Origin of the sequence: Sulfitobacter sp. OXR-159 (assembly GCF_034377145.1) — a bacterium.
Lineage (GTDB): Bacteria > Pseudomonadota > Alphaproteobacteria > Rhodobacterales > Rhodobacteraceae > Sulfitobacter.
In genome coordinates this window covers 1-57,118 of sequence record NZ_CP139707.1, presented here as the reverse complement: position 1 = coordinate 57,118, position 57,118 = coordinate 1, and the positions used below count along the sequence as shown (strand labels likewise).

General features: G+C 60.7%; 51 protein-coding genes (1 of these 51 cut by a window edge). 32 read left to right on the top strand and 19 right to left on the bottom strand.

Annotated features, from left to right (window positions below):
- The 5 genes from T8A63_RS00255 to T8A63_RS00235 all read left to right on the top strand — a co-directional run.
- Nucleotides 1-470 carry the final stretch of a CCA tRNA nucleotidyltransferase gene (locus T8A63_RS00255; RefSeq protein ID WP_322344653.1) on the top strand. The gene continues 691 nt to the left of window position 1, outside the view, so 470 of the gene's 1,161 nt are visible here — the last part of the coding sequence; its start codon lies beyond the left edge, outside the window; its stop codon occupies nt 468-470.
- 165 nt (nt 471-635) lie between these two features.
- A complete protein-coding gene (locus tag T8A63_RS00250; protein WP_322344652.1) occupies nt 636-2,474 on the top strand; it encodes an ABC transporter ATP-binding protein in 1,839 nt (612 codons plus the stop codon).
- Nucleotides 2,471-4,303, top strand: a complete 1,833-nt coding sequence (locus T8A63_RS00245; protein ID WP_322344651.1) for an ABC transporter ATP-binding protein — start codon at nt 2,471-2,473, stop codon at nt 4,301-4,303. Before T8A63_RS00250 ends, T8A63_RS00245 begins: the two co-directional genes overlap by 4 nt.
- 37 nt (nt 4,304-4,340) lie before the next feature.
- Nucleotides 4,341-5,564 carry a class I SAM-dependent RNA methyltransferase gene (locus T8A63_RS00240; RefSeq protein WP_322344650.1) on the top strand — a complete coding sequence of 408 codons (1,224 nt, stop codon included), beginning with the start codon at nt 4,341-4,343 and terminating at the stop codon, nt 5,562-5,564.
- Nucleotides 5,565-5,677: 113 nt separating this feature from the next.
- On the top strand, nt 5,678-6,175 hold the full coding sequence (locus T8A63_RS00235) for a L,D-transpeptidase family protein (RefSeq protein WP_322344649.1): 498 nt from the start codon (nt 5,678-5,680) through the stop codon (nt 6,173-6,175).
- A 67-nt stretch (nt 6,176-6,242) separates the two neighbouring features.
- Here the strand turns inward: T8A63_RS00235 and T8A63_RS00230 are convergent, their stop codons facing one another.
- Nucleotides 6,243-6,740 (bottom strand): CAP domain-containing protein, encoded by a 498-nt coding sequence (locus T8A63_RS00230; protein WP_067627909.1) that lies wholly within the window; start codon nt 6,738-6,740, stop codon nt 6,243-6,245.
- A 167-nt stretch (nt 6,741-6,907) separates the two neighbouring features.
- Here T8A63_RS00230 and T8A63_RS00225 point away from each other — a divergent pair, with 167 nt between their 5' ends.
- Both T8A63_RS00225 and T8A63_RS00220 read left to right on the top strand, forming a co-directional pair.
- Nucleotides 6,908-7,519 (top strand): L,D-transpeptidase, encoded by a 612-nt coding sequence (locus T8A63_RS00225; RefSeq protein ID WP_067939852.1) that lies wholly within the window; start codon nt 6,908-6,910, stop codon nt 7,517-7,519.
- Between the two features lie 141 nt (nt 7,520-7,660).
- The gene (locus T8A63_RS00220; protein WP_040700758.1) at nt 7,661-7,843 is read left to right on the top strand and encodes a hypothetical protein; all 183 of its coding nucleotides are present in this window, start codon (nt 7,661-7,663) and stop codon (nt 7,841-7,843) included.
- 104 nt (nt 7,844-7,947) lie between these two features.
- Here the strand turns inward: T8A63_RS00220 and hemH are convergent, their stop codons facing one another.
- Both hemH and T8A63_RS00210 read right to left on the bottom strand, forming a co-directional pair.
- Nucleotides 7,948-9,021: a ferrochelatase gene (gene hemH / locus T8A63_RS00215; protein ID WP_322344648.1), complete on the bottom strand. Its 1,074-nt coding sequence runs from the start codon at nt 9,019-9,021 to the stop codon at nt 7,948-7,950.
- A gap of 51 nt (nt 9,022-9,072) precedes the next feature.
- Nucleotides 9,073-9,891 carry an SAM-dependent methyltransferase gene (locus T8A63_RS00210; RefSeq protein WP_322344647.1) on the bottom strand — a complete coding sequence of 273 codons (819 nt, stop codon included), beginning with the start codon at nt 9,889-9,891 and terminating at the stop codon, nt 9,073-9,075.
- Between the two features lie 14 nt (nt 9,892-9,905).
- Between T8A63_RS00210 and T8A63_RS00205 the strand changes: the two genes are divergently transcribed.
- The 4 genes from T8A63_RS00205 to T8A63_RS00190 are packed head-to-tail and all read left to right on the top strand — an operon-like array spanning nt 9,906 to nt 12,214.
- Nucleotides 9,906-10,637 (top strand): ComF family protein, encoded by a 732-nt coding sequence (locus tag T8A63_RS00205; protein ID WP_120349777.1) that lies wholly within the window; start codon nt 9,906-9,908, stop codon nt 10,635-10,637.
- A gap of 37 nt (nt 10,638-10,674) precedes the next feature.
- Nucleotides 10,675-10,935: a glutaredoxin 3 gene (grxC, locus tag T8A63_RS00200; protein ID WP_322344646.1), complete on the top strand. Its 261-nt coding sequence runs from the start codon at nt 10,675-10,677 to the stop codon at nt 10,933-10,935.
- A complete protein-coding gene (locus T8A63_RS00195) occupies nt 10,932-11,762 on the top strand; it encodes a carbon-nitrogen hydrolase family protein (protein ID WP_322344645.1) in 831 nt (276 codons plus the stop codon). Before grxC ends, T8A63_RS00195 begins: the two co-directional genes overlap by 4 nt.
- Nucleotides 11,763-11,773: 11 nt before the next feature.
- On the top strand, nt 11,774-12,214 hold the full coding sequence (locus T8A63_RS00190; protein ID WP_067627893.1) for a MarR family winged helix-turn-helix transcriptional regulator: 441 nt from the start codon (nt 11,774-11,776) through the stop codon (nt 12,212-12,214).
- Here the strand turns inward: T8A63_RS00190 and ubiG are convergent.
- Nucleotides 12,189-12,947, bottom strand: a complete 759-nt coding sequence (gene ubiG / locus T8A63_RS00185) for a bifunctional 2-polyprenyl-6-hydroxyphenol methylase/3-demethylubiquinol 3-O-methyltransferase UbiG (protein WP_322344644.1) — start codon at nt 12,945-12,947, stop codon at nt 12,189-12,191. The genes T8A63_RS00190 and ubiG overlap by 26 nt on opposite strands.
- A 50-nt stretch (nt 12,948-12,997) precedes the next feature.
- On the opposite strand from ubiG, the gene pip reads away from it, so the two are divergent.
- From pip to infB, 6 genes are all read left to right on the top strand, one after another.
- Nucleotides 12,998-13,969: a prolyl aminopeptidase gene (gene pip / locus T8A63_RS00180; protein WP_067941901.1), complete on the top strand. Its 972-nt coding sequence runs from the start codon at nt 12,998-13,000 to the stop codon at nt 13,967-13,969.
- Nucleotides 13,966-14,829 carry an ABC transporter substrate-binding protein gene (locus T8A63_RS00175; RefSeq protein ID WP_322344643.1) on the top strand — a complete coding sequence of 288 codons (864 nt, stop codon included), beginning with the start codon at nt 13,966-13,968 and terminating at the stop codon, nt 14,827-14,829. Before pip ends, T8A63_RS00175 begins: the two co-directional genes overlap by 4 nt.
- A 151-nt stretch (nt 14,830-14,980) precedes the next feature.
- On the top strand, nt 14,981-15,559 hold the full coding sequence (gene rimP, locus T8A63_RS00170) for a ribosome maturation factor RimP (RefSeq protein WP_067941897.1): 579 nt from the start codon (nt 14,981-14,983) through the stop codon (nt 15,557-15,559).
- Nucleotides 15,559-17,187 (top strand): transcription termination factor NusA, encoded by a 1,629-nt coding sequence (gene nusA, locus T8A63_RS00165; RefSeq protein ID WP_322344642.1) that lies wholly within the window; start codon nt 15,559-15,561, stop codon nt 17,185-17,187. The genes rimP and nusA overlap by 1 nt, the downstream gene beginning before the upstream one ends.
- 20 nt (nt 17,188-17,207) lie before the next feature.
- A complete protein-coding gene (locus T8A63_RS00160) occupies nt 17,208-17,828 on the top strand; it encodes an RNA-binding protein (RefSeq protein WP_322344641.1) in 621 nt (206 codons plus the stop codon).
- A gap of 9 nt (nt 17,829-17,837) precedes the next feature.
- Entirely contained in the window at nt 17,838-20,306 is a 2,469-nt protein-coding gene (gene infB / locus T8A63_RS00155; protein WP_093927562.1) for a translation initiation factor IF-2, read from the top strand.
- A gap of 9 nt (nt 20,307-20,315) precedes the next feature.
- Here the strand turns inward: infB and T8A63_RS00150 are convergent, their stop codons facing one another.
- From T8A63_RS00150 to T8A63_RS00130, 5 genes are all read right to left on the bottom strand, one after another.
- On the bottom strand, nt 20,316-21,122 hold the full coding sequence (locus tag T8A63_RS00150; protein WP_322344640.1) for a metallophosphoesterase: 807 nt from the start codon (nt 21,120-21,122) through the stop codon (nt 20,316-20,318).
- Nucleotides 21,119-22,036 carry a diacylglycerol/lipid kinase family protein gene (locus T8A63_RS00145; RefSeq protein WP_322344639.1) on the bottom strand — a complete coding sequence of 306 codons (918 nt, stop codon included), beginning with the start codon at nt 22,034-22,036 and terminating at the stop codon, nt 21,119-21,121. The genes T8A63_RS00150 and T8A63_RS00145 overlap by 4 nt, the downstream gene beginning before the upstream one ends.
- A 320-nt stretch (nt 22,037-22,356) precedes the next feature.
- The gene (locus T8A63_RS00140; protein WP_322344638.1) at nt 22,357-22,755 is read right to left on the bottom strand and encodes a (deoxy)nucleoside triphosphate pyrophosphohydrolase; all 399 of its coding nucleotides are present in this window, start codon (nt 22,753-22,755) and stop codon (nt 22,357-22,359) included.
- A 4-nt stretch (nt 22,756-22,759) separates the two neighbouring features.
- Nucleotides 22,760-23,986, bottom strand: a complete 1,227-nt coding sequence (argJ, locus tag T8A63_RS00135) for a bifunctional glutamate N-acetyltransferase/amino-acid acetyltransferase ArgJ (RefSeq protein ID WP_322344637.1) — start codon at nt 23,984-23,986, stop codon at nt 22,760-22,762.
- 3 nt (nt 23,987-23,989) lie between these two features.
- A complete protein-coding gene (locus T8A63_RS00130; protein WP_322344636.1) occupies nt 23,990-24,838 on the bottom strand; it encodes a peptidylprolyl isomerase in 849 nt (282 codons plus the stop codon).
- A gap of 173 nt (nt 24,839-25,011) precedes the next feature.
- Between T8A63_RS00130 and secA the strand changes: the two genes are divergently transcribed.
- The 3 genes from secA (at nt 25,012) to T8A63_RS00115 (ending at nt 30,367) form a co-directional block, all read left to right on the top strand.
- The gene (gene secA / locus T8A63_RS00125; protein ID WP_322344635.1) at nt 25,012-27,714 is read left to right on the top strand and encodes a preprotein translocase subunit SecA; all 2,703 of its coding nucleotides are present in this window, start codon (nt 25,012-25,014) and stop codon (nt 27,712-27,714) included.
- 102 nt (nt 27,715-27,816) lie between these two features.
- A complete protein-coding gene (locus tag T8A63_RS00120; RefSeq protein WP_322344634.1) occupies nt 27,817-28,788 on the top strand; it encodes a hypothetical protein in 972 nt (323 codons plus the stop codon).
- A gap of 19 nt (nt 28,789-28,807) precedes the next feature.
- A complete protein-coding gene (locus tag T8A63_RS00115; protein WP_322344633.1) occupies nt 28,808-30,367 on the top strand; it encodes a phosphate ABC transporter substrate-binding/OmpA family protein in 1,560 nt (519 codons plus the stop codon).
- A gap of 11 nt (nt 30,368-30,378) precedes the next feature.
- On the opposite strand, the gene radC is transcribed toward T8A63_RS00115, so the two are convergent.
- The 3 genes from radC to dnaK all read right to left on the bottom strand — a co-directional run bounded on the left by radC (nt 30,379) and on the right by dnaK (nt 34,405).
- Nucleotides 30,379-31,140, bottom strand: a complete 762-nt coding sequence (gene radC / locus T8A63_RS00110; RefSeq protein WP_416153223.1) for a RadC family protein — start codon at nt 31,138-31,140, stop codon at nt 30,379-30,381.
- A gap of 116 nt (nt 31,141-31,256) precedes the next feature.
- A complete protein-coding gene (gene dnaJ / locus T8A63_RS00105) occupies nt 31,257-32,405 on the bottom strand; it encodes a molecular chaperone DnaJ (RefSeq protein WP_322344632.1) in 1,149 nt (382 codons plus the stop codon).
- Between the two features lie 80 nt (nt 32,406-32,485).
- The gene (gene dnaK / locus T8A63_RS00100) at nt 32,486-34,405 is read right to left on the bottom strand and encodes a molecular chaperone DnaK (RefSeq protein WP_067939593.1); all 1,920 of its coding nucleotides are present in this window, start codon (nt 34,403-34,405) and stop codon (nt 32,486-32,488) included.
- A 207-nt stretch (nt 34,406-34,612) separates the two neighbouring features.
- Here dnaK and T8A63_RS00095 point away from each other — a divergent pair, with 207 nt between their 5' ends.
- Nucleotides 34,613-35,215 (top strand): alpha-ketoglutarate-dependent dioxygenase AlkB family protein, encoded by a 603-nt coding sequence (locus T8A63_RS00095; RefSeq protein ID WP_067627840.1) that lies wholly within the window; start codon nt 34,613-34,615, stop codon nt 35,213-35,215.
- Between the two features lie 51 nt (nt 35,216-35,266).
- On the opposite strand, the gene T8A63_RS00090 is transcribed toward T8A63_RS00095, so the two are convergent.
- Both T8A63_RS00090 and T8A63_RS00085 read right to left on the bottom strand, forming a co-directional pair.
- Nucleotides 35,267-35,875 (bottom strand): COG3650 family protein, encoded by a 609-nt coding sequence (locus T8A63_RS00090; RefSeq protein ID WP_067627837.1) that lies wholly within the window; start codon nt 35,873-35,875, stop codon nt 35,267-35,269.
- Nucleotides 35,872-36,696: an ABC transporter permease gene (locus tag T8A63_RS00085; RefSeq protein WP_067627834.1), complete on the bottom strand. Its 825-nt coding sequence runs from the start codon at nt 36,694-36,696 to the stop codon at nt 35,872-35,874. Before T8A63_RS00085 ends, T8A63_RS00090 begins: the two co-directional genes overlap by 4 nt.
- A gap of 116 nt (nt 36,697-36,812) precedes the next feature.
- Here T8A63_RS00085 and cysQ point away from each other — a divergent pair, with 116 nt between their 5' ends.
- From cysQ to T8A63_RS00030, 11 genes are all read left to right on the top strand, one after another.
- Nucleotides 36,813-37,610: a 3'(2'),5'-bisphosphate nucleotidase CysQ gene (gene cysQ, locus T8A63_RS00080; RefSeq protein ID WP_322344631.1), complete on the top strand. Its 798-nt coding sequence runs from the start codon at nt 36,813-36,815 to the stop codon at nt 37,608-37,610.
- Complete coding sequence (locus T8A63_RS00075) at nt 37,610-38,410, top strand: manno-octulosonate cytidylyltransferase (protein WP_322344630.1); 801 nt, start codon at nt 37,610-37,612, stop codon at nt 38,408-38,410. The genes cysQ and T8A63_RS00075 overlap by 1 nt, the downstream gene beginning before the upstream one ends.
- Nucleotides 38,407-39,684: a glycosyltransferase family 2 protein gene (locus T8A63_RS00070; RefSeq protein WP_322344629.1), complete on the top strand. Its 1,278-nt coding sequence runs from the start codon at nt 38,407-38,409 to the stop codon at nt 39,682-39,684. Before T8A63_RS00075 ends, T8A63_RS00070 begins: the two co-directional genes overlap by 4 nt.
- A 61-nt stretch (nt 39,685-39,745) precedes the next feature.
- Nucleotides 39,746-40,639, top strand: a complete 894-nt coding sequence (galU, locus tag T8A63_RS00065; RefSeq protein ID WP_067916371.1) for a UTP--glucose-1-phosphate uridylyltransferase GalU — start codon at nt 39,746-39,748, stop codon at nt 40,637-40,639.
- Between the two features lie 17 nt (nt 40,640-40,656).
- Nucleotides 40,657-41,640, top strand: coding sequence for a UDP-glucose 4-epimerase GalE (gene galE / locus T8A63_RS00060; RefSeq protein WP_322344628.1), 984 nt, complete (start codon nt 40,657-40,659; stop codon nt 41,638-41,640).
- Nucleotides 41,633-42,829 (top strand): glycosyltransferase family 1 protein, encoded by a 1,197-nt coding sequence (locus T8A63_RS00055; RefSeq protein ID WP_322344627.1) that lies wholly within the window; start codon nt 41,633-41,635, stop codon nt 42,827-42,829. Before galE ends, T8A63_RS00055 begins: the two co-directional genes overlap by 8 nt.
- A gap of 68 nt (nt 42,830-42,897) precedes the next feature.
- Complete coding sequence (locus tag T8A63_RS00050) at nt 42,898-43,884, top strand: glycosyltransferase family 2 protein (RefSeq protein WP_322344626.1); 987 nt, start codon at nt 42,898-42,900, stop codon at nt 43,882-43,884.
- Nucleotides 43,881-45,578 (top strand): beta-1,6-N-acetylglucosaminyltransferase, encoded by a 1,698-nt coding sequence (locus T8A63_RS00045; protein WP_322344625.1) that lies wholly within the window; start codon nt 43,881-43,883, stop codon nt 45,576-45,578. The genes T8A63_RS00050 and T8A63_RS00045 overlap by 4 nt, the downstream gene beginning before the upstream one ends.
- 4 nt (nt 45,579-45,582) lie before the next feature.
- Entirely contained in the window at nt 45,583-47,010 is a 1,428-nt protein-coding gene (locus tag T8A63_RS00040; protein WP_322344624.1) for a nodulation protein NodH, read from the top strand.
- 85 nt (nt 47,011-47,095) lie between these two features.
- Entirely contained in the window at nt 47,096-47,752 is a 657-nt protein-coding gene (locus T8A63_RS00035; RefSeq protein WP_322344623.1) for a hypothetical protein, read from the top strand.
- Between the two features lie 150 nt (nt 47,753-47,902).
- Nucleotides 47,903-50,092, top strand: a complete 2,190-nt coding sequence (locus tag T8A63_RS00030; protein ID WP_322344622.1) for an NADP-dependent isocitrate dehydrogenase — start codon at nt 47,903-47,905, stop codon at nt 50,090-50,092.
- Between the two features lie 114 nt (nt 50,093-50,206).
- Here the strand turns inward: T8A63_RS00030 and gyrB are convergent, their stop codons facing one another.
- The 5 genes from gyrB to dnaA form a co-directional block, all read right to left on the bottom strand.
- The gene (gyrB, locus tag T8A63_RS00025; RefSeq protein WP_067627027.1) at nt 50,207-52,621 is read right to left on the bottom strand and encodes a DNA topoisomerase (ATP-hydrolyzing) subunit B; all 2,415 of its coding nucleotides are present in this window, start codon (nt 52,619-52,621) and stop codon (nt 50,207-50,209) included.
- 79 nt (nt 52,622-52,700) lie between these two features.
- Nucleotides 52,701-53,321 carry a LysE family translocator gene (locus T8A63_RS00020; protein WP_067940379.1) on the bottom strand — a complete coding sequence of 207 codons (621 nt, stop codon included), beginning with the start codon at nt 53,319-53,321 and terminating at the stop codon, nt 52,701-52,703.
- Nucleotides 53,318-54,415 carry a DNA replication/repair protein RecF gene (recF, locus tag T8A63_RS00015; protein ID WP_067940382.1) on the bottom strand — a complete coding sequence of 366 codons (1,098 nt, stop codon included), beginning with the start codon at nt 54,413-54,415 and terminating at the stop codon, nt 53,318-53,320. The genes T8A63_RS00020 and recF overlap by 4 nt, the downstream gene beginning before the upstream one ends.
- A 59-nt stretch (nt 54,416-54,474) precedes the next feature.
- Nucleotides 54,475-55,593, bottom strand: coding sequence for a DNA polymerase III subunit beta (gene dnaN / locus T8A63_RS00010; RefSeq protein ID WP_067622958.1), 1,119 nt, complete (start codon nt 55,591-55,593; stop codon nt 54,475-54,477).
- Between the two features lie 163 nt (nt 55,594-55,756).
- Nucleotides 55,757-57,118, bottom strand: a complete 1,362-nt coding sequence (gene dnaA, locus T8A63_RS00005; protein WP_067622961.1) for a chromosomal replication initiator protein DnaA — start codon at nt 57,116-57,118, stop codon at nt 55,757-55,759.

Sequence of the window (57,118 nt, the reverse complement as noted above, 5' to 3'; positions counted from 1 at the left end):
CCTTGCCGGTGCTTTTGCCGGGGAGTGATGACCGCTGGCTATCCATGCTGGTTCATTTTGAACAAATGTTGGGGCTTGAGCCTGACTGGCTGGTTCGGCTGGCCGCGCTGGGCGGGGAAGCCTTGGCGGATCGTCTGCGGTTGAGCAAGGCAGAGGCCAAGCGTCTGACGTTGCTGCAAGAGCAAGGCTTTGCCGGGCCACCGCTGGCCAAACTTGCCTATCGTCATGGGGCAGGGATCGCCCGTGGCGCTGCATTGCTACGCGGCGCTATGGCAGAAAAGATGCCCGAAACCACTGTGTTAGAGACGATTTCAAGCGCCGCCACTGCCCGTTTTCCGATAACAGCCAAAGACCTGATGCCAGCGTTCAAAGGCCCGGCCTTAGGGCAAGAGCTTGCCCGGCTGGAGCAAATCTGGATCAACTCCGGCTTCACCCAGACCCGCGCGGAGTTGCTGCGGAAGTCCAGCTAGGTCGACATCGCGCGGAAATTCGGCTATCCAAACCGCATTACAAGGGAGATGGGCGAGATGTACCGCGGGATCTGGTTTAGCTAAGCTGGCATAACCATTGCCCCTTTGCGGCTTTGCTATTGGGCTTTGCCGCGTATTTTGCACGTCTATTTCCAAGGTCTCCCCATGTTTCGCTTTTTCGAAAACCTCGTTAATCCCTATGTTGCCTATCGGGAAAAGGATCACCCGCCGCAGGGGCTTTGGCCCTTTTTGCGGGACTATGCGCAGCCGTTTAAAAAGGTCTTTGTCCTCGCCGGGGTGATGGCGATCCTTGTCGCGGCGATTGAGATCGGTTTGATCTACTATATGGGCCGTATCGTTGACCTGCTCGACAGCGACCCCGCGCAGATGTGGGAGGACTATGGCACCGAACTGACCCTCGTGGCCCTTGCCGTGCTGTTCCTGCGGCCCTTGGTGCAGGCGGTCGACGTGATGCTGCTGAACAACGCCATCCTGCCAAACTTTGGCACCCTGATCCGCTGGCGGGCGCATCGGCATGTCTTGCGGCAATCCGTCGGCTGGTTCGAGAATGATTTCGCCGGGCGTATCGCCAACCGGATCATGCAAACTCCCCCTGCGGCGGGGGAGGTAGTGTTTCAGGTCTTTGATGCGATCTCTTACTCGCTGGCCTATATGATCGGCGCGGCGATCCTGCTTTCTACCTCCGATATACGTTTGTTAGTGCCGCTTTTGGGCTGGTTTGTGCTCTACGGCGGCTTGGTGGCCTGGACGATCAAACGGGTCGGCCCAGCCTCAAAAGCGGCGTCGGATGCGCGCTCGCAAGTGACCGGGCGTGTCGTGGATGCTTATACGAATATCCATTCGGTCAAAATGTTCGCGCATCATGACCTTGAGGTCGACTTTGCCGGAGAGGCCATCGAAGAGGCGCGGCGTACCTTTCAGGGCGAGATGCGGATTTTCAGCATCATGGACGTGGTGCTGACCCTTCTCAACGGCATGTTGATCGTGGGTATCGTCGGCTGGGCGCTGGTGCTTTGGATGGCGGGCGAAGCGAGCGTCGGCGTCGTGGCCGCTGCCGCCGCGCTGGCGCTGCGGCTTAACTCAATGACCAGTTGGATCATGTGGGCGCTGTCGAGTTTCTTCCGCGAACTGGGTGTCGTGGCCGAGGGGATGGAGACCATCGCCCAGCCCCTCGCCCTGACCGACCGACGCGATGCGCCCCCCTTGAAGCTGACCGAAGGCCGGATTGAGATTGCAGGGCTAAGCCATCATTACGGGCGCGAAAGCGGCGGGATCCAAGGTATCGATATCACCGTGCAGCCGGGGGAGAAGATTGGCCTTGTTGGCCGCTCTGGCGCAGGGAAATCGACCCTCGTGAAACTGATGCTGCGGTTCTACGATGCCGAAACAGGTCAGATCCGGATCGACGGGCAGGACATTGCACAGGTGCGGCAAGACAGTCTGCGGCGGCATATCGGTGTCGTGCAGCAGGATTCATCGCTGCTGCACCGCTCGGTGCGGGAAAACATCCTTTATGGCCGCCCCGATGCCAGCGAGGCCGAGATGGTCGCGGCGGCGAAACAGGCGCAGGCGCATGAGTTCATTCTTGATCTGACAGATCCGGAGGGGCGCGCGGGCTATGATGCCCGTGTCGGTGAACGGGGTGTGAAGCTTTCCGGCGGGCAGCGTCAGCGCATCACGCTGGCGCGGGTGGTCCTTAAGGATGCGCCGATCTTGATGCTGGATGAGGCAACCAGCGCGCTCGACAGTGAGGTGGAGGCGGTGATCCAAGAAACGCTCTATGGCATGATGGCGGGCAAGACCGTCATCGCCATCGCGCACCGGCTGTCCACAATTGCCGAGATGGATCGAATTCTGGTTTTGGATCAAGGCCGTATCGTTGAAGAAGGCACCCATGACGCGCTTTTGCAGAAAGCTGGCCTATATGCAGCCTTCTGGCACCGTCAGTCCGGCGGTTTTCTCGCATTGGATGACAAGTCGTGAGCATTTCGAACTGGATCAACCCGTTTCACCCCGCCGATGGCCCGCCGCCGCAAACGCTGGGGGCTTTCATGCGCTGGTGCCTGTCGGGCGCTTGGCCGGTGCTCTGGCTCGCGGCCTTTCTGTCGGCAGCCGCCGGCGCGATGGAGGCGGGCACGGCGTGGATTTTGGGCAAGGTCATCGATGCCACGGTCAGCGCGGGCCCCGAGCGGTTTTTCGAAGGCAGCAGTCTGGTGTTGGTACTGGGCGCGGTGGCGTTCTTTTTGGTGGCGCGGCCTGTGCTGTTCGGCCTGTCCTCGGCCTCGAACGCGATCATGGTGCAGCCCAATGTCAACCCGCTGGTGCTGTCGCGTTTGCACCGCTGGACGCTGGGGCAGAACGTCAATTTCTTTGACGAAGACTTCGCCGGGCGCATCGCGCAAAAGCAGATGCAGGCGGCGCGGGCGGTGACGGATGTGGCGGCTGAGGTGATCAACGTGGTGGCCTTTGCGCTCGCATCCCTCGTGGGGTCGGTGGCGCTGCTTCTGGCGATCGATTGGCGCGTGGCGGTTGGGTTTTCGGTCTGGCTGGTCATGTATCTGGCGCTGATCAACTGGTTCTTGCCGCGCGTGCGCAAGCGGGCGGCGGGCCGTGCCGGGGCGCGGGCGCTGGTGTCGGGGCAGGTGGTGGATACGATCACCAACATTAAAACGGTAAAGCTCTTTGCCCATGCCGATCACGAGGACCGCGCAGCACTTTCGGCAATGCAGAGCTTTCGCGCCCGGGCGTTGGAGTTCGGCTATCTCGCCGCCGGGTTCCGTTTGGCGCTGATGAGCCTTGCCGGGCTTCTGCCGGTTCTGCTGTTGGGCGGCACGATCCTGCTGTGGCAGCGCGGCATGGCGAGCGAGGGGGATATCGTGGCCTCCGGTGCCATCGCGATCCGTATTGCGCAGATGACGGGCTGGGTCTCTTTCACGCTGATGGCGATCTATTCCAATATTGGAGAGGTCGAGGACGGCATGCGCACTTTGACGCCGCGCGTGCGGTTGGATGATGGGCCTGATGCGCAGGAATTGGTCGTGGAGGCCGGGCAGATCGAACTGCGCGACCTCGGCTTTGCCTATGGCCGCCAGACGGGTGGGATCGACCAAATTTCACTGACCATCAAACCGGGCGAGAAGCTGGGGATCGTTGGTGCCTCGGGGGCAGGGAAATCGACCCTCGTTGCGCTGCTTTTACGGCTCTATGAACCGGAACAGGGCAAGATCGTGATTGACGGAATGGATACATCGGAAGTCACGCAAGAGAGCTTGCGGCGCAATATCGGCATGGTCACGCAAGAAACCGCGATGTTCAACCGCTCCGCGCGGGACAACATCCTTTACGGGCGGCCCGGCGCGACAGAGGCCGAGGTTATCGCGGCGGCCGAACGTGCCGAAGCGCATGAATTCATTCAGGAACTCGAGGATCACAAAGGCCGCCGCGGCTATGACGCGCATCTGGGGGAGCGTGGGGTGAAGCTTTCGGGTGGGCAGCGGCAGCGCATCGCCTTGGCCCGAGCGATCCTGAAAGACGCGCCAATACTGGTGTTGGATGAGGCGACGAGCGCGCTGGATAGCGAAGTTGAGGCGGCCATCCAGCAGACCCTAGACCGCGTGATGGAGGGCAAAACCGTGCTTGCCATCGCGCACCGTCTGTCGACCCTGACAGAGATGGACCGCATCATGGTGTTGGACGCAGGCCGCATCGCGGAGATCGGCAGCCATGCTGATCTGCTTGCCCAAGACGGGCTTTATGCTCGCTATTGGCACCGGCAGTCGGGCGGGTTTCTGGATGTGAAGGCGGCGGAATAGGCTTTCGCTGTGGCCTTTGCCGCGCTATGGGCAGGCTATGACAGAACATCACATCTTGCGCCTTGGCCACCACGGCGACGGCATCGCCGAAGGACCGATCTTTGCCTCGATGACCCTGCCGGGGGAAACCGTCACCGGTGAAATTGAGGGCCAACAGCTGCGCGACGTGCGGATCGTTACGCCGTCCGAACAGCGGGTCGCGCCGCCGTGCCGCCATTTCAAATCCTGCGGGGGCTGCCAGTTGCAGCATGCTGCAGATGATTTCGTGGCCGGGTGGAAGGTCGATGTGGTCCGCAATGCGCTGTCGGCGCATGGGTTAGAGACAGAATTTCGCCCCATCCAAACCTCCCCTGCGCAATCGCGCCGCCGGGCCACCTTTGCTGCGCGCCGCACGAAAAAGGGCGCCATGGCTGGGTTCCATGGCCGTGCTTCCGACGTGTTGATCGAGGTGCCAGGCTGTCAGTTGGTCGATCCCGCGCTTTTGCCAGGGTTGAAGGTTGCAGAGGAGCTGGCGCTGCTCGGCACCAGCCGGAAAGCCGAATTGGCCGTCACAGTGACGCTTTCAGAAGAGGGGCTGGACGTATCTGTCGCCAATGGCAAACCGCTCGACGGGCCGCTGCGGCAGCAGTTGGCGCAGACCTGTGAGGCTTTGGCGCTGGCACGGCTGACTTGGGATGGCGAGGTGATCGCGATGCGTGCGCCGCCCGCGCAGCACTTTGGCAGCGCAGCGGTCACGCCCCCGCCGGGCGCGTTCTTGCAAGCCACCCGCCATGGCGAAGCGGCCCTGCGCGACGCCGTCGTGGATGCCGTGGGGGAGGCCGAGACCGTGGCGGACCTGTTCGCAGGCTGCGGCACCTTCGCTTTGCCACTGGCGCAAAAGGCGCGGGTTCATGCGGTTGAGGGCGATGCCGAGATGATCGCCGCGCTTGAGGGCGGCTGGCGACGGGCCAAGGGGGCCAAACCGCTCACCGTTGAGACACGCGATCTGTTCCGCCGTCCGCTCTTGCCGGATGAATTGGCCAAGATCAACGCCGTCGTACTGGACCCGCCCCGCGCCGGGGCCGAGGCGCAGGTGGCCGAGATCATCCGCGCCGGGGTGCCGCGCGTGGCCTATGTTTCTTGCAACCCGGTCAGCTTTGCCCGTGATGTGCAAAATATGGTGGCGGCAGGGTACCGGCTGGACTGGGTGCAGGTTGTGGACCAGTTTCGCTGGTCGTCGCATGTGGAGCTTTCCGCTTGCCTGACACTGCCGGAAGGTTAGGCAAAAGGGCTGCATTTGGCTCGGCTCATCACCTCTTTTTGAATGAAATTAATCCCTCATTGTGATAGCTCAGGTAAAAAGGGCCGGAATGGCCGGGCTTTGAGGGCACAGTGATGAAGCGCAGGACAATGATACTTGGCGGCACCGCTATGGTGGCGCTTGGGGCGTGCAGCAACAGTAAATTCAAACGATACAATGGTCCCGAAGTGACCTATGTGGTTGTGAACAAAAGCCAACGTCGCATGATGTTGTTGCATCATAACCGCGTGCTGGAGGACTATCCGATCAAGCTGGGCTTCGCTCCGGTTGGTCACAAGACCTTTGAGGGGGATGGGCGCACGCCCGAAGGGCTGTACCGAATCGACCGTCGCAATCCGAACAGCCGGTTCCATCTTTCAATTGGTATCGATTACCCGAACCAGTTGGATACCGAATATGCACGTTCGATGGGCAAAAGCCCCGGAGGCGATATCTTTATTCACGGGCAAAAAGACCCGCGGCAGAAAGAAAAGACCGATTGGACTTGGGGCTGTATCGCGGTCACCAACAAAGAGATCGAAGATGTCTATGCGATGGTGCGCGATGGCACGCCGATCCTGATCACACCCTGATCACCGGGTTGGTCAAAACGAAACCGGCCCCCGCAGGGGCCGGATAAACCGCTTGTTCAGCGAAAGATCAGTTGCCGACAACCAGTGTCCACCAGATCTTGCCGCCGTTTTCCTGATACCAAGAGAAACCCATCTGACGGCCATCGGGGGCCATCAAGATGCGGCGGGTGTCTGGCTGCTCCATCCAGGCGGCGAGGGTCTCAAGCTCGGTCTCATAGGTTTCCGAGATGACTTCGCCGACCAGACCGCCGGTATAGCCAACGCGCTGGATACGGTCGATCGGCGACGACCCGTCAGAGCCGAAGTGCCATGGACGGTTTTGCACCGACATATCCCGCGAGTGGGTCGCGGCGGCGGCGTTCAGTTTGGCATCCAGCGCCAAAGGCGTGACCCCGGCCGAGCTGCGCAGCGCATTCACCGAGTCGAGCATGCGGAATTGGATTGTACCCGCGTCGGAACGGCTGATGCGGTAGGAACCGCCGGCTTTGCCGCCACTCGTGCTGGACGGGGCACAGGCAGACAGCGCAACCGTCAGCGCCAGCAGGATGGACAGGATACGGATCATATGAGCGCTCCACGCAATGAAATTTTTTCTGCCTTACATCGGGGCGCGTTGCAGTTCAAACGCACATAGGCGTGACTCTGCCGTATGGGGCTGGTTTCAATTGAAACTGCGTCTTTCGAGCCATATATATGGCATTAATTAGCATAATTTCAGTTTGGAGACGCTCCATGTCCGCTCACCGTTTTTCGATTAAGAGCCGCCGTGGCTTTCTGGCTGGCAGCGCCGCGATGATTGCCACACCGGCGCTGGCGCAAAGCACCTCTTCGTTCAACTCCTCCGCGACGACCGAGACCGAGCGCGATCTGACTGAATCGGTCCAGCGCAATGTCTCGAGCTTCCGGATGTTGGATTGGCGCCCCTATTTCAGCAACACGCGCAACGGCGCGGTGCTGGTCGATATCGACAGCCGGGCGGTGCATTACTGGTCCGAGGATCAGAGCGTTTACAAACTCTACCCCTCGTCGGTGCCGCTGACCGAAGACCTCACGCGCCGGGGCCGCACCCGTGTCATCAAAAAGGTCGAGGGGCCAAGCTGGCGTCCTACGCCTTCCATGCTCAAGCGCAATCCCGAGTGGCCGCCCTATGTCGGGCCCGGCCCGGATAACCCGCTGGGCACCCATGCGCTGTACCTCAGCTGGACGTATTACCGTATCCACGGAACCCATGACACAAGAAAAATTGGCCGCAAGTCTTCCAATGGTTGCATTGGGCTCTATAACGAACATATCGCCGAACTTTTTGCCATGACAAAGGTCGGCACGCAGGTGTTGCTTATTTGACGACATCCCCCTGATTCCTTGATGCAATAGCTGATTCCGGGTTTGCAAACTTTTGCCGATACTGTTTAGAACGAGATTACGAGGTAAGTCTTGGGTGCGTGTATGTATATGATACAGCACGCCTATTCTGGAGGTTATGTTATGAAGAAACTCGTTCTCGCCGCTGCTCTGTCCGCTGCTGCATCGACGGCTTTTGCTGGTTCGCTGGCCGAGCCGATCGTCGAAGCACCGGTCATCGTGGAAGAAACAACAGGTTCGTCCGCGGGCATCCTGGTTCCCCTGATCCTGCTGGCACTGGTTGCCGCAGCTGTTGCTTCCGACTAATCGGAACTGACGATCAAACGGAAAAGGCGGTGCAATGCAGCGCCTTTTTTGTATTCTGCGTATGGCTTTGAAAAAGGGGCCGCCGCAGCGACCCCAAGGCGGGCTTAGACCCAGCCAGCCAGATTTTCACTGATGATCGTGGTCAGTGCCTCGATATGCGCGGCATCATCGTTCAGGCAGGGGATATAGGTGAAATCCTCGCCGCCGGCCTCTTCAAAGCTTTCCTTGATCTCTTCGTTGATCTCTTCAAGCGTTTCGATGCAGTCAGCCGAGAAGGCGGGCGCGCAGACGGCGATGCTTTTCTTGCCCGCCTTGGCCTGTCGGGCGACCTCTTCGACCGTGTAGGGTTGCAGCCATTCCTCGGGGCCGAACTGCGACTGAAAGGTCGTCATGATCTCGCTGTCGTGCCAGCCCAGACGCTCTTTCAGCAGGCGCGTCGTTTTCTGGCATTGGCAATGATAGGGGTCGCCCTCCATCAGATAGCGCTGTGGCAGACCGTGGTAGGAACAGACCAGCAGGTCGGGCTTTTTGTCCTTCGCGGCATAGGCACGCTCAACCGATTGGGCCAACGCTTCGATATAGTCGGGGCGGTCGAAATAGGGGGCAACGGTGCGCGACGCGGGCTGCCATTTCTCTTTGGCCAGCGCGGCAAAGAAAGCGTCATTCGCCGTTGCGGTCGTGGCCCCGGCGTATTGCGGATAAAGCGGGAAAAACAGGATCTTCTGGCACCCTGCAGCGGTCATTGCTTCGACCTTGGACCGGGTCGATGGGTTGCCGTAGCGCATGGCGTAATCGACCATCACATCGGCACCGTAACGCGCCTGCAGCGCCGCCTTGATCTTGGCGGTTTGTGACTTCGTAATCGTCGCCAACGGGCTTTCGTTCTCGGCCTCATTCCAGATCGACTTATAGGCCGCGCCGCTGGTGAAGGGGCGTTTGGTAAGGATTACCGTTTGAAGCAGAGGTTGCCATTTCCACGGGCTATAGTCGATCACCCGGCGGTCCGAGAGGAACTCGCTTAGGTAGCGGCGCATCGACCAATAGTCATAGCCGTCCGGCGTGCCGAGGTTGGCGAGCAGAACGCCAACCTTGGGACGCGGGACTTTGGGGTGGTCGTTGGGGCCGTGTTCCGGTTGGCCGGAGTCTGGTTGGGCGGATTGGGGCTGGGCTGCCTGCATGGGGTTTCCTCGCATATGATCCGCGCAGAGATAGCCGCTTTGCAGATTGGGTCAATCGGGGAGCGGCTCCTCGCGACTATTCAGCGCATCTGCAAGCCGCTGTTGGGCCGATCCGGGGCGCAGGGGTTTCTGCTGGCTTTCATCCGGCGCCCAACCGGCGAGGAAGATCATATCGAAGGTCGCGGTAACCCGGCCTGATGCGGCGGTGAAGTGGGTGGCGTAAAGCTCTGCCGCGCGGGTCAGAACCGCGCGGCCCGTGGGGCGGCGCAGGCGGGCTTGTAGGGCGTTGGTTTCCCCCATCTCGCGCAGGTCGCGCATCAGGGCCCAAGCGTTTTCGTATTCCACGGTCAGCGGTTGGCTATCGGCCACCGGCAGCGCCAGTCCGGCGCGTTGCAACAGCGCGCCTAGGTCGCGCAGTTCCCCCATCGGGGCGATGCGCGGCGACAGGCCGCCGGTCACTTCGGCTTCGGCTTGGCCAAGACAGGCCCGCAACTCATGCAGGGTCTGCCCGCCAAGCGCCACGGCGTGCAACAGCCCATCGGGCCGCAGCGCACGGCAGCATTGGATCAATTGGCCGATGGGATCATTTGCCCAATGCAGCCCCATGGCGTGGATCATCAGATCATGGGCCTGCGGTTCCAGCGCCAGCACTTCGGCTTCGGGGATAATCGCGGCTTTGGGGAAGGAGGCCGCCCAGACCTGCGGGAACGCTGTCACGATGGCTGGCGCGGTAAACGCTTTCTTAACTAATCCCACCCGATCCTGAACTTCTTCGGCTGCCGCCTGTTGCAGGAACATTCCCCGCGCCGTCGCGCGGGCGCGACGATGGATGAGGGCCTTGGGGTCGGTCAGGGTGGGCTGTGCTGTCATGGGGAACACATAGAATGCCGCCACGGGGACTTCAAACAGCAGTATCACTGATCTATCCGCCCCGCTGTTTGGGCTGCGGCGGTTTGGTCGATGCAGATTTTGGGCTTTGCGGCACCTGTTGGCGCGACACGGGCTTTATCGGTGGCACAGTCTGCGACGCCTGTGGCGTGCCGCTGCCGGGCGGCGGTGATGTGGCTTCACCGCATTGTGATGCTTGTCTTGCCACGCCGCGGCCTTGGGCACAGGGCCGCACGGCGCTGCTCTATCGCGATATGGGGCGCAGGCTGGTCTTGGCGCTGAAACACGGTGACCGCCAAGAGATCGCGCGCCCGGGCGCGCGGTGGATGGCGCAGGCGGCGCAGGGCCTCTTGCCTGATACGGCTCTGATCGCGCCGGTTCCGCTGCATTGGCGGCGTTTGCTGAAACGGCGCTACAACCAATCCGCCTTGCTGGCCAAAGCCCTGTCGGCTGAAACCGGCCGCAGTTGGTGTCCCGATCTGTTGCAGCGGGTCCGGCACACGCCGTCGCTGGATGGGTTGGGTCGGGCGGAACGGTACAGCGTCCTGCAGGAAGCGATCGCAGTTCATCCGCGGCGGCGACACCGTATCATCATGCGACCGGTGATTTTGGTGGATGATGTTTTTACCTCCGGTGCCACGCTTACCGCTTGTACGGAGGCTTGCCTTGCCGCCGGTTCCGGGCCAGTTTTCGTGCTGGCACTGGCGCGCGTGGCCAAAGAGACCTAGATCACTGTGCAACGTTAACTGTTCAAGGGGTGATCCTATGCAACCTGTCGAAATCTATACGTCGCCGCTCTGCGGTTTTTGTCATTCCGCCAAACGCCTGCTGACCCAGAAGGGAGCGGCCTTTGATGAGGTCGATGTTCTGTCGGAGCCAGATCGCAAGCAAGAGATGATCCAACGCGCTGGCGGGGCCCGCACCGTGCCGCAGATCTTTATCGGGGACGTGCATGTGGGCGGCTGTGATGAACTCTATGCGCTGGACCGTGCGGGCAAACTTGACGCGCTGCTGCAAGACAGATGAAAATCGCGCTGCTGCAACTCAACGTCTCGGACGATCCCGCCGCCAATCTGATCGAAACCCGCGCCTTATTGCGCGAGGCGGTGGCGGGCGGGGCAGCGTTTGTCCTGACGCCCGAGGTGACGAATTGCGTCAGCACCAGCCGGACCCATCAGCAGGCGGTGCTCGCCTATGAGGAAGACGATGCCACCCTCGCCGCCCTGCGCGAAGAGGCGGCGAAGGCGGGCATTTGGCTGCTGATCGGCTCACTCGCGCTCAAGACGCGGGGCGGCGACGGGCGCTTTGCCAACCGATCTTTCCTGATCTCCCCACAGGGAGAGATCGTGGCCCGCTACGACAAGATCCATATGTTCGACGTGGATATCAGCGCGACCGAAACCTACCGCGAATCCGCAGGCTATCGCCCCGGTGACAAGGCAGTGGTGGCCGAGACTCCCTTTGGTAAGATCGGCATGTCGGTTTGCTATGACATGCGCTTTCCTGCGCTTTATCAAGCGCTTGCAGAGGCGGGGGCGCGTATCCTCACGATGCCTGCGGCCTTCTCTCCGGTGACGGGGGCCGCGCATTGGCACAGCCTACTGCGGGCGCGGGCGATTGAGAATGGCTGCTATGTGTTGGCCCCGGCGCAGACCGGCACGCACGCCAGTGCCGGACACAAAACCCGCGATACCTATGGGCATTCGCTGGTCGTGGCCCCTTGGGGGGAGGTTGTGCTGGATGCCGGGACGGCCCCCGGCGTTTACTTTTGTGACATGGACATGGAAGAATGTGACAAGGCCCGCGCCAAAGTGCCCAGCCTTGCCAACCGCCGCCCCTTTGCCGCGCCCTGACCGGACCGAAAATGACCGACGATAAAAACACACTTGCGATCATGCTGTTCGGTGAATTGCTGGCCGCCGATCAACAGGTGCGCAGTCGCCTCACGCGGGTTCTGCCACGCGGGATGGAGATTTCGCATTTCTCGGTGCTGAATTCGCTTTCATGGCATGGCGGCGAACGCTCGCCCGCGCAATTGGCCGAGACTTTCAACGTCACCCGCGGGGCGATGACCAACACGCTGAGCAAGCTGGAATGGGCCGGTTACGTCCATATCCGCCCCGATTGGGATGACGCGCGGCGCAAGATGGTCGCGATCAGCCCTGCCGGGCGGCAGGCACGGGATGCGGCGGTGAACGCGATCACGCCGATGATCTCGAACGTGGTGGATGATCTGGGCGAAGAGCAGGTCCGCGCCACGCTGCCGATCCTGCGCGCGCTCAGGCGTCAGTTGAGCCAGGGTTGAGGCTTGCGGTGACGTAGTTCACGCTCAGATCCCGATCCGACAGACGCCAAGACCATGCGACGGGGTTGAAGACGAAACCCTTGCGATCCACAGGCTCCAATCCGGCGCGGTTCAGCAGGTCAAAAAGTTCATCCGGCGTGATGAACTTGTTCCAGTCATGCGTGCCCTTGGGCAGCCAGCGCATCACATGCTCTGCGCCCACAATCGCCATCATAAAGGACTTTGGATTTCGGTTCAGGGTCGAACAGATGTGCAGCCCGCCGGGTTTCAGAAGGCGGCGGCAGGCGATCAGGTAGTCGATGGGGGAGGCAACGTGTTCAACGACCTCCATATTCAGCACCACATCGAATTTCTCACCCGCCTCGGCCATCGCTTCGGCGGTGGTGTGGCGGTAATCAATCTCCAGCCCCGACTGCTGCGCGTGGATTTGCGCGACGGGGATATTGCCCGCCGCCGCATCCGCGCCGACCACCTCGGCCCCCAGCCGCGCCATCGGTTCCGAGAGCAGCCCACCGCCGCACCCAATGTCGAGAATGCGCAGACCCTTAAACGGCGCGTCGACAGTTAGATCACGGTCAAACTCGCCCGCGATTTGGCTGGTGATGTAATCCAACCGGCAGGGGTTCAGCATGTGCAGCGGCTTGAACTTGCCGTTCAGATCCCACCATTCAGCGGCCATCGCTTCGAATTTGGCGATCTCGGCGGGGTCGATGGTTGATTGATCCGCTTGCATTCTGATCTCCCTGTGCTCTTTTGGGTTCAATGACTATATATAGGGCGGCAATGGACAAGTATCCCGACCAAAAACGCGACGCAGCGCATCTTTATCCGCCGGTTGAGCCTTTCGACCAGCGGATGTTGTCTGTGGGGCAGGGGCATCAGGTCTATGTCGAGCAATGCGGCAATCCCGATGGTATCCCCGTTGTCGTGCTCCATGGCGGCCCCGGCGGCGGTTGTAGCCCGGCGATGCGGCGTTATTTTGATCCAAAGATTTACCGCGTGGTGCTGTTCGATCAGCGTGGTTGCGGGCGCTCCACCCCGCATGCGTCGGTCACGGACAACACGACATGGCATTTGGTGGCGGATATCGAGCTGATTCGCAGCACACTCGGCATCGACAAATGGATGGTTTTTGGCGGCTCTTGGGGCGCGACACTGGCGCTGATCTATGCCCAAGCGCATCCGGAGGCCGTGCGTCATCTGATCCTGCGCGGCGTGTTCCTGATGACGCAGGCCGAGCTTGATTGGTTCTACGGCGGCGGGGCCGGGCGGTTCTGGCCCGAGCTTTGGGCGCGGTTCGTGAACCTGATCCCCGAAGATGAGCGTGACGATCTGATCGCGGCCTATCATCGGCGGCTGTTCTCGGGTGATCTGCGGGTCGAGCAGGACTATGGCCGCGCATGGGCGGCTTGGGAGAACGCGCTGGCCTCGGTGCATTCCGATGGCGTCTCTCATGGCGGGCCATCGGCCTATGCGCGGGCCTTTTCACGGTTGGAGAACCATTATTTCACCAATAACGGCTTTCTGGAGTTCGACGGTCAGATCCTCGAACATATGGGCCGCATCGCACATATTCCGGGGGTGATCGTGCAGGGGCGTTACGACATGATCTGCCCGCCTTCGGGGGCCTATGCGCTGGCCGAACGCTGGCCCAATGCCGATCTGCGGATGATCCGCAACGCGGGTCACGCCCTGTCGGAGCCGGGGATCAGTGCAGAACTGGTGCGGACCATGGATAGGATTGGTCAGCGATGAGCGGGCGCAACTCTCTACTGGATCGCCGGGCGCTTTTCACCACAGGTGCGGCTGCGGCTTTGCTGGCCGCGACAGGTGCCAGCGCCGGAGAGCCACCCCGGCGCGGTGGCCGTCTGCGGCTGGCGCTTTCGGGTGCCACGCGTGACGACACTTGGGTCAAAGGCGACGGGTTGTTCATGCAGGTCGCGCGGCAGGGGCTGATTTTTGACACGCTGACCGAAGTCACCGGCAATGGCATCCTCAAGGGTGAATTGGCGACTGGCTGGCAAACCAGCGACGGCGCGCGGCAGTGGCAATTCGATCTGCGCCCCGATGTGCGCTTTCACGACGGCAGCCCGCTGACCGCCCGCGACGTTGTGGCCAGTCTGCAATCCGTCCTGACCGAGGCTGAGGTCGCGGTGCAAGATGACCTGAAGGTGCAGGTCACATTGGCCGCTGCGAATCCCGACCTGCCGCTGCTGCTGGCGCAATCGCGCTATGTGATCCGCCCCGCCCATGCCCCCGAGGCCGGGATCGGCACCGGGCTTTACCGTCTGCGGCGCTTTTCCGCCGGGCGTCAGGTTTTAGCCGAGCGGGTGGAGAGCCATTACAAAGACGGCACCGCCGGTTGGTTCGATACGGTCGAGCTTGTCTCGATCCCCGCACGGGAGGTGCGCGCGCAGGCATTGAGCGAAGGGCTTGTGGATGCAGCGGATTTACCCGCACGGCCCCGCTATCGCGAGCGGGGTGATGTGACACTTCAGGCCGATAGCGCCGGCGGGGTCAGCGTCCTGTCGGACGATCTGCGCCAACCGCCGAACCCCGGACGCCAAGCGCCGATGGACAACCTGCGCGCGCCCGAGCGGTGGTGGTTCGGCTGAGAGGGGTTGCAGTTTCAGGCTTTCCGGCCTATATCCCCTTTCAACAGCGGCGCTTTCGGGTCCAAACCGAAGGCTCCACCGATCTTGAACACGGGCCGCGCGCCCGTTTTTTTATGCCTGAACGAAACTGCCAGATTAAATTGGATGTCTCATGTCGAATGACCTGATTGCCAAAGCTGCCATTGACCGCCGTCTGGCCGAGATCATCACCCCGGTGATCGAGGACATGGGCTTTGAACTGGTGCGCGTCCGCCTGATGTCGGGCAAGTCTACTATCCTGCAAGTCATGGCCGACCGGCCTGCTGGCGGGATCGAAGTGGACGAATGCGCCAAGATTTCGCAGGCCATCGGTGCGGTCTTGGATGTCGAAGACCCGATCCTTGACGAATACGCGCTTGAGGTTTCCAGCCCCGGCATCGACCGCCCGCTGACGCGGCTTAAGGATTTCGACGCTTTCGAGGGCTATGAGGCCAAGATTGAGACCACCGAACTGATCGATGGCCGCCGCCGCTTTAAGGGCGAGTTGGCAGGCGTCGAGGGTGGCGAAGTGCTGATCAACGTCGAAGAAGGTACCATCGGCCTCCAGTTCGACTGGCTCAGCGACGCGAAGCTGGTCCTGACCGACGACCTGATCAAAGAAATGCTCCGCCAGCGCAAAGCGTCCGGCGCAATCGACGAAAACGAATTTGATGATATCGAGACTGAAGAGTCTGCTGAGGGAGACACCTAATGGCCATTACATCTGCAAACCAGCTTGAGCTGTTGCAAACCGCCGAGGCGGTGGCGCGCGAAAAGATGATCGACCCCGGTCTGGTCGTCGAAGCGATGGAAGAATCCCTCGCCCGTGCCGCCAAGTCCCGCTACGGCGCCGAGATGGACATCCGGGTCGATATCGACCGCAAGACCGGCAAAGCGACCTTCACCCGCGTTCGCACCGTGGTCGAGGACGAAGAGCTTGAGAACTATCAGGCTGAGTTCACCGTCGATCAGGCCAAGCAATACATGGCCGACCCCAAGGTGGGCGATACCTACGTCGAAGAAGTCCCCCCGGTTGAGATGGGCCGCATCGCGGCGCAGTCGGCCAAGCAGGTGATTTTGCAGAAGGTCCGCGAAGCAGAGCGTGACCGCCAGTTCGAAGAATTCAAAGACCGCGCCGGTACCATCATCAACGGTCTGGTCAAGCGCGAAGAGTACGGCAATGTCATCGTCGATGTGGGCGCTGGCGAAGCGATCCTGCGTCGGAACGAAAAGATCGGCCGCGAAAGCTATCGCCCGAACGACCGTATCCGCGTCTACATCAAAGACGTGCGTCGCGAGCAGCGTGGCCCACAGATTTTCCTGAGCCGTACCGCGCCTGAGTTCATGGCCGAGCTGTTCAAGATGGAAGTGCCGGAAATCTATGACGGCATCATTGAGATTAAGGCCGTCGCCCGTGACCCCGGTTCGCGCGCCAAGATCGCTGTGATTTCGCATGATGGCTCTATCGACCCTGTTGGTGCTTGTGTTGGTATGCGCGGCAGCCGCGTGCAGGCCGTCGTGAACGAGCTTCAGGGCGAGAAGATCGACATCATTCCGTGGAACGAAGACCAGCCGACCTTCCTTGTGAACGCGCTGCAGCCTGCGGAAGTGTCGAAAGTGGTTCTGGACGAAGAAGCCGGCAAGATCGAAGTCGTCGTGCCCGAAGAGCAGTTGTCGCTTGCGATTGGCCGTCGTGGTCAGAACGTGCGTCTGGCCAGCCAGTTGACCGGTCTCGACATCGACATCATGACCGAAGAGCAGGAAAGCCAGCGCCGTCAGGCCGAGTTTGAACTGCGCACCAAGCTGTTCATGGACAACCTCGATCTCGACGAATTCTTTGCCCAATTGCTGGTTTCTGAAGGTTTCACCAACCTCGAAGAAGTGGCCTACGTCGAAGTCGACGAACTGCTGGTCATCGACGGTGTGGACGAAGACACCGCTGGCGAGTTGCAGGCCCGTGCCCGCGACGTGCTCGAAGCGCAGAACAAAGCCGCGCTTGATAACGCCCGTGCGCTCGGTGTCGAAGACAGCCTGGTTGAATTCGAGGGTCTGACCCCCCAAATGATAGAAGCGCTGGCCAAGGACGACGTGAAGACCTTGGAGGATTTCGCCACCTGTGCCGATTGGGAACTGGCTGGCGGCTGGACCACGGTCAACGGCGAGCGTGTTAAGGACGATGGCGCGCTTGAGCCCTTTGAGGTCAGCCTTGAAGATGCGCAGGCTATGATCATGACCGCCCGTGTCATGCTGGGCTGGGTCGATCCGACCGAGCTTGAAGCCGATGCGGACGAGGACGGCGTAGAAACAGACGGCGAAACCGCCGAGGAGGCCGAGGCCTAAGCGGGCCTCGGGGGTTGCACATGGGACGCGGTGGCGCCTCGAATGACCGTTCAGACGGTGCGGAACGCAAGTGCATCGCCACGGGCGACGTGCAGCCAAAACACGGGTTGATCCGCTTTGTGATCGGCCCGGACAATCAGGTTTACCCAGATATTTTGGGTAAACTGCCGGGCCGGGGCATTTATGTCTCGGCGGACCGTGCCGCGCTGGAACTTGCGGTAAGGAAAAAGGCCTTTGCTCGGTCGGCGAAACAGCCGGTCACGCTGCCAGACGGGTTGATCGACGAAGTCGAACAACAATTGGCGCGCCGGGTGGTGGACTTGATCTCGCTCCAGCGCAAGGCAGGCAAGGCGGTCGCCGGCTACGAAAAGGTCAAAGGTTGGTTGCAAACCGAAGAGGCCGAAGTATTGATACAGGCCGTAGACGGGTCAGGGCGCGGTAAGTCCAAGCTGAGCACCCCTCATTACGGTCACTACATCGGTTGGTTGACAGCCGATGAATTGGGTTTGGCATTCGGTCGCCAAACTGTGATACATGGGGCGCTCGCCTCTGGCGGACTCACGCAACGTGTTGTAGAGGAAGCCGGACGACTTAAAGGCGTGCGCGTAAACGAGGGTGGCAACGGCCATCCGAAAGGATAGACGAGCTTCATGAGCGATAGTGACGGCAAGAAAACATTGGGTCTGCGCGGTGGCGCACGTCCGGGGAATGTAAAGCAAAGCTTTAGCCACGGGCGTACCAAAAACGTTGTGGTCGAAACCAAGCGCAAGCGTGTTGTGGTGCCCAAGCCGGGTGGCCAGAAACCAACCGGGCCGGGCGCCGGGCCGATTGGGGATCCCAAGAAGCGCCCCGCAGGCATCACCGATGCCGAGATGGAGCGTCGTCTGAAAGCTGTTCAGGCTGCCAAAGCCCGTGAGGTTGAGGAAGCCGCAGCACGCGAGGCCGAGGAAAAGGCCCGCGCCGAAGAGCGTGAGCGCCGCCGGGCCGAGATTGAAGCCAAAGAACGCGAAGAGCGTGAGCGCGAGGAAAGCCTCAAGGCGAAAGCCGAGGAAGACGCGCGCCGCAAAGCAGAGGCCGAAGCGGCTGCTGCTGCTCCCGCGCCAGAACCTGCCGCCGCGCGTGAGCCGGGCAACAAACCCATGCCCGCCGCAACGCCGCGTAAAACCACAGAGCGTGACCGCGACGAAACCAAGAAGCGTAGCAAGGGTGGCGACAGCCGCCGTTCTGGTAAGCTGACAGTGAACCAAGCCCTCAACGGTGGTGAAGGTGGCCGTCAGCGTTCCATGGCGCAGATGAAGCGCAAGCAAGAGCGTGCGCGTCAAAAAGCCATGGGTGGTCAGGTTGAGCGCGAGAAGATCGTGCGCAACGTCAATCTGCCCCCGGCAATTGTTGTATCCGAGCTTGCCAACCGTATGGCCGAAAAGACCGGCGCTGTTGTAAAAGCGCTGATGCAGAACGGCATGATGGTCACGCAGAATGAAACCATCGACGCGGATACCGCTGAACTCATCATCGAAGAGTTTGGCCACAAGGTTGTGCGCGTCAGCGACTCTGATGTCGAAGATGTCATCAAAGAGATCGTAGACAAGCCCGAAGACCTGCAAGGTCGTCCACCTGTGATCACGATCATGGGCCACGTTGACCACGGTAAAACATCGCTGCTCGACGCGATCCGTAATGCGAAAGTGGTTGCTGGCGAAGCCGGCGGGATCACCCAGCACATCGGTGCCTATCAGGTCACGACCGACAATGGCGCGGTTCTGTCCTTCCTCGACACCCCCGGCCACGCGGCCTTTACCTCCATGCGTTCGCGCGGGGCTCAGGTAACGGATATCGTGGTTCTGGTGGTCGCGGCGGATGACGCCGTGATGCCGCAAACGATCGAGGCGATTGCCCACGCGAAAGCGGCCAAAGTGCCGATGATCGTGGCAATCAACAAGATCGACAAACCCGCCGCAAATCCCGACAAAGTCCGTACCGATCTGCTTCAGCACGAAGTCATCGTCGAGAAGATGTCCGGTGATGTGCAGGATGTCGAAGTCTCGGCCGCAACGGGCCAAGGTCTGGATGAACTGCTCGAAGCGATTGCATTGCAGTCCGAGATCCTCGAACTGAAGGCGAACCCAGACCGGGCCGCTGTTGGTGCGGTGATCGAAGCGCAGCTTGATGTGGGCCGCGGCCCTGTTGCGACTGTTCTGGTTCAGAACGGCACGCTGCGTCAGGGTGATATCTTTGTTGTGGGTGAGCAGTACGGTAAGGTTCGTGCGCTGATCAACGACCAAGGCGAGCGCGTCAAAGAAGCAGGTCCTTCGGTCCCAGTTGAGGTGCTTGGCATCAACGGCACGCCAGAAGCCGGTGACGTTCTGAACGTCACTGAAACTGAAGCGCAGGCTCGCGAAATCGCTGAATACCGCGCCAATGCAGCTAAGGACAAACGTGCCGCTGCTGGAGCTGCGACGACGCTGGAACAGCTTATGGCCAATGCCAAGGCGAACGAAGACGTCAGCGAGCTGCCGATCTTGGTCAAAGCCGACGTGCAGGGTTCTGCCGAAGCGATCGTTCAAGCGATGGAGAAAATCGGCAACGACGAAGTCCGCGTTCGGGTTCTGCACTCCGGTGTGGGCGCGATCACCGAGACGGATGTCGGTCTGGCCGAAGCTTCGGGCGCACCGATCATGGGCTTCAACGTGCGTGCCAATGCTTCGGCGCGGAACACTGCGAACCAGAAGGGCGTCGAAATCCGCTACTACTCGGTCATCTATGACCTTGTGGATGACGTGAAAGCGGCTGCGAGCGGCCTGCTGAGTGCCGAGATCAAAGAGAACTTCATTGGCTATGCCAACATCAAAGAAGTCTTCAAGGTCACCGGTGTGGGCAAAGTCGCAGGCTGTCTGGTCACCGAGGGCGTCGCCCGCCGCAGCGCCGGTGTGCGTCTGCTGCGCGACAACGTCGTGATCCACGAAGGCACGCTGAAAACGCTCAAGCGCTTCAAAGACGAAGTGCCCGAGGTTCAGTCCGGTCAGGAATGCGGCATGGCATTCGAGAACTACGATGACATTCGTCCCGACGATGTGATCGAGATTTTCGAGCGCGAAGAAGTGACCCGCACATTGGCCTAAGCCAAGCGCTTACAAGACAAATTCCCCAGAGGCCCGGTCAAATTGCCGGGCCTCTGCTTTTGTGAAGGCCTTTTTGCCGTCGTCAAAGCTGATCCGCGCAAGGTTGACGTGTAGGGGCGAGATATCGATCAAATTGAAATCATTCGGCTCCCCGCGCTGGCGCGACGACAGGCTGGTGCCCGCATGCAACTGGATCGCCAGATGGCCGTCATGCTCCGGTGCCGGGTGGGCAAAGGTGCCTGCGTGCCAGATGTGCAGATGGCCTGACAGGATCAGGTCCGCGCCGCAGTCCAGAAGCCGTTTCAAGGCCCGCTGCGCGCCCGGAATGGGCCGCTTGTCAGTTTCATTGGGGTGATCCAGCGGATGGTGGCACACCGCAATGCGCAACGTGTTCTTCCTGCCGCGCGACAGGGCACGGCAGGCCCGCCCCAAACGGCGCAGGCCCAGTTTGCCGGTCTGCCATTTGAAGCGGTCGACGGTGTTGATCCCCACAGCGACGAAATCCGCGCCTTCGTGCACCGGGGTCAGATCATGATGAATCCAGCGCCGGTAGTAACGCCATGGGGCCAAGAACCGGGTAAAGGGCCGGTGCAGGGGGATGTCGTGGTTGCCCGGCACGCTCAAGACAGGCGCATTGATCCGGTCGATAAAGGCCCGCGCCGCACGGTATTCCTTTTCCCTCGCCCGTTGGGTCAGATCACCCGAGATGATCACCAGATCGGGGTCATAGCCGTTCACGGCCTCCAACAAGGGCATAAGAAGGTCGGGCCGGTCCTTGCCGAAGTGCAGGTCGGATAGGTGGATCAAGCGGCTCATCGCACGTCCTTTCCAGAGGCGCGGGGGACGAAAATATGGATGGGAGAGGTTGCACGGGTGAGCCTAAAGGGGCCCTTCATCACCGCAATCTCCCCGTCCCGCGCGACATATCGTTTGCGCTGTTTCATGCGTATTTCGATCTCTGACCCGCAGAGCATTTCATAATCGGTATGATGTTTCGCCATGCCCGTGGCCAACGCCACCGCATGGCGCAGCAGGCCAAAGCGGTAGGTATCGGGGGCGACCAGCAGCACCATATCGCCGCGCGCGATACAGTCTTGCCCGTCGAGCCCCATTTGATCCAATTGAAAGGCGTTGTTGACGGCAAATACAAGCGGGGTCCGGAGCTCGGTCTCTTTGCCGTCGACCACGATGGTTAGCTTGAGCGAGGTGCGGAAATCTATCAGAGCTTTGATCACCGACCAATAGGCGGCGATCCGACTGCGGCCCCAGCGGCGATAGATGCCCTCCCGGGTCTTAAGGATCGCCGGGTAGGCGCCGATGCTGGCATTGTTCAAGAAGGTCTCGCCGTTGATCGTCGCCACATGCACCGCGCGGCTCTCGCCACCTGCGATGACATCAACCGCTTCTTGCAGGTCTTCTGGGATGCCCATCGACCGCGCGAAATAGTTGAAGGTGCCCTGCGGGATGATGCCAAGCGGGCGGCCCTGATCCTTCATAGCCGAGGACACGCCAGAGATCGTGCCATCCCCCCCGGCCACGGCAATGATGCCTTCAGGCTGAGACAAAGCCTGCCGGGCTGCACTGGCCGGATCGTTCCGTTTGTCGATGTGAATGAATTCCGCCGTGACCCCGTGCCGCGCAAAGGCGGATCGGATAGTGCTTTCGGCTTGGTCACCGTTTTGACGGCCCGAACCGCGGTTCAGGATGACAATAGCGCGCTTCGATGACATAAAATCCCCTGCCAAATGCTCAGGGGAAACGCGGTGGAACGCCTATTTGTTCACCTAAATAGGCGTTCCACGCAGATTTTTCAGACTGGTTTGCCTTCGAAAATCTTACCGTCGACTTGAACGGCCATGCGACCGCCCGCCAACATTTTTACAAAAATACCCTGAACGTAAATGGAACTTCCGATTGCGATGGTTCTCAACATGTCGGCACCCTTTCATACAGATGTTACAACTCTGCCTCAGGATGGTGCGCTTTGGGTTAAAAAATCCGCAACATGCTGAGTGATTGGGGATCACTAGTGCAATTCTGCCACTCTAGGCTAGAGCCAATCACGCAATATTGATATGAGCGGCACGTCTGCTTCGGGCATCGGATAGCCGCGCATTTCATTGGGACGTACCCATTTCAGGGTCTGCCCTTCGCGCGAAACCGGGGTGCCGCCCCATTTGCGACAGGCAAAAAGCGGCATCAGCAGATGAAAATTACTGTAGCTATGGCTGGCAAAGGTCAGCGGCGCGAGACAGGATGCCCATGTCTCGATCCCCAACTCTTCGTGCAACTCCCGGATCAACGCCGCCTCTGGCGTTTCACCGGGTTCGATCTTGCCGCCGGGAAACTCCCATAGGCCCGCCATTGGCTTACCTTCGGGCCGCTGTGCCAAAAGCACGCGGCCATCGATATCGATCAAGGCCGCCGCGGAAACGAGCACTGTCTTCATCGGATCAGGACCGGTAGTCGGCGTTGATGTCGATGTAGCCGTGGGTAAGGTCACAGGTCCAGACGGTGCAGCGGCCTTCGCCGAGGCCCAGATCAACGCCGATGACGACATTCTGGCCCTTCATATGGGCGGCGGCATCTTCTTCGGAATAGTCGGGGCTGCGCCAGCCGTCGCGGGCGACTTCAATATCCCCAAAGCGGATCGACAGGCGGTCGCGGTCTGCCGGAGCGCCTGATTTCCCGATGGCCATGACGACGCGGCCCCAGTTGGGGTCTTCCCCAGCGATGGCGGTTTTGATCAGCGGCGAATTGGCGATGGCCATGGCGTGGACCTTGGCCTCGTCATCGTTAGAGGCACCGGTGACGGCCACTTCGACGAATTTCTGCGCGCCTTCGCCGTCTTTGACGACCTGATGTGCAAGGTCCATCATCACGTCTCGCAGCGCCGTGTCGAAGGCTTCGTTATCCGACACATCGACACCTGAGGCCCCTGTCGCGGCCATGATCAGCGCGTCCGAGGTGGAAGTATCGCTGTCGACGGTGATGCAGTTGAATGTCGTCTCGGTATGGGTCGAGAGGCGGTGTTGCAGCGCATCTGTCGCGATACCCGCATCGGTAAAGATATAGACCAGCATGGTGGCCATATCGGGCGCGATCATGCCCGAGCCTTTGGCGATCCCAGCGATTGAGACGGTTTTGCCGTCGATCTCTACGGTCGCGCTGGCGCCTTTGGGGAAAGTATCCGTTGTCATGATGGCCCGCGCGGCGTCTTCGATGCCCGCAGGGTCGAGTTTCGCGTGGAGGTCGCCCAGCACGGCGGTGATCCGTTCGTGGGGCAGGGGTTCGCCGATGACGCCGGTGGACGACGTGAAAACCCGCGATTGCGGCACGCCGCAGGCTTCGGCGGTGGCGGCGGTAATCGCCTCGACCGCGTCGGTGCCGCCCCGCCCGGTAAAGGCGTTGGCATTGCCAGAGTTCACGACGATGGCGGCGCCCTCATCCGAGGCGCCGCCGATTTTTGCCTGGCAGTCCAGCACCGGGGCCGCGCGGGTGGCAGAGCGTGTGAACGCCCCCGCCACAGCACTGCCCGGTGCCAGCTTCGCCAACATCACATCGGTGCGCCCCTGATAGCGGACGCCAGCGGCGATGGTGGCGAATGTCACGCCGTCAATAACCGGAAGGTCGGGAAAACGGGCCGGGGCGAGCGGCGAGACAGCCAGTGATTTACCCATGGGTCAGTTCAGCCATTCAATGTTTTTAAGAACAGTTGGGTCGATGCCTTCGGCGGCGCTGCGGTCAACCTCGGCGGCCTCGGTCAGGCTTTCGATGGCTTCCTGCACTTTGGTCTGGCGCACTTGGGTCTCAAGCTCTTCGCGCACATCTTCCAGCGCAGGCGCTTCGCCTGTGCGGGTCTCGTTCAGCTTGATAACATGCCAGCCGAACTGGGTTTCCACCGGCTCAGATACGCCACCTGCTTCCATGCCGGCGACGGCTTCTTCAAACTCGGGGACCATCATGCCGGGGCCGAACCAACCCAAGGAACCGCCACCGGGGCCGGAGGGGCCGGTCGATTTCTCTTTGGCGACTTCGGCAAAGTCCGCGCCGCCGTCGAGTTCAGCCTTGATCGCGTCGGCTTCTTCCTTGGTTTCGACAAGGATATGCGAGGCGTTGAATTCTTTCTCAGGCTCCGCGTCTTTAAACTGCGCGTCATAGGCGGCTTGCAGTTCTTCGTCGCTGACATCTTCGGCCATAACGCCTTCGATCGCCTCGCCAGCGGTGAGCGAGCGTGTCTCGTTTTCGATCGACAGGGTCACGCGCGGCGGCAATTCGCCAGTAAAGCTGTCGGCAAGGGCTGTCTGCTGCACAAGCTGATCGAGGATCCCTTGGAACAGCACGTCATCAGGCAGTTGCTGATACTGCTGCGGCAGGCTGGCACGCGCCACGAGCATATGGCCAAGCGTGATTTCAGTGTCGTTGACGGTGGCAACAACCGTGTCGACACTCGGTTCGTCTTGGGCGGCTACAGGCAGCGCCACAGCGGCGGCAAGCGCCAAAGACGACAGAAAAGTGAGGGGTTTTTGCATGGTTGGATCCAATCGCTTCCTTCGTAGCAGGGCTGCTACATTGACAGTGTATGGCACGCCCCTTACATCGCCTTATGGCGCTGAGAGGCGCGGGCTCATCCACTATCTATGGGCTGCCATGGCGCTCGGCAACCAGATCGGCGCAAGACATCATAACTTCGGCGGGAGATTACATGCTGGGTATCGGAACAATCGCCAAAAAGGTCTTTGGCACGCCAAACGACCGGAAGATCAAGGCGACCCGTCCGCTTGTGGCACGGATCAATGCGCTGGAGCCTGAATTCGAAAAGCTAAGCGACGACGAGATCAAGCTGCGCACGGAAGAGTTGGCCAAACGGGCCGATGCGGGCGAGGACCTTGACGATCTGCTGCCCGAAGCCTTTGCCAACTGCCGCGAGGCTGCGCGCCGTACCCTTGGCCTGCGCGCCTTCGACACTCAGCTTCTGGGCGGGATTTTCCTGCATCAAGGCAATATCGCCGAGCAGAAGACCGGTGAGGGCAAGACCCTGACCGCGACCTTTGCAGCCTACCTCAACGGGCTCACGCATAAAGGCGTGCATGTGGTGACGGTGAACGAATACCTCGCGAAACGTGACGCCGAATGGATGAGTAAAGTCTTTGGCGCGTTGGGCTTGACCACCGGGGTCGCCTATTCCGGCATGCCCGAAGACCAGAAGCGCGCGGCCTATGCCTGCGACATCACTTATGCCACAAACAACGAGTTGGGCTTCGATTATCTGCGCGACAACATGAAGTCGAACCTGTCGGACATGCTGCAGCGCGGGCATAACTTTGCCATCGTGGACGAGGTCGACAGTATTCTGATCGACGAAGCGCGGACGCCGCTGATCATCTCTGGCCCCTCGCAGGACCGCTCGGAGATGTACCAGATCATCGACGCGCTGATCCCCTCGCTGACTGATGAGCATTACGAGCTCGACGAGAAAACCCGCAATGTGACCTTCACCGATGAGGGCAATGAGTTCCTCGAAGAGCAGTTGCGCGCCCGTGATCTGATCGAAGAGGGGATGACCCTTTATGATCCCGAAAGCACGACCATCGTGCACCACGTCAACCAAGGTCTGCGCGCGCACAAGCTGTTCCAGCGCGACAAAGATTACATCGTCCGCGATGGCGCGGTGACGCTGATCGACGAATTCACGGGCCGCATGATGCCGGGCCGCCGCTTGTCGGATGGTCTGCACCAAGCGATCGAGGCCAAAGAGGGCGTCGATATCCAGCCCGAGAACGTGACCCTCGCAAGCGTTACCTTCCAGAACTACTTCCGTCTTTACAACAAACTGGGCGGCATGACCGGCACGGCCCTGACCGAAGCTGAGGAATTCGCCGAGATTTACGGCCTTGGCGTTGTCGAAGTGCCGACCAACGTGCCGATTGCCCGTGTCGACGAAGACGATGCCGTTTACCGCACCGCGCGCGAGAAATACGAGGCGATGATTGAAAAGGTGAAGGAGGCCCACGCCAAGGGTCAGCCTTGCCTTGTCGGCACCACCTCGATCGAAAAGTCTGAACAGCTCAGCGCCATGCTGACCGCCGACGGGATCGAGCATAACGTGCTTAACGCCCGCCAGCACGAGCAAGAAGCGCAGATCATCGCCGAAGCTGGCAAGCTGGGCGCCGTGACCATCGCCACCAACATGGCGGGCCGCGGCACCGACATTCAGCTGGGCGGCAACGTCGAGCTCAAAGTGCTCGACGCGCTGGATGCCGATCCGGAGGCCGATCCGGCCAACATCCGCGCCCAGATCGAAGCGCAGCACGCCGAGGAAAAGCAAAAGGTGCTGGAGGCCGGTGGTCTTTATGTTCTGGCGTCTGAGCGTCACGAGAGCCGCCGGATCGACAACCAGTTGCGGGGCCGTTCGGGCCGTCAGGGCGATCCGGGCCGCACCTCTTTCTTCCTGTCGCTCGAAGATGACTTGATGCGCATCTTCGGCTCGGAACGGCTGGAGAAGGTTCTGACCACGCTGGGTCTGAAAGAAGGCGAAGCCATCGTGCACCCTTGGGTGAACAAATCGCTGGAGCGCGCGCAGGCAAAGGTCGAAGGCCGCAACTTTGACATCCGCAAGCAGCTTTTGAAGTTCGACGACGTGATGAACGAGCAGCGTAAAGTGATCTTTGGCCAGCGCCGCGAGATCATGGAGGCGGACAACCTCAATGAGATCGTCACCGACATGCGCGAGCAGGTGATCGACGATCTGATCGACACCTATATGCCGCCCAAAACCTACGCCGATCAGTGGGACACCCAAGGTTTCTATGCCGCGGTGATCGAACAGTTGAACGTCGATGTGCCGATCATCGCATGGTGCGAAGAAGATGGCGTGGATGACGAGGTAATCCGCGAACGTCTGATGCAGTCCACGGATGAGCTGATGGCAAAAAAGGCCGAGGCTTTCGGCGAAGAGAACATGCGCAACATCGAGAAACAGTTGTTGTTGCAGGCCATCGACACCAAATGGCGCGACCACCTGCTGACGCTGGAACATCTGCGTTCGGTCGTGGGTTTCCGCAGCTACGCGCAGCGCGACCCGCTGAACGAGTATAAAAACGAAGCCTTCCAACTGTTTGAGACGATGCTCGACAGTCTGCGGCAGGACGTGACCCAGAAACTGGGGCAAATCCAACCGATGAGCGAAGAGCAGCGCCGCGAGATGATGCAGGAAATGGCCACCCGTCAGGCCGCCATGCAGGCCGCTGCCACCGAGGCCGCAGATGAGGCATCTGAGCAGGCCGAGGCCGCCGCACCGGGCTTTGATGAAAACGATCCGTCCACATGGGGCAGCCCGGGCCGGAACGATCTCTGCCCCTGCGGTTCTGGCAAGAAGTTCAAGCACTGCCACGGCCAGATCACCTGAGCCGCGACATCTTTTCGCCCACAACTTGGCGTTTCAGGGCCATACCCCGGCCCTGATCCCCGCTCATAAAGTCTCCAACGAATCCGTTGAAGGAGACTTGTGATGTGGCGCACTAAAGAAATTCTGACGGCTGTCGGCACTCTCACCTGTGCCGTCGGCATCGGCTATGTCATGCAAAGCTCTGACACGGCGCAGCAGCGTTATGGCGCGGCTGAGGCGCAGCGTCTGGTGGCCGACAATGGCGCGCTGCTTGAAGTTGAGGGCATCACCCTGACCTCTGCCGCGCTGGACAGTCCCATCGCGTTGCCGACGCTGGATGACCGGGTGGTCAAAGCCGCAGCCCCTCAAAGCCTGCTGCCCGCACCTGAGAGCCACAGCACCGCGATCCCCGCGACCTGCGATATCATCGCCACTGCAGACGCCGTGGCCGCCGCGATGGTGAAGCTCAGCTTGGATGCGGCCTGTCTGCCGAATGAACGGCTCACCGTGCACCACAACGGCATGATCTTTACCGAAGTCACCGATGACAAAGGGCGGTTGTCCGTCTCCGTCCCGGCCCTCGCGGAAGAGGCTGTGTTCATCCTTGCCTTTGGCAATGGTGATGGCGCTGTGGCGCAGACCACCGTGCCCGAATTGTCTGATTTCAACCGCGTCGTGCTGCAATGGAAAGGCACCGCGGGGTTTGAGCTTCACGCCCGTGAGTTCGGCGCGGATTACGGTGATGCTGGCCATGTCTGGTCCGGCGCCCCGCGCGATATGACCGCTGCCGTGCTGGGCGAAGGCGGCTTCATGACCCGCAATGGCGACACCGACACCGCTGAGCCGTTGATGGCCGAAGTCTATAGCTTCCCGGTCGCCAAAGCGGCGCAGGAGGGCGATGTCGCGCTCAGTGTCGAGGCAGAGGTGAGCGAGGCCAACTGCGGGCTTGAGATCGAAGCACAGGCGCTGGAATTGCGTGGCGACGATCCGGTGAAAACCCAGAACTTGACCCTCGCCGTGCCGGACTGTGATGCGGTTGGCAACTTTCTGGTGTTGAATAATTTGCTCCAAGACCTGAAAGTCGCGCAGAACTGACGCAACCGGGTAGGTCTTGATGAACGGGTTGAAACGTGCGGCGATCAGCGCCGCACTTTTGCTTTTTACGGCGGTTACGGGCACGGCGCAGGATATCGCGCTGACCTCGCGCGATGGCAGCGTTGAACTCAGCGGCACCTTGCTGGGCTTTGACGGCGAATTCTATCGCGTCGAAACCGACTACGGCGAGCTGACCGTCGACAGCAGTGGCGTGTCCTGCGCCGGGCCGGGTTGCCCCAACCTTGAAGATTTCGTGGCCGAGGTGCGGTTCTCGGGCTCGGCGACCATGGGGGCGGTGCTGATGCCTGCGCTGATCGAAGCCTTCGCGGCGCGGCAGGGCTATACGGTCAACCGCGAAGACGGGGAAGGCGGGCGATTTGCGCTTCTGCTTTCGCGTCAGGATGATGGCAAACTGGCTGCGCGATTTGATTTCCGGGCGACCAATACCAACGAAGGCTTTGCCGATCTTCTGGCGGATGAGGCCGATGTGGTGATGGCCCTGCGCGAAGTGCGCCGCGAGGAGCGGATAAATGCCCGCGAGTTGGGGCTGGGCGATCTGACCGGCGCCAATCGCAGCCGGGTGCTGGCGCTTGATGCGGTGGTGCCTGTGGTTGCCCCGTCCAATCCGGTGAAACAGATCTCGCCGTTGACCTTGGCCCGGGTGTTTTCCGGTGAGATTAAGAACTGGCAGCGCCTTGGCGGGCCGGACGCGCCCATTGAACTGCATCTGCCCACCGCCGACAGCGGCTTGAGCCAAGCCATTGTGGATCAGGTATTAACGCCCGCCGGACTGGAACTGAGCGGCGATGTTACGCGCCACACCATGCCTGACGCGCTGGCAGAGGCGGTAGCGCGGGATGTCTTTGCCCTTGGGATCACCAGCTATGCCGAACAGGGCGGGACCGAGGTGCTGACCCTTGGCGGTAACTGTGGCTTTGCGCTAGATGCCGCGCGGCGCACGATCAAAACCGAAGACTACCCGCTGACCGCGCCGATGTTCCTCTATTTTCCTGCGCGTCGGCTGCCGCTGATCACGCGCGAGTTTCTCGCCTTTACCCGCGGCCCCTCGGCGCAGATCGTGATCCGTAGAGCCGGTTTCGTGGATCAGACGCCCGAAGAAATCCCGGTAGAGGAACAGGGCAACCGCTTTGCCAATGCCATTATCACGGCGGGGATCGAAACCCCGCTGGAAGAATTGCAGCGCATGACGGCGACGCTGGTGCCGATGGCGCGGCTGACGACCTCTTTCCGGTTCGAGGCAGGCTCGATCCGGCTTGACGCACAGTCGCGCTCTAACGTTCAGCAATTGGCGCGGGCGCTGGAGCAGGGGCAATATGACGCGCGGCGGTTGATGTTCGTGGGCTTCAGCGATGGAGAGGGCGTAGCGAGGGCCAACCGCGAGATCGCGCTGCGCCGCGCCGAGGCGGTCCAACGTGCCGTCAGCGCCGCCGCGGTGACCGCCAACCTGTCGCGGATTGATCTGCGGGTGGATGCCTTTGGCGAAGCAATGCCGATTGCCTGCGATGACAGCGAATGGGGCCGTCAGGCCAACCGTCGGGTTGAGGTTTGGGTGCGCTAAGGGGCCCGTGCCTAAAGGTGTCCTTCGCTCCGAAAACTCAGCTCGCGCGATTTGCCGATGATCAGGTGGTCATGCAGGGTCAGCCCCAAGGCGTCACAGGCGGCGGCGACCTGCCGGGTCATGTCGATGTCCGATCTTGATGGGCTGGGGTCGCCCGAGGGGTGATTGTGGACAAGGATGATCGCGCTGGCGTTCAGTTCAAGCGCGCGTTTTGCAACCTCGCGCGGATAGACCGGGACATGATCGACCGTGCCTTTCGCCTGTTCCTCATCCGCGATGAGGATGTTCTTGCGGTCGAGGTAGAGAACGCGAAACTGCTCCATCTCCAGATGGGCCATGGTGGTGTGGCAATAGTCCAGCAGAGCGTCCCAAGAGGACACGATATGCCGCTGTAGCACCTTCGCCCGGGCCAGCCGCTGGGCCGCAGCCTCAACGATCTTGAGCTCGACAATCACCGCTTCGCCAACACCTTTGATATCGCGCAGGCGGGCGGCAGGGGCGGTGATGACGCGGTTAAAGTCACCGAACCGGTCCAGAAGTTCCCGCGCCAGCGGTTTCACATCACGGCGGGGGATGGCGCGGAAAAGGACAAGCTCCAGCATCTCATAATCCGGGATGGCGGCGGCGCCCCCATGGACAAAACGGCTGCGGAGGCGCTGGCGGTGGTCTGCGATATAAGAGGGTTGTTTGCCCGTATTGGACGGCGGTTTGCGCGCTTCGTCCATTAGGAAGGGAAGGGGCTGATCAGCCAAGGTTCTCGGGGCACGGGTCATGACCAGAGTTTTGCGCTAAGGTGGTTAGGATTCGGTTAACAGGGTTTTCACGTCCTATTTACCTTGTGCACCTAGGGTTGCGGGTGAGGCGCGCGATACGCCTCACCCGGCCAAATTTAACCCTTCATCGAATCCCAGAAGGATTTGACAGAAGAGAAGAAATTGCTGCTTTCCGGGTTGTTGTTCTGGGCTTCGCCCTCAAACTCCCGCAGCAGTTCTTTCTGTCTGTTGGTCAGGTTCACCGGGGTCTCAACCGCCAGTTCGATGATCATATCACCGACGCCACCGCCCCGCAGCGGCGGCATGCCCTTGCCACGCAGACGCATCTGACGGCCCGATTGGCTGCCTGCAGGGATCTGCACGCGGCCACGGCCACCATCGATGGTGGGCACTTCGATATTGCCGCCCAAGGCGGCTGTGCTCATCGATACGGGAACGCGGCAGAACAGGTTCGGCCCGTCACGCTCAAAGAGTTCATGATCGGCCACTTCGATAAAGATATAGAGGTCCCCCGACGGCCCCCCGCGCATGCCCGCTTCGCCCTCACCGGCCAGCCGGATACGGGTGCCGGTTTCAACACCAGCGGGGATGTTGACCGAGAGCGTGCGCTCTTTCTCAACACGGCCCGCGCCGCGGCATTTCTTGCAAGGATTCTTGACGATCTGACCCATGCCGGAACAGGTGGGGCAGGTGCGTTCAACAGTGAAGAAACCCTGCTGTGCGCGCACCTTGCCCATGCCCGAACAGGTGGGACAGGTCGAAGGCTCTGCGCCGCCCTCGCCACCGCTGCCATCACAGGAGTCGCACTGGACAGAGGCCGGAACGGTGATCGACTTTTGCATGCCCGAGAAGGCATCTTCGAGCGAGATGCGCAGGTTATAGCGCAAGTCGGCACCGCGTGCGGCACGGCGTCCGCCGCCACCCCCACGTTGGCCCATGAAGTCACCGAAAAGATCGTCAAAGACGTCGGAAAAGGCCGAAGAGAAATCGCCCTGACCGCCACCCATGCCGCCGCCGGGACGCCCGCCGCCCATGCCACCTTCAAAGGCGGCGTGGCCGTAGCGGTCATAGGCCGCTTTCTTGTCGTCGCTTTTCAGCACGTCATAGGCCTCGCCCACTTCTTTGAACTGGGCTTCGGCGTTCGGATTGTCTTTGTTGCGGTCGGGGTGAAGGTCTTTGACCTTGCTGCGGTAGGCCTTCTTGATCTCGTCGGCAGAGGCCCCTTTGGCAACGCCAAGCACCTCGTAGTAGTCACGTTTTGCCATGGGTTATCATGCTCCTGCGCTGGAACGTGATGGGCCGGCCCGTCTGACGGACCGGCCCTTTCACAGGTTCCGTTTCACGCTTACGCGCGCTTGTCGTCGTCCAGATCTTCGAACTCGGCGTCGAGGATGTCATCGTCGCCACCCTGCGATTGCTGAGCATCCGAAGGCTGCGCCGTATCGTCGTTGCCTTCCTCCTGAGCGTTCTTATAGATAGCTTCGCCCAGTTTCATGGCCGATTCAGTGACGTTCTGGATACCGGATTTGATCTTGTCGGCGTTGTCTGTTTCCAGTTCGTCCTTCAGCGCGGCAATGGCCAGTTCGATCGCTTCGACGGTGGTTGGGTCAACCTTGTCGGAATGCTCTTCCAGCGACTTTTCGGTCGAGTGGATCAGCGATTCCGCTTGGTTCTTCGCTTCGATCAGCTCGCGACGGGATTTGTCCGCCTCGGCGTTCTCTTCCGCGTCTTTGACCATCTTGTCGATATCCGCATCCGACAGACCACCCGATGCTTGGATCGTGATCTTCTGCTCTTTGCCGGTGCCTTTGTCGAGCGCGCCCACGGACACGATGCCGTTGGCGTCGATGTCAAAGGTCACTTCGATCTGCGGCATGCCGCGCGGGGCAGGCGGGATGTTCTCGAGGTTGAAGGCACCGAGCATCTTGTTGTCGGCAGCCATCTCACGCTCACCTTGGAAAACCCGGATCGTCACAGCGTTCTGGTTGTCTTCGGCGGTCGAGAAGACCTGAGACTTTTTCGTCGGGATCGTGGTGTTACGGTCGATCAGGCGGGTGAAGACACCACCAAGGGTCTCAATGCCCAAGGACAGCGGTGTCACGTCCAGCAGAACCACGTCTTTCACATCGCCTTGCAGAACACCGGCCTGAATGGCGGCACCAAGGGCCACGACTTCGTCAGGGTTCACACCCTTGTGCGGCTCTTTACCGAAGAATTTGGTCACTTCTTCTGCGACTTTCGGCATCCGGGTCATACCACCGACCAGCACGACTTCGTCGATGTCGGATGCCGAGAGGCCCGCATCCTTCAGCGCGGCGGCGCAGGGCTTCATCGACGCTTTGATCAGGTCACCCACAAGGCTTTCCAGCTTGGCGCGGGTCAGCTTCATGACCATGTGCAGCGGCGAGCCGTCCTTGCCCATCGAGATGAAGGGCTGGTTGATCTCGGTCTGGCTGGAGGAAGAAAGCTCAATCTTCGCTTTCTCGGCAGCTTCTTTCAGACGCTGCAGCGCCATCTTGTCTTGCGTGAGGTCAACGCCGTTGGCCTTTTTGAACTCATCCGCAAGGTAGTTGACGATGCGCATGTCAAAGTCTTCACCACCAAGGAACGTGTCGCCGTTGGTGGATTTCACTTCGAACAGGCCGTCGTCGATCTCAAGGATGGTCACGTCGAATGTACCGCCGCCAAGGTCATAGACCGCGATGGTTTGCGTATTCTCTTTGTCGAGGCCATAGGCCAGCGCGGCGGCTGTCGGCTCGTTGATGATCCGCAGCACTTCGAGACCGGCGATCTTGCCGGCGTCTTTGGTCGCCTGACGCTGGGCGTCGTTGAAATATGCGGGCACGGTGATAACCGCCTGCGTGACTTCCTCACCCAGATAGCTTTCTGCGGTTTCTTTCATCTTACCAAGAATGAAGGCCGAGATTTGACTTGGGGAGTATTTCTCACCGCGGGCTTCGACCCATGCGTCGCCGTTGCCGCCATCAATGACGTTGAACGGCATGTTCTTTTTGTCTTTGGCCAGATCCGCATCGTCGTTGCGGCGGCCGATCAGGCGCTTGACGCCGAAGACAGTGTTTTCTGGGTTGGTGACCGCCTGGCGTTTTGCTGGCTGGCCGACAAGGCGCTCATCGTCGGTGAAAGCAACGATCGACGGCGTTGTGCGCGCGCCTTCGGCGTTTTCGATCACACGCGGCTGGCTGCCATCCATGATGGCGATACAGCTGTTGGTGGTGCCAAGGTCAATACCGATTACTTTGGACATGTTTCGATCCCTCTTTGAATCTAAGGCGATGACACGAGACGCGGACCCGTTTTGGCATCCTGCCCCGATCTGTTGACATCGAAGACCACGTGCCTTCGACGGTTCGGAGCGTATATAGGGAGGGTATTTGCACCCTGCAACCATTGGCTGGTCAGGATGGTCGCGATTCCGTGATGTTTTTGCCAAACGAGTGAGGAAGAAAGAAAAATGACTGCTTTGCGCCTGCGGGGCTTCGATATCCACAAAGAATTTCTGGGAAGAGCGGCCCAGCAGGAGGTGCTGGACGCGGTGCGCGGTGTGGTGCGGCAGGCGCCGTTCTTTCGCCCTGAGGTGCCGCGTGGCGGGCGCATGTCGGTTCGCATGACGGCGGCGGGGCGCTATGGCTGGTTCTCGGATCGGCGCGGGTATCGTTACGTCACCGAACACCCCGACGGGCAGCCATGGCCCGAGATCCCCGCACCGATTCTGGCGATCTGGGACAAGTTGACGGGGTTGGAGCGTCGTCCCGAATGCTGCTTGATCAATTACTACGATGCCGATGCGCGCATGGGGCTGCATCAGGACCGGGATGAGGCGGACTTTCAGTGGCCCGTGGTCTCGGTCTCTTTGGGGGATGACGGGTTGTTTCGGATCGGCAACCTGACCCGAGGCGGTAAGACGGAATCGATCTGGCTGCAGTCAGGCGATGTGGTGGTCATGGGCGGAGAGGCACGGTTGACCTACCACGGGGTGGACCGGATCAAGCCTGGCACGTCGACGCTGCTGCCCAAAGGGGGGCGGATCAATCTGACGCTTCGGGTGGTGGAGTGACGTTTTCTTTTAAAGAAAACGGCGACGGACTTTTTTGAAAAGTCCGTCGTTTCAGCGGCTGAGCGAACAGCATCCCGTTTGGTGTTGCCAGCCGTCATTTCCTTGCAAAAGGAGGTCGACAGCAAGCCCATAGGCGCGGTCTGACATGCCGTCACTACAGGCGCGGGTCGACAGTGTGGCGATCGCCGCGCCCTGCGGCCCCTCACCAATAAAATGAAAGCTGTCACGCCGACCCTGCGCCGCCCCGGACTGCGTGATACGAAAATCGCGTGGGCTGTCCGCTAATGCATCATAGCTCAGCGTTTCGCCGGTCACATCGAAGGACCAGAACGGCTCCGTCCCCCCACAGCGCGCCACGGGTGGCATCGCACCAGCCCATTGCCCAGATTGTCGGGTGAGGTAGCGAAGGGAGACCCCGCCGCGCCCTTCGCCGCTGTTTACCAAGCCCCAGCCGTGATGGTCGTCGGGGCGGATCACTTCGATATTTTCAGCGTCGGGCTTGAGGCTGCCGACGATCGGGGCGCTTGCGTCAGGTGCTTGGCGAATGTTTAGCACGTCATCCGCCGCGACCCCACTGACATCGTAAAGAGCGGGCCATGCCTCCTGCGTTGCCGAGGCAGGCAGCGCCCAGAGGCAGAGAAGGGCCGCCAGCAGTCTCACCGCCGCGCATTCCAACTGATCGACGCATGGCGGCGGGTATAGAATTCGCCCATCAGCCCGATCATCAAAAGCACCAGACCAACCCAGAGCGGGTATTCCCAACTGCTGTAGCGCGGGTTGTAATTGATGAAGGCAAAGCCGCGCGCCTGATCAATGCTATGAAACAGCGGGTTCCAATCAAACATCGCCAGCATATAGCCGGGCAGAGAGTTGGCGAGAAACATCTTGCCCGAGGCGATCATATTGGCACGTTGATAGACGGTCGAAAAAATCGTCACGAAGGACGGAAACCACGGCTTGATCGCCAGCATCACCAACCCAAGCGCACAGCCGGTAAACCACGCGGTAAGCATCATCCCGAAAGCGGCAAAGGGCTGATCGATGGAGATCGGGGTCACCGCCACGTGGTAAATAAACAAGATCACAAAGAGCGACAGCACCTGAATATAGAGCGATCCGACCGCCGCCGAAGCGATGGCGATGATCGTATTCATCGGGGCGTGCTGCATCATCGGGCTTGCCGGCCCCTCTGACCCGGCGACCGCGCCCAGAGCCTTCACATGAGTGAGATAAAGAAAGATGCCAGACATCAGATAGACAAGAAAATCACCGCGCACAGCAGACCCGCGCATCCCGAGGATTGAGAACATCACATAGAAGGCCACCACGAACATCACCGTTTGCAGCATGTTCATCGCGATGGCGATGAAGGCGTTGTTGTGCTGTTTGCGCACGTTGCGCACCACAGAATGGTAAACCAACTCTGCAATGGAGAGAGCCGAGCCAAAGCCGGATTTCGGCTTTCTGGAAGATTGGAACATGCGCGCGTCCTTGACGAAGCCCTAACGTGGCACGGAATTCTTGCTGTTCCGTTAGCTGCACAGCATAAGGGAAACGGTTAATTGAAGCAACGACAGCCCGCAGGGCCGGAGGCAAAATGGATTACGAGAAATTGGTCGCAGAAATGCGGCGGCTGGCATTGGAAGCAGGGGATAAGATCATGGAGATCTACGGTCAGGATAATTTCGAGGTGAAATCGAAATCCGACGACAGCCCCGTCACCGCCGCCGACGAAGCCGCCGATGCGATCATTTCCGAAGGGCTTCGCGCTGCCTTTCCCGATGTCATGCTGGTCACTGAAGAACAGGCTGCGACCCATACCGCCAAAGGCGATACATTTCTCATCGTTGACCCGCTGGATGGCACCAAGGAATTCGTCCACCGCCGCGGGGATTTCACGGTGAACATCGCGCTGGTCGAAGGCGGCGTGCCAACGCGCGGCGTGGTCTATGCCCCTGCCAAATCCCGGATGTTCTTTACCCAAGCCGATGGTCAATCGGTCGAGGAGACGGGCGCATTTGCCAAAGGGCAGGTGGGTGAGACAAAGGCGATTTCTGTCTCTAATCCAGACAATACGGCCCTGATGGTTGTTGCCTCCAAATCGCACCGCGATCAGGCGACCGACGATTACATCGGCAAATACGGCGTGCGGGACATGACCTCGGCAGGGTCCTCGCTGAAGTTCTGTCTGATCGCAACCGGAGAGGCCGATCTCTACCCGCGTTTGGGCCGCACGATGGAATGGGACACCGCCGCAGGCCATGCGGTGCTGAACGGGGCCGGCGGCGCTGTGGTGCGCTTCGATGACCTCACCCCGCTGGCCTACGGCAAGGAAGATTTTGCCAACCCATTCTTCATCGCCCATGCCCCGGGTGTTGAGTTGAAAGCGGGCTGATGTCTGTTCTGATCGTCATCCCCGCCCGCTATGCCTCCACCCGCTATCCCGGCAAACCGCTTGTGGCCCTCACCGGGGCTACGGGGCAAAAACAGTCCCTGATTGAGCGCAGTTGGCGGGCCGCCAGCGCGGTTTCGGGCGTCGATCGTGTGGTGGTGGCCACCGACGACGACCGCATTCGCGATGCTGCAGAAGGTTTCGGCGCCGAGGTCGTGATGACTTCGGAAGCCTGCGCCAACGGCACCGAACGCTGCGCCGAAGCACATGCCGCGCTGGGCGGGGGCTATGACATCGTGGTCAACCTGCAAGGCGACGCACCGCTAACGCCGCATTGGTTCGTCGAAGGGCTGGTGCAGGGGTTGAAAGACAATCCCGATGCCGAGATCGCTACCCCGGTGCTGCGTTGCGACGGTGCCACGCTGAACAGTCTTCTGGGCGACCGTAAGGCGGGCCGCGTCGGGGGCACGACGGCGGTTTTCGGGGCCGATAATCAGGCGCTCTATTTCTCGAAAGAGGTCGTTCCCTATACCCGAAAGCCTTATACAGAGACTGATATGACCCCGGTTTTCCATCATGTCGGTGTCTATGCCTACCGCCCCAACGCGCTGGCGCGCTACCCCAGCTGGCCTGTCGGCCCCTTGGAGCAGTTGGAGGGGCTGGAACAGCTCCGTTTCCTTGAGAATGGCCGCCCGGTGCTCTGCGCCGAGGTTGAGGCCAAGGGCCGCGAGTTCTGGGAATTGAACAACCCCGAAGACGTGCCGAAGCTCGAAGCTATGATGGCGAAAATGGGTCTGGAATGACCACCACCCCCGTCAGTGCCACGCTGGAAAGCGGCGTGCCTGTCAGCATCGTGATCGTCAGCCGGGATCGGCCCGAGGCATTGCGGCGTTGTCTGACGGGGGTGGGGCAGCTTCAATATGCCCCTTTCGAAGTCATCGTCGTGGCCGATCCCGCAGGGATCGCCGTGGCCCGCGACATGGTCTTTGCCGAGGCCCTAAAGCTGGTCACTTATGACAGGCCGAACATCTCTGCCGCGCGCAACCTTGGGATCGCCGAGGCCGCGGGGGAAGTCGTGGCCTTTATCGATGATGATGCCGTGCCAGAGCCGCTGTGGCTGCGCCACCTGCTGGAACCTGCGCAACGGCCCGGCGTCGCGGCGATGACCGGTTTCGTCCGGGGGCGAAACGGCATCTCGTTCCAATACCGCGCGCGCCAACTGAACGCTTTGGGAGAGCCGGAAAACCTTGATGTAGACCCCGAAACGCCCAGCATTCTGCACCCTCCGCCCGGGGGGGCAATCAAAACCGAAGGCACCAATATGGCCTTTCGGCGCGATGTCTTGGTGGAGGTGGGCGGTTTTGACCCGGCCTTTCATTACTATCTCGATGAAACCGACCTGAACATGCGACTGGCGCGGGCAGGCCATGCCACCGCAATCGTGCCGCTGGCCGAGGTCCATCACGGTTTCGCCGCCAATGCGATGCGCAGCGCCAACCGCGTGCCGCGTGATCTTTTCGATATCGGGGCAAGCTGGGCCGTGTTCCATCGCAAACATCTGGCCTCGCAGGACCGTGCCGCGCAATGGGCGTACCTTCGCGCGGCAGAGCGCCGCCGGTTGCTGCGCCATCTGATAAGCGGCGGGTTAGAGCCAAGCGATGTTCCCCGTCTGCTGCGCAGACTGGATGAAGGCCACGCCGAGGGGCTAAAGCGCCCCATCGTCAGCACCACCGTACCGCGCACAACCAACAGCCCCTTTCGCCCCTTTCCCGCCCGCCCGCGGCGCAGCGTGGCGATCTTCACCCGGCCCATAAAACTGGCACGAGACCGGGCAAAAGCTGCAAAATGGGCGCAAGCCGGAGAGATCGTCACCCTGATCAGCCTTTCGCCAACGGCGCTCTACCATCGCGTTGCCTTTGATCCGACCCACGCTATTTGGCTGCAAACAGGTGGAATATACGGAAAATCCGCCCGGGATGACGCGGTTTTTCGCTTAAGGCGGCGGTGTGATCGGCTGAAAAGAGAAGTTAAGCGAGTTGCCAGACAGCGCGGTTTCAGCGATGATCGTAGCCGTTAAAAAGACGCAGGTGGATTTACCGTGGCGTTCTGTATTTTTCGAATAAGTTGTAAGGATTAACATGCGCAAGAAGGTAACAAAGGCGGTTTTCCCTGTCGCAGGTATGGGGACACGCTTTCTGCCCGCCACCAAATCGGTGCCCAAAGAGATTATGACCCTCGTTGACCGCCCCTTGGTTCAATACGCAATCGATGAGGCGCGGGCGGCCGGGATCAAAGAGTTCATCTTCGTGACCTCGCGCGGCAAAGGCGCGTTGGAGGACTATTTCGACCACGCCCCGCAGCTTGAGCAGGAGTTGCGTAAAAAGGGCAAGACAGAGCTTCTTGAGACGCTTCAAAGCACCAATATGGACAGCGGTGCGATTGCTTATATCCGCCAGCATAAGGCGCTTGGGCTTGGCCATGCGGTCTGGTGCGCCCGCCGTTTGATCGGGAATGAACCCTTTGCCGTCATGCTGCCTGACGACGTGATCGCGGCGGAAAAGCCTTGCCTGAAGCAGATGGTCGAAGCCTATGAAGAAACCGGCGGCAGCATGGTCGCCGCAATGGAGGTCGAGCCTTCCCGTGCCTCTTCCTACGGCATTCTCGACACCAGCGAAGAACGCGGCGATATGGTGAAGGTCAAAGCGATGGTAGAAAAACCCGCCGTCGACGAAGCGCCGTCGAACCTTGCGGTGATTGGGCGTTATATCCTCTCGCCGAACGTTTTGAAGAACCTCAACAAACTGAAATCCGGATCGGGTGGTGAAATCCAGCTGACCGATGCGATCGCCCAAGAGATCGAGCAAGGCCGTGATGTCTATGGTTTCCGGTTCCGCGGGCAGCGGTTCGATTGCGGCTCCAAGGCGGGCTTTCTTCAAGCGACCGTGGCCTTTGGTCTCGCCCGTGAGGAATTGCGCGACGATCTTTCGGCCTATCTGCAAAGTATTTCCCAAATCGACCGGGCCGCGCAGTAAGGTCGGGAAAACGCAAAATGGAAAAGGTATTGGTAACGGGCGGAGCGGGCTATATCGGCTCGCACGCTTGTAAGGCATTGAAAGCGGCGGGCTTTATCCCCGTCACATTCGATAATCTGGTGACAGGCTGGCGCGATGCCGTGAAATTCGGCCCCTTTGAGCAAGGCGATCTGCTGGACCGCGCGCGGCTGGATGAGGTCTTTGCGAAACATCAGCCCATTGCGGTGATGCATTTCGCCGCCCTCAGCCAAGTGGGGGAAAGTATGGCGGAGCCGGGGCTTTACTGGCGCAACAACGTCAACGGCTCCCTCACATTAATCGAGGCGGCGGTCGCTGCGGGCTGCAAGCAATTCGTCTTTTCGTCGACCTGTGCGACCTATGGCGATCAGGATAACGTGGTATTGGACGAAAACAGCGCACAATATCCGATCAATGCCTATGGGGCGTCCAAACGGGCGATCGAGGACATCCTGCGCGACTTTGAGGCCGCCCATGGGCTGCAGCATGTCATCTTCCGCTATTTCAACGTGGCCGGTGCGGATCCCGATGGCGAAGTGGGCGAGTTCCATCAGCCAGAGACGCATCTGATCCCCCTGATGCTGGATGCGATTGCCGGGAAGCGCGCTGCGCTGACTGTTTTCGGGGATGACTATGACACCCCCGACGGCACCTGTATTCGGGACTATGTGCATGTCTGCGATCTGGTCGATGCCCATGTTTTGGGTCTGAAATGGCTTCAGGACGGGAAGGGCAGCCGCGTGTTCAACCTTGGCACCGGAAGTGGCTTTTCGGTGCGTGAAGTGCTCGACCATAGCCGCGCTGTGACCAATCAAACGGTGCCCCATGAGATCGGCGCGCGCCGTCCGGGGGATTGTACCAAACTTGTGTCAGGCTCTTCCCGCGCGGAAGAGGAGTTGGGTTGGGCGCCCAAGCGCTCGACCTTGGACAAGATGATTGCAGACGCTTGGAAGTGGCACCAGACCGGCCATTACGATGGCTGAACCCGCCGCGCGACTCTTGGACCTGACGCGCAGTTTGCGTCGGGTCGGGCGGGGCGCGACGGGGGTTGATCGGGTCGAACTGGCCTATCTCGCACATCTTCTGACTGGTGACGCGCCGCTCTATGGAGTGGCGCGTACGGCTTTGGGCTATGTCTTGCTGGACCGTGCTGGGATGCAGGGCTTTCAAGATCGCCTTGAAGGCCGCGTTCCTTGGGGGCGGGCAGACCTTCTGTCGCGCTTGCCACGGGGGCGTAGTGTGGCTCTAACGCGGGCGGAAAGTGACCTCAGGCGCTTGGCGAGGGGACGGTGTCTGCCTGCCGGGTTGCCCTCACTGCTTGCGCGGCATCTGCCACCGGGCTTTGCCTATCTCAATGTTGGCCACAGCAACCTGACGGACCGGGTTCTGGGCGGCGTGAAAAAGGCGCAGGGCCGGATTGCGGTTCTTATCCATGACGTGATTCCGCTAGACCATCCGGCCTACCAGCGTCCCGGCACGGTCGCGCCGTTTCGGGCCAAGATTGACCGGGTGTCTGCGCAGGCCGATCTGGTGATCTACAACTCGCAGGACACGCGCCAGCGCAGCGAGGCGCAGATTCGGGGACGGATTCCCCCTGCCGTTGTCGCGCATCTGGGTCTCGACCTGCCCGCGCCCGATGGCGGTGAACTGCCTGCGGGCCTGCCGCCAAAGCTTCCCTTTTTTGTCGTTGTAGGCACCATTGAGCCGCGCAAGAACCATGGTTTCTTGCTGGACCTATGGCAGCAGATGGGCCCTAACGCGCCGCTGCTGCTGATCTGCGGCGCTCGGGGGTGGAACAACAACGCGGTCTTTGACCGACTTGATCGGCTGCCTGCGGGCGGCCCTGTGCGCGAGTTCTCAAGCCTCAGCGACGCCGGATTGGCCGCATTGGTGCAGGGTGCAGCGGGGATGCTTTTTCCCAGCCACGCAGAGGGGTTCGGCCTGCCGCCCGCCGAGGCGCTGAGCCTTGGATCGCGTGTTTTATGCAACGATTTACCAGTCTTGCACGAGGTCCTAGGCGACAAAGCCGTTTACGCGGCCCTGAGCGAGCCCTATTCATGGATCAGAACAATCGAAGAATGGGCCGCATCTGTGCCAGACCCGCGCCCCGCGACGACTTTTATCGCGCCAACATGGGCCGAACACTTCAAGACCGTGTTAAAGTCGACGTGATAGCGCGGTAGAGAAGCGGTCAGATCCGATAGGTAAGGGGCGGTTTGGGCTTAATTCAGTCATATCGATTGCGGCTGCAACGCAAGCGCTGGCGCATCCGCGCCTTCCGCAAACGCCGCGAGTTGACCCGCGTGGCGAACCGCACCGCCCAGATCAAACGCGACGATATCCTTGTGTTCTGCACGCAGCGCAACGAACGCATCCGGCTGCCCTATTTCCTGAAATACTACCGTGAGATGGGCGTCGGACACTTCTTCTTCGTCGATAACGACAGCACCGACGGTTCGCTCGACTATCTTGCCGAGCAACCCGATGTGTCGGTCTGGAGCGCCAAGGCCAGCTACAAGCGCGCGCGCTTCGGCGTCGACTGGCTGAACTGGCTGCAGATGAAATACGCCCATGGCCACTGGGCGCTGACGGTCGATCCCGATGAATTTCTGGTCTACCCCTTTTGCGACACGCGGCCCCTGCGGGCGCTGACTGATTGGCTTGATGCGTCGTCGATCAAAAGCTTTTCCGCGATGCTGCTGGATATGTATCCCAAAGGGCGGCTGGACGAAGAACCATACCAAGCGGGCCAAAACCCGATTGAGATTTCGTCGTGGTTCGACAGCGGCAATTACACCATTTCGCGCAATCGGCGGTTTGGAAACCTCTGGATTCAGGGCGGGCCACGGGCGCGGGTGTTCTTCCCCGATGAACCCGCCAAGGCGCCGGCGCTGAACAAAGTACCGCTGGTCAAATGGGACCGGCGCTATGCCTATGTCAGCTCAACCCATACGCTGCTGCCGCGCGGGCTTAATCAGGTCTATGACGAATGGGGCGGAGAGAAAGCCTCGGGCGTGCTGCTGCATGCCAAATTCCTCGACACCTTCGGCGCCAAGGCGGCGGAGGAGTTGCAGCGCAACGAGCATTACGCGGCTTCGGTCGAATACAAAGCCTATGCCGCGCAGCTAAAGGACGACCCGCAGCTTTGGTGCAAATGGTCAGAACGCTACATCAACTGGCGGCAGCTAGAGATTCTAGGCCTCATGTCGAAAGGGAACTGGGCATGAGCGTCGGGATCGTCATGCTGGTGCACAACGCTTTTGATCGGGCCGAGCAGGTCGCGCGCCATTGGGCCGCTGCAGGCTGCCCGGTGGTGATCCACATCGACAAGGCCGTGGCCCGGCGGGCGCATGATGCTTTCGTGGCGGCACTCTCTGACCTGAAGGATGTGCATTTCAGCCCCCGCAAACGCTGCGAGTGGGGCACTTGGGGGATCGTTGCCGCCTCGCAGGGGGCGGCGGAATTAATGCTGTCGCGCTTTCCCAAGGTGGCTCATGTCTATCTGGCCTCGGGTTCCTGCCTGCCGCTCCGCCCGGTGCAGGAATTGATCGACTATCTTGGGGACCGCCCGCAGACCGATTTCATCGAAAGCGCCACCACGGCGGATGTGCCCTGGACGGTGGGCGGGCTGGATGAAGAGCGGTTTACCCTGCGTTTCCCCTTCTCTTGGCGGCGCAATCGCTATCTGTTTGACCGCGCGGTCGAGGTGCAGCGCCTATTACGGTTGAAACGCCGGATGCCGCGCGGGATCGTGCCGCATATGGGCTCGCAATGGTGGTGCCTGACCCGGCGCACCCTGTCGGCGATCCTGCAAGACCCCGACAGGCCGACCTACGACAAGTTCTTTCGCCACGTCTGGATCCCGGACGAAAGCTATTTCCAGACCCTTGCACGGCTCTATTCCAGCAAGATCGAAAGCCGCTCGCTGACCCTGTCCAAGTTCGATTTTCAGGGCAAGCCGCATATCTTTTACAACGACCACCTGCAGCTATTGCGCCGTTCGGATTGCTTTGTGGCGCGCAAGATTTGGCCCCACGCGGACAGACTCTATGATGCCTTCCTGACCGACTCTGCCGGTGCGATGAAAAAGACCGAGCCGAACCCCGGCAAGATCGACCGCATCTTTGCCAAGGCGGTAGAGCGGCGCACCCGTGGCCGCGCCGGGCTTTATATGCAAAGCCGTTTTCCCAACAAGGATTGGGAGAATGGTGTCACCGCCGCGCCTTACTCGGTATTTCAGGGTTTCACCGAGATCTTTGAGGATTTCGAACATTGGCTGAGCCGTGCCAGCAGGGCCCGCGTGCATGGGCATCTCTTTGCCCCTGACCGTGTGCATTTTGCTGAAGGCCAGACCACGCTGAACGGTGCCTTGTCGGACAACCCGGTGCTGCGCGATCACAATGCCAGCGCGTTTTTGACCAACCTGATCTGGAATACCCGTGGCGAACGCCAGTGTTTTCAGTTCGGCCCAATGGACAACCAAGACATCAATTGGCGCATGGCCAGAGACCCTAACGCACAGATTTCGGTCATCACAGGTGCTTGGGCTGTGCCACTGTTTCGCTCAAACCTTGATTTTGCTGATATTCGACGTCTTGCTGCAAAGCTGCAAAAAACGGAAAGCACGCATTTGGATGTGCTGCGTTCACCCCATGCCAAAGCGCGCGTGCGGATCTGGACGATGTCTGAATTCATCGAAGCGCCGATGGAGCCTTTACAGGGCATATTGGACGAGATTGGCCGTACACGTCTGCGCCGCCTGTCAGAGGCGCCGCGCATGGTAGACCTGAATGGCTTTGACCAATTCCTGCAGAACCTTAAGAACCAAGGCATGCATCCCTATCTGGTGGGGGATTTTCCCGTCTCCCGCGGAGTAACTGGCGATGCCAAACCCTCTCCCAAACCCTATCTGGTGAAATAACCCCATGAACGACAAATTCGACAGTTTCGTGGTCTTCGCCGAGATGCGGACCGGGTCTAACTTTCTGGAAGCGAACCTGAATGCTTTTGCGGGTATCGCTTGTCATGGAGAGGCCTTTAACCCTTTCTTCATGGGCTATCCCAAAAGTGAGCCGATCCTTGGCGTCGATCAGGCCACGCGGGACGAAAACCCCAAAAAGCTACTGGCGGCGATCCGAGGGCAGCAGGATGCTTTGGGCGGTTTTCGGTATTTCCACGATCATGACCCGCGCGTCTTTGATACCATTATCAAAGACCAGCGCTGCGCGAAAATCGTGCTGACCCGCAATCCGGTCGACAGCTACGTCAGTTGGAAGATCGCGCAGGCGACGGGGCAGTGGAAGCTGACCGACATGAAGGCGCAGAAGGTGGCGCAGGCGGTTTTTGACGCCGATGAGTTCAGCACCCATCTGGATGCCTTGCAGCGCTTTCAGATCACCCTGCTGAACCGCTTGCAGACTTCGGGCCAGACGGCGTTTTATGTAGCCTACGAAGACCTGCAAAGCGTTGAGGTGATGAACGGCCTTGCACGCTACCTCGGTGTGGATGAGCAGTTAGAGGCGCTGGACAAGAACCTCAAGAAACAGAACCCCAGCCCGATCTCGGCCAAGGTCAGCAACTATGACGAGATGCTGGAGGCGCTGGCGCGGTTGGACCGTTTCGACCTAACACGCACCCCCAATTTCGAGCCCCGGCGCGGGCCGAACGTGCCCTCCTACGTGGCGGCGGCGACCAGCGGATTGATCTATCTGCCGATCAAATCCGGGCCGCAGGATCAGGTGCTGGATTGGCTGGCCGCCCTTGATGGTGTCCCGCGCGAGGCGCTGCGCGATAAGATGTCGCAAAAAGAGTTGCGCCAGTGGAAACGTAAAGCGCCCGGCCATCGTGGCTTTACCGTGCTGCGCCATCCCGCCCGACGGGCGCATGATGCTTTTTGCCGCCACATCCTGACCACCGGCGAGGGCAGCTATCGCCAATTGCGCAACACGCTGATGCGCCGCTACAAGATGCCGCTGCCCAAGGACGGCCCCGATGCAGCGCATGACCGGGATGCGCATCGCACTGCCTTTGTCGCCTTTCTGAAATTTCTCAAAGGCAATTTGGCCGGTCAGACGTCGATCCGGGTGGATGCGGCATGGTGCTCTCAGGCCCAAGCCATCGCGGGGTTCGGAGAGTTCTGCCTGCCGGATCGCATCATCCGCGAAGAGGAACTGGCCAGTGAACTGCCCGCTTTGGCCGCGGGCCAAGGTCATGTGACCACCCCCGCCGTGCCTGCGGCGGCGGAACCCGGTCCTTTCACGCTGGCCGATATCTATGACGATGAGATCGAGGCGCTGACGGCGGATGCCTATCAAAAAGATTACATGACGTTCGGCTTCACCCGCTGGCGCTGAGTTGGCGGTGGATTGACCTTGCCGGGTTTGGCGTAAACTGGAACAAGGATGCATCCTGAATGCATCGCCAAAGGTCGCGCCGTCCGTGAGTTTCCTGTCAGTCACCTCTGTCCCGACATTGCGCTGGAGTTCGCCCAAGGCGTTCACCCTCAAGCCGCCTTTTGCCTCGATGGTGTTTCTGATCCTCGGGCTGGTCATGTTCGGCTTGGGCGAGGCGCTTTTGGTCAATGCAGGCGTCGGTGTCAGCCCTTGGACCGTCTTTGCCGAAGGGGTGACCAACATCACGGGTTGGAGCCTTGGGCTGGCCACGTTCCTTATCAGCGCCACGGTGCTGCTGCTTTGGATCCCGCTGCGCCAGACGCCGGGCATCGGCACCATTCTGAACGCGGTGATCGTAGCACTGGTGTTGGAATATGCGTTGCCGATCCTGCCGCGGTTTGACAGCTATCTGGCCAATGTAATGCTGGCGCTGACCGGCGTCTTCGTGACCGGCTTTGGCGGCGCGATCTATCTTGTGGCCAACCTCGGCCCCGGCCCGCGCGATGGGCTGATGACGGGGCTGCAGCGGGTGACGGGCAAGCCCATCGCGCTGGTCCGGATGAGCATCGAATTGTCGGTCGTGGCGATTGGCTGGGCCTTGGGCGGGACGCTGGGCCTTGGCACGCTGCTTTTCGCGGTCGGCATCGGTCCGGCCATGGCGATTGGGATGCAGATTCTGCAACTGCGCAGCGTGGCGCGCTAGGCAGCAGCGCCCGGGTTGCGGTAGGTGGCCCGTCTAAAAGGCTGAAATCCGCTTTTTCCCGAAACGACCCTACCGCATACTGCGGTATACCGTCGACCTTCGCCGCCTCTTCCGCTATCAGGGCAGCAAATGCAGCAATTTGGAGCAATCATGTCCGATATCATCTACACCAAAGTTGACGAAGCGCCGGAGCTGGCCTCTGCGTCGCTGTTGCCAATCATCAAGAAATTCGCCGAAGCCGCTGGTGTGAGCGTCGGCACGAAAGACATCAGCCTTGCGGGCCGTATCCTCGCGACCTTCCCCGAGCATCTGACCGAGGCGCAGCGCCAGTCCGACGATCTGGCGGAACTGGGCCGTCTGGTAAAGACGCCCGAAGCGAATGTCATCAAGCTGCCGAACATCTCTGCCTCCGTGCCGCAGCTGGTCGCGGCGATCAAAGAGCTTCAGGCCCAAGGCTATGCGCTGCCCGACTATCCAGAAGAGCCCAGCACGGACGAAGAAAAGGCCGTGCGCGCCAAATATGATGGCATCAAAGGGTCGGCTGTGAACCCGGTCCTGCGCGAAGGCAACTCTGACCGCCGCGCAGCCAAGGCTGTCAAAAGCTTTGCCCAGTCCAACCCGCACCGCATGGGCGACTGGCAGTCGGACAGCAAGACGCATGTATCGTCGATGTCCGGCAATGACTTCTTCTCGAACGAAGTGTCGGCCACGCTCGACAAAGCCTCCGGCGCGAAAATCGTGCTAGCGACCGCGGATGGTGAGAAGGTGCTGAAAGACGGGCTTGAGTATCCTGCGGGCACCGTGGTTGACGCGACCTTCATGAGCGCCGCGGCCCTCAAGGACTTCCTCAACACCCAGATCGAGAAAACCAAAGAAGACGGCATTCTCTTCTCGCTGCACCTCAAGGCCACGATGATGAAGGTCTCTGACCCGATCCTTTTTGGCCACGCGGTCAAAGCCTATCTTGCACCGGTGTTTGAAAAGCACGGGCAAAAGCTCAAGGAACTGGGTGTGAACCCCAACTCCGGCCTTGGCGACCTGCTGGAGCGCGTGAAAGGCGAGAGCGAGATCATGGCCGACATCGACGCCTGCATGGAAGACCGTCCGCCGATGTATATGGTCGATTCCGACAAGGGCATCACCAACCTGCATGTGTCCTCCGATGTGATCATCGACGCCTCCATGCCCGCGCTGATCCGCGCTGGCGGCAAAGGCTGGGGCCCAGACGGCAAGGAACACGACGCCAACTGCGTGATCCCCGACAACTCCTATGCGCCGGTTTACGACGAGGCGATCAACTTCTTCAAAGAGAACGGCAAGCTTGATCCGGCAACCGCAGGCACGGTTCAGAACATCGGCCTGATGGCGCAAAAGGCCGAGGAATACGGCTCCCACCCCACCACGTTTGAACTGGCCGAGGCAGGCACCGTCAAGATGATCCTCGACGATGGCACTGTGCTGCACCAGCACAAGGTCGACGCCGGTGATATCTGGCGCTCTTCCTCCGCACGCAAGGCACCGATTGAGGATTGGGTGAACCTCGCCATCTCGCGTCAAAAGGCCGAAGGCTGCCGGGCGATCTTCTGGCTGGACGAAAGCCGCGCCCATGACGCCGAACTGATCTCCTACGTGAAGCCGATCCTTGAGGCCCAAGGCGTGGCCGATAAGTTCGAGATCATGGCCCCCCGCGAAGCCACCCGCGCCTCGCTTGAGACCATCACCAAAGGCGAGAACACGATTGCCATCACCGGCAACGTGCTGCGCGATTACCTGACCGACCTCTTCCCGATCTTGGAATTGGCGACCTCTGCCAAGATGCTGTCGATCGTGAAGCTGATGAACGGCGGCGGTTTGTTTGAAACCGGCGCGGGCGGTTCGGCCCCCAAACACGTGCAGCAGTTGGTTGAGGAAAATCACCTGCGGTGGGATAGCCTTGGCGAGTTCTGCGCGCTTGGTGAAAGCCTGATGTTCCTCGCCGACGCACGCGGCAACGAGAAGGCGCGCGTGTTGGGCAAAGCGGTCGAGACCGCGACGCAGGGCATCCTCGACCACGGTCGTTCTCCTTCGCGCAAGGTGGGTGAGCCCGACAACCGCGACAGCCACTATTGGTTCGCGCGCTATTGGGCCGAAGCGGTGGCCGCGCAGGGTGATGACGCAGGGCTCGCCGCAGAGTTCGCCCCCATCGCCAAAGAGCTTGCCGCTAAGGAAGCCCACATCCTCTCTGAGCTTGCGGCGGCCCAAGGTGCTGCTGTCGATCTTGGTGGTTACTATCACACCGACGCGAACAAAACTGCCCGCGTGATGCGCCCCTCCGAGACGCTGAATGGCATCATCGGGTAATTAGCCTGATATAAACAAAACCGCCGCGTAGCTGTCTGAGCTACGCGGCGGATATCCGTTTCAAGAATTTGAGCAGAGCGAAAGCGCGTCTTTGCGCCTGCCTACTTCCCCCCTTTAAAAATCCAGGTTCTCGACGCTCAGCGCGTTTTGCTGAATGAACTCGCGCCGTGGCTCGACCACATCCCCCATCAGCTTGGTAAAGAGATCATCCGCTTCGGCCATGTCCTCTACGCGGACCTGCAGCAGCGTGCGTGCATCGGGGTCGAGGGTGGTTTCCCACAGCTGATCCGGGTTCATCTCGCCCAGACCTTTGTAGCGCTGCAACGACAGGCCCTTTTCGCCTTCGGCGAGGATCGCGCCGAGCAGGTCCATGGGGCCATAGATCATCTGGCTGCGGTCTTTGCGGATCAGCTTGGCGGGCTGGTCATAGACATCTTGTAGGTGCTGGGTGAAGCTGCCGGATTTCTTCGCCTCGCCCGACCGCATCATGCGGCCATCAAGCGTGCGCACCTCTTCGACGCCGCGCAGGATGCGGGCGAGGCGGATGCCGTGATCTTGGGTGATGCGGCCCTGCCAGCCACGCTCGTATTCCAGCGCGATCAGGTTCAGACGGTCGGCGACCTTGTCGGCCACGCCTTGCAGGTCGCTGTCCACCGCGCCATCGACAAAGGCCCCGGCGATGGCGGCCTGTTCAAGGATATGGCGCGGGTAATGGGTTGGGAAGGCTTCCAGCACGCGCTTGAGTTGGCGCGCCATGTCGACCACGCGGGTGAGGTCTTGGCCGGTGATCTCTTCGCCGTTGCCTTGGCGCAGCATGGCACCGTCGACGCCCTGCTGGATCAGATATTCCTCCATTGCGGCCTCATCCTTGAGATAGACCTCGGACTTGCCGCGCGACACTTTGTAGAGCGGCGGCTGCGCGATGTAGAGGTGTCCGTTCTCGATGAGTTCGGGCATCTGGCGGTAGAAGAAGGTCAGCAGGAGCGTGCGGATATGCGCCCCGTCGACGTCGGCGTCGGTCATGATGACAATCTTGTGGTAGCGCAGTTTGGAGAGGTTGAACTCATCCCGCCCGATGCCAGTGCCGAGCGCCATGACAAGGTTGCCGATCTCTTGGCTGCCGAGCATCCGGTCGAACCGGGCGCGCTCAACGTTGAGGATTTTACCTTTGAGCGGCAGGATCGCTTGGGTCTGACGGTCGCGTCCGGTCTGGGCAGAGCCGCCGGCGCTGTCCCCCTCGACGAGGAAAACTTCGGTTTTAGAGGGGTCTTTCTCCGAGCAGTCTTTGAGCTTACCCGCGAGGAAGTTCACATCCATCGCCGTCTTGCGGCGGGTCAACTCGCGCGCCTTGCGAGCGGCTTCGCGGGCCTGTGCGGCCTCGACGATCTTGCCGACGATCTGCTTGGCCTCGTTGGGGTTCTCTTCGAACCACTCGGCGAGCTTTTCGTTCACCAGACCTTCGACAGCCGGGCGCACTTCGGAAGACACCAGCTTGTCCTTGGTCTGCGAAGAGAACTTTGGGTCCGGCACTTTGACGGATAGCACGCAGGTCAGGCCCTCGCGGGCGTCGTCACCGGTGAAGTTAATCTTCTCCCGCTTGGCGATGCCGCTGGTCTGGGCGTAGCTATTGATCGTCCGCGTCAGCGCGCCGCGAAAGCCCGCCATATGGGTGCCGCCATCGCGCTGTGGAATGTTGTTGGTGAAGGGCAGTACGTTCTCATGGTAGCTGTCGTTCCACCACATCGCCACTTCGATGCCGATGTCGTCACGCTCACCGGTGATAAAGATTGGCTCGGGCATGACCGAAGACTTGTGACGGTCGAGGTATTTAACAAATTCTTTCACCCCGCCTTCGTAGAACAGCTCCGTCCGCAGCGGCTCGACAGGGCGTTCATCATTGAGGATGATCCGCACGCCGGAGTTCAGAAAGGCCAGTTCGCGCAGGCGTTTTTCCAGCGTTTCGAAACTGTATTCGAGGTTCGAGAAAGTCTCGGTCGAGGCCATGAAGCGGACCTCGGTGCCGGTGCGGTCCGTCTCGCCCACAACTTCGAGGTGCTTGGTGGTGAAGCCGCCTTCAAAGCGGGCGATATGCTCCTTGCCCTCGCGCCAAATGCGCAGTTCCAGCCAGTCCGACAGGGCGTTCACAACCGAAACGCCAACCCCGTGCAGACCGCCTGAGACCTTGTAGGAGTTGCTATCGAATTTGCCGCCCGCGTGCAGCTGGGTCATGATGACCTCGGCGGCGGAAACGCCTTCTTCCTCGTGGATGCCCACCGGAATCCCGCGCCCGTTGTCGCTGACCGAGACGCTGGAATCCTCGTGAATTGTGACCGTTACCGCGTCGGCATGACCGGCCAGCGCTTCATCGATGCCGTTGTCCACGACCTCATAGACCATGTGATGCAGGCCCGAGCCGTCATCGGTGTCCCCGATATACATGCCGGGGCGTTTGCGAACAGCCTCCAACCCTTTGAGAACCTTAATGGAATCGGCGCCGTATTCCTGTGGTGTCTGCGCGGTATCGGACATGCGGAAATAACCCTTCTCGTTTGCCCGATTTATAGTGTTTTCGCCCGGCATTGTCACGCGAATGACACAAGATTTTGTGTCAGGTGAAGGGGATGATCAGCCCCACGAAAATGAGCATCCCGCCCGAGATCAGATTGATCCGCCGCAGCGTGCGCGGGGCGGTCAGAAAGCCGCGCAGGCGGCCCACCAGCAGCGCGATCACAAGGTTGCCGATAAGCGGCACGATGACCGAGGCGGCGAGGATCAGCCCGATGTCGGGGCCGGTGACTTGGCGCAGATCAAAGAAGCCGGGCAGCACGCCCATGTAGAACAGGACCGCCTTGGGGTTGCCAAGGATCGCCACCAGCCCCGCGACGAAACCGGACCACATCCCGGGCCGGGTGAGGCGGCTGTCGGTGCTGATCTGCGTACCCGCCTGACGGATCAGGCCGATCCCCATGGCGATGAACACCAGCGCCGCGGTCCAGCGCAGCACCTCCATCACCGTGTCAAATGCCGAGACGATCCATGTGATCCCCAGCACCGCCACCAGCGGCCAAAGCATGTCACCAATCGCCACGCCGAGCGCCAGCGGCCATGCCGCCTGAAACCCGCCCGAAAGGGCACGGGCCATCATTGCCAGCCAAACCGGGCCGGGGGTGAGGAACAGGATCAAGAGCGCGCCGCAGTAAAGCAGCAGATCGGCGGGGGTAAGGGTCACGGTCGCCGCTCCACCTGCGAAAGGCCGTCCTCTTCGGTGACCTCAACATATTGCGCCCGCGCGCCAAGGCTTTCGAACAGTTCAGGCCCGGTGCCGGTCATCCATGCCTGCGCGCCAAGCGCGGTGATCTCGTCGTAAAGCGCCGCGCGGCGGCTCGCGTCGAGATGGGCGGCGACCTCGTCCAGCAGCAGCAGCGGCGGCGCGCCGAAGTCGGCGGCGATGGCGCGGGCATTGGCAAGGATGAGCGAGACCAGCAGCGCCTTCTGCTCTCCGGTGGAGCAGTCCCGCGCGGCGATGCCCTTGGCGGCATAGGTGCCCTCCAGATCGGCGCGGTGCGGGCCGATGAGCGTGCGCCCGGCGGCAAGGTCGCGCATGCGGTTGTCCGAGAGCGCAGCGCGCAGGGCATCGGCGCTCTCGGGCATGTCGTTCAGCAGCGACAGGGTCGCGATGGGGAAAGCAGTCTGGGCCTCTGCCTGCGCCGCCTCAAGGGCTGCCAGCGCCTGTAGGCGGTTGGCGTGAATCTGCGCCCCGGTTTCAGCCATGCGGGTCTCAAGCGCTGTGTACCACGCAGGCTCGCGCACCATGTCCTTGAGCAGCCGGTTACGCTCGCGCATGGCTTTCTCGTAGCTCAGTGACAGGTCCGCATGATCGGGCAGCATCGAAAGCGTCACCCGGTCAAGAAAGCGCCGCCGCCCCTCGGCGCCTTCGATCCAAAGCCGGTCCATGGCGGGGATCAGCCAGAGCACGCGGGCAATGCGACCAAGCGCCGTTTGTGCGGACGCCTTGCCGTCGATCTTGGTCTGCCGTGCAGCGCCCGCTTCGGACCAGATGTCGACCTCATGCAGCACCGTGGGGCCGTGCAGCAGCCCGGTCACCTTCCAGCCCAAAGCCTCGGGCCGCCGTGCCATATCTTGCGCGCTGGTGCGGCGCAGCCCGCGACCCGGCGACAGCAGCGAGATCGCTTCGATGACATTGGTCTTGCCCGCGCCATTGGGGCCATAGAGCGCGACGGGGCGCGCATCCACGTCGATCACCGCCCGGCGGTGCGAGCGGAAATGCGAGAGGCCGAGGTTGGAAAGATACAGTTGCGCCATTCAGACCCCGTTTTCTTTGAAAGAAAACGGCGCGGGAATTTCAAAAATTCCCGCCCAACTCACACGCGCATCGGCATGACGACGTAAACCGCCGACGTATCATTGCCTTCGCGCATCAGGGTCGGGTCGCCAGAGGAGTTGAACAGGAAGACGGCGTTCTCGCGGTCCACTTGGCTTGCGATCTCAAGCAGGTATTTGGCGTTGAAACCAATCTCCAGCCGCTCGTCGGCATAGGCCACGGCCAGCTCTTCTTCGGCGGCGCCGCTGTCAGGCGCGTTGACGGACAGCACCAGACGGTCTTCGTCCAGTTGCAGTTTTACGGCGCGCGAACGCTCGGAACTCACGGTCGCCACACGGTCCACCGCACGGGCGAAATCGGCAGCGTCGACTTCCATCTTGCGGGTGTTTCCCTGTGGGATCACGCGGGTGTAATCGGGGAAGGTGCCGTCGATGACCTTGGAGGTCAGGGTGATGGCGGGGGTGGCGAAACGGATCTTGGTCTCTGACACGGACACCGCGATTTCCATCTCGTCATCATCCAGCAGCTTGCGCAATTCGCCCACGGTCTTGCGCGGCACGATGACGCCGGGCATCTCGGCCGCACCCTCGGGCATCTCGGCGTCGATCCGGGCGAGACGGTGACCATCGGTCGCCACGCAGCGCAGGGCCTTGCCGCCTTCGGCATCCGCGATATGCAGGTAAACACCGTTCAGGTAATAGCGCGTCTCTTCGGTGGAGATGGCAAATTTCGACTTGTCGAACAGGCGGCGCAGCACCGGGGCAGGGGCCGCGAAGTTCGAGGCATATTCCGAGGACGCCATCACGGGGAAGTCCTCACGCGGCAGGGTCGCCAGCGAGAAGTTCGAGCGGCCCGCTTCAACAGTCAGACGGCCAGCGGCGGTATCGGCGGTTAGGCTGATCAACGCGCCATCGGGCAGTTTGCGCACGATTTCATGCAGCAGCGTGGCCGAAACGGTGGTGGCGCCAGCGCGCTCAACCTGCGCGGCGACCTTGTCGACCACTTCGATATCCAGATCGGTGGCGCGGAAGGAAACATCGCTGCCCTCGGCCTCGATCAGCACGTTGGCGAGGATCGGAATGGTGTTGCGGCGCTCGACCACGGATTGGGCTTGCGAAACGGCCTTGAGCAGTGCCGCGCGTTCGATGCTGAATTTCATATGCCTTCTCCCATACCGATTGCCGGGAGAGGCAAACTACCCGGTTCCCACGCTTACACAAGAACTTTTGTGGCTTTGTTTAAGTGAATGCAAGAGGGGCGCAAGCTGCGCCCCCGATCGCTGTTTAACCGTGTCCTGAGGACAACCCCTCAGGCCGCTCAGCTTAGGATTCGAGCGCCCGGCGCAGCAGTTCCAGATCCTCGGCGATCTGCCCGTCCGAGACCTTGAGCTCTTCGATGCGGCGCACCCCGTGCATGACGGTGGTGTGGTCGCGCCCGCCAAAGCGGCGGCCGATTTCGGGCAGGGAGCGGCTGGTCATCTGCTTGCACAGATACATCGCCACCTGACGCGGGCGGGCATAGCTGCGCAGACGCTTGGGGCCGATCATGTCGCTCAGGCGGATGTTGTAGTGATCCGAGACCTTACGCTGGATTTCCTCGACCGAGATCTTGCGCTCGGAGGCGCGCAGCACGTCGGCCAGACAGTCCTGCGTCAGGCCCATGTCGATCTCACGGCCCACGAGCGAGGCGAAAGCGAACAGACGGGTCAGCGCGCCTTCGAGCACGCGGACGTTCGAGGTGATGCGATGCGCCAGAAATTCCAGCACGCCATCGGCCACTTCGAGGTCCGGATAGGTCTTGCGCTGCACTTCGACCTTGCTTTGCAGAATGCCGAGGCGGAGTTCATAGTCCGTCGGGTGCAGGTCAACGATCAGGCCGCATTGCAGACGCGATTTGACGCGGTCTTCGAGGTCTTTGATCTCCCCCGGTGCGCGGTCGGCAGAGATGATGATCTGTTTGTGCTGGTCCACAAGCGCGTTGAACGTGTGAAAGAACTCTTCTTGTGTGGAATCTTTGCCCGCGATGAACTGCACGTCATCGACCATCAGTACGTCGACCGAACGGAAGATCTCTTTGAAGTCCATCATCTTGCGGTCGCGCAGCGCCTGAACGAAACGGTACATGAACTGCTCAGCCGAGAGGTAGAGCACATTCATCTCAGGCTTACGCGCGTGCAATTCGCGCGCGATGGCGTGCATAAGGTGCGTTTTACCCAAACCAACGCCGCCATAAAGGAACAGCGGGTTGAAGGTGACCGGGCCGCCTTCGGCGACGCGGCGGGCGGCAGCGTGGGCCAGTTCGTTGGGCTTGCCGACAACGAAATTGTCAAAGCTGAAGCGCGGGTCAAGCGGGGCGGTGCTCAGCTGGGTGTTGGCGGCGGGTTTCACGGCAGCCGTGGTCTGACGCGCAGCCGGGGCAGGCTTTTCGGCGGCAGGGCTGGGTTGCTGATTCAAGGCAAAGTTCAAACGGGTGGCATCGGTGCCCGCCGTGTTGATCTCATGCAGGATCAGATCCGAGAAGTTCTGGCTGACGTAGTTCCCAAAGAAATTTGTCGGCACTTTGAGTGTCACGATTCCGTCTTCAACAGCGCCGGGCACAAGCGGTTCAATCCAGGTGGTGTAGTTGTTCTGCCCCACCGTCTTTAGAAGCCGCTCTTTGATCTCGCCCCAGTGATCTAATGTCAT

Excerpts from the sequence above, each read along its gene's own strand:
- T8A63_RS00190 (WP_067627893.1), top strand. The coding sequence starts at position 11,774 with ATGACCGACGATAAAAACACACTTGCGATCATGCTGTTCGGTGAATTG.
- T8A63_RS00040 (WP_322344624.1), top strand. The coding sequence starts at position 45,583 with ATGAACGACAAATTCGACAGTTTCGTGGTCTTCGCCGAGATGCGGACC.
- T8A63_RS00085 (WP_067627834.1), bottom strand. The coding sequence starts at position 36,696 with ATGTTCCAATCTTCCAGAAAGCCGAAATCCGGCTTTGGCTCGGCTCTC.
- dnaK (WP_067939593.1), bottom strand. The coding sequence starts at position 34,405 with ATGTCCAAAGTAATCGGTATTGACCTTGGCACCACCAACAGCTGTATC.
- T8A63_RS00070 (WP_322344629.1), top strand. The coding sequence starts at position 38,407 with ATGACCACCACCCCCGTCAGTGCCACGCTGGAAAGCGGCGTGCCTGTC.
- rimP (WP_067941897.1), top strand. The coding sequence starts at position 14,981 with ATGTCGAATGACCTGATTGCCAAAGCTGCCATTGACCGCCGTCTGGCC.
- T8A63_RS00130 (WP_322344636.1), bottom strand. The coding sequence starts at position 24,838 with ATGCAAAAACCCCTCACTTTTCTGTCGTCTTTGGCGCTTGCCGCCGCT.
- T8A63_RS00225 (WP_067939852.1), top strand. The coding sequence starts at position 6,908 with ATGTCCGCTCACCGTTTTTCGATTAAGAGCCGCCGTGGCTTTCTGGCT.
- T8A63_RS00055 (WP_322344627.1), top strand. The coding sequence starts at position 41,633 with ATGGCTGAACCCGCCGCGCGACTCTTGGACCTGACGCGCAGTTTGCGT.
- T8A63_RS00240 (WP_322344650.1), top strand. The coding sequence starts at position 4,341 with ATGACAGAACATCACATCTTGCGCCTTGGCCACCACGGCGACGGCATC.
- T8A63_RS00250 (WP_322344652.1), top strand. The coding sequence starts at position 636 with ATGTTTCGCTTTTTCGAAAACCTCGTTAATCCCTATGTTGCCTATCGG.
- T8A63_RS00140 (WP_322344638.1), bottom strand. The coding sequence starts at position 22,755 with ATGAAGACAGTGCTCGTTTCCGCGGCGGCCTTGATCGATATCGATGGC.
- infB (WP_093927562.1), top strand. The coding sequence starts at position 17,838 with ATGAGCGATAGTGACGGCAAGAAAACATTGGGTCTGCGCGGTGGCGCA.
- dnaJ (WP_322344632.1), bottom strand. The coding sequence starts at position 32,405 with ATGGCAAAACGTGACTACTACGAGGTGCTTGGCGTTGCCAAAGGGGCC.
- cysQ (WP_322344631.1), top strand. The coding sequence starts at position 36,813 with ATGGATTACGAGAAATTGGTCGCAGAAATGCGGCGGCTGGCATTGGAA.
- argJ (WP_322344637.1), bottom strand. The coding sequence starts at position 23,986 with ATGGGTAAATCACTGGCTGTCTCGCCGCTCGCCCCGGCCCGTTTTCCC.
- T8A63_RS00120 (WP_322344634.1), top strand. The coding sequence starts at position 27,817 with ATGTGGCGCACTAAAGAAATTCTGACGGCTGTCGGCACTCTCACCTGT.
- T8A63_RS00220 (WP_040700758.1), top strand. The coding sequence starts at position 7,661 with ATGAAGAAACTCGTTCTCGCCGCTGCTCTGTCCGCTGCTGCATCGACG.
- T8A63_RS00045 (WP_322344625.1), top strand. The coding sequence starts at position 43,881 with ATGAGCGTCGGGATCGTCATGCTGGTGCACAACGCTTTTGATCGGGCC.
- ubiG (WP_322344644.1), bottom strand. The coding sequence starts at position 12,947 with ATGCAAGCGGATCAATCAACCATCGACCCCGCCGAGATCGCCAAATTC.
- T8A63_RS00175 (WP_322344643.1), top strand. The coding sequence starts at position 13,966 with ATGAGCGGGCGCAACTCTCTACTGGATCGCCGGGCGCTTTTCACCACA.
- T8A63_RS00030 (WP_322344622.1), top strand. The coding sequence starts at position 47,903 with ATGTCCGATATCATCTACACCAAAGTTGACGAAGCGCCGGAGCTGGCC.
- galE (WP_322344628.1), top strand. The coding sequence starts at position 40,657 with ATGGAAAAGGTATTGGTAACGGGCGGAGCGGGCTATATCGGCTCGCAC.
- recF (WP_067940382.1), bottom strand. The coding sequence starts at position 54,415 with ATGGCGCAACTGTATCTTTCCAACCTCGGCCTCTCGCATTTCCGCTCG.
- T8A63_RS00160 (WP_322344641.1), top strand. The coding sequence starts at position 17,208 with ATGGGACGCGGTGGCGCCTCGAATGACCGTTCAGACGGTGCGGAACGC.
- T8A63_RS00115 (WP_322344633.1), top strand. The coding sequence starts at position 28,808 with ATGAACGGGTTGAAACGTGCGGCGATCAGCGCCGCACTTTTGCTTTTT.
- T8A63_RS00145 (WP_322344639.1), bottom strand. The coding sequence starts at position 22,036 with ATGTCATCGAAGCGCGCTATTGTCATCCTGAACCGCGGTTCGGGCCGT.
- nusA (WP_322344642.1), top strand. The coding sequence starts at position 15,559 with ATGGCCATTACATCTGCAAACCAGCTTGAGCTGTTGCAAACCGCCGAG.
- T8A63_RS00210 (WP_322344647.1), bottom strand. The coding sequence starts at position 9,891 with ATGACAGCACAGCCCACCCTGACCGACCCCAAGGCCCTCATCCATCGT.
- radC (WP_416153223.1), bottom strand. The coding sequence starts at position 31,140 with ATGACCCGTGCCCCGAGAACCTTGGCTGATCAGCCCCTTCCCTTCCTA.
- pip (WP_067941901.1), top strand. The coding sequence starts at position 12,998 with ATGGACAAGTATCCCGACCAAAAACGCGACGCAGCGCATCTTTATCCG.
- T8A63_RS00230 (WP_067627909.1), bottom strand. The coding sequence starts at position 6,740 with ATGATCCGTATCCTGTCCATCCTGCTGGCGCTGACGGTTGCGCTGTCT.
- gyrB (WP_067627027.1), bottom strand. The coding sequence starts at position 52,621 with ATGTCCGATACCGCGCAGACACCACAGGAATACGGCGCCGATTCCATT.
- dnaN (WP_067622958.1), bottom strand. The coding sequence starts at position 55,593 with ATGAAATTCAGCATCGAACGCGCGGCACTGCTCAAGGCCGTTTCGCAA.
- grxC (WP_322344646.1), top strand. The coding sequence starts at position 10,675 with ATGCAACCTGTCGAAATCTATACGTCGCCGCTCTGCGGTTTTTGTCAT.
- hemH (WP_322344648.1), bottom strand. The coding sequence starts at position 9,021 with ATGCAGGCAGCCCAGCCCCAATCCGCCCAACCAGACTCCGGCCAACCG.
- secA (WP_322344635.1), top strand. The coding sequence starts at position 25,012 with ATGCTGGGTATCGGAACAATCGCCAAAAAGGTCTTTGGCACGCCAAAC.
- T8A63_RS00235 (WP_322344649.1), top strand. The coding sequence starts at position 5,678 with ATGAAGCGCAGGACAATGATACTTGGCGGCACCGCTATGGTGGCGCTT.
- galU (WP_067916371.1), top strand. The coding sequence starts at position 39,746 with ATGCGCAAGAAGGTAACAAAGGCGGTTTTCCCTGTCGCAGGTATGGGG.
- T8A63_RS00195 (WP_322344645.1), top strand. The coding sequence starts at position 10,932 with ATGAAAATCGCGCTGCTGCAACTCAACGTCTCGGACGATCCCGCCGCC.
- T8A63_RS00095 (WP_067627840.1), top strand. The coding sequence starts at position 34,613 with ATGACTGCTTTGCGCCTGCGGGGCTTCGATATCCACAAAGAATTTCTG.
- T8A63_RS00150 (WP_322344640.1), bottom strand. The coding sequence starts at position 21,122 with ATGAGCCGCTTGATCCACCTATCCGACCTGCACTTCGGCAAGGACCGG.
- dnaA (WP_067622961.1), bottom strand. The coding sequence starts at position 57,118 with ATGACATTAGATCACTGGGGCGAGATCAAAGAGCGGCTTCTAAAGACG.
- T8A63_RS00075 (WP_322344630.1), top strand. The coding sequence starts at position 37,610 with ATGTCTGTTCTGATCGTCATCCCCGCCCGCTATGCCTCCACCCGCTAT.
- T8A63_RS00205 (WP_120349777.1), top strand. The coding sequence starts at position 9,906 with ATGCCGCCACGGGGACTTCAAACAGCAGTATCACTGATCTATCCGCCC.